Below are 56,581 nucleotides of genomic sequence, written 5' to 3'. Positions count from 1 at the left end.
ACGCACAATCGTCTTGCGCGGTCCGAACATCACGTCCATCATGCTCTGCAGCCGCTGCGTCAGCGCCTCCCCGTAGGCCTTGGAGGTGGAGAACACAGTCTCCGCGAGGTCTGGACCGGCCCCGTCACCGGAGAGCAATTCGCCCTGCGTATCCACCACAGTCACCTCGCGCGGGTTCAGGTCCTCAACCGCGCTGGCGACCAGGTACACGATCCCCTTCACCTGTTCCGGACGCAGCGAGCCGGTCGGCCCCAGGTCCAGCATCACCGAGGCCGTCGGTGGGCTCTGGTCGCGGTAGAGACTCTCGTGGGGGATCGTCAGGTGCACCCGCGCCGACTTCACTTCCGACAGCGAGCAGATCGTCCGGCTCAGTTCGCCCTGGAGAGCACGCTGCAGGTTCACGGTATTCGAGAAGTCGGTGCCGGGAAGCGTTGACTTGTCGAAAAGCTCAAACCCTACGCCGTTGCGCGAGGGCATGCCCTTTCCCGCCAGGGACAGGCGCGTCTCATACAGCGCCGTGGTCGGCACCTCGATGCGCCCTCCGGCCGCACTGAGACGATAGGCGACCTTCCCGGTCTGCAGCTCCTCGACGACGGCCGCCGCGTCCTCCTCCGAGAGCCCTGAGTACAGGGTCGAGTACGAGGGACGCGACGACCACAGGGTCACGGCTACGAGGCCGATGACCGTGCCGGCAGCCGCGAGTACGAGCACGAGGCGCTGACGGGACGACAGGTTGTCCCAGCCTGTTCGGAGTTGTTCGAGCATAGGTGGAATTCGAAGCCGCTGCCGTCGCTTCGTCGGCAACTGCCGAGGCGACCGAAGTGAGAGAACCTAGTGGGTGTGATCTACCTGCCTGGTCTGTCTGGCGTGCCCCTAGACCTGCATCCGACTGACTTCGCGGTACGCGTCGACGGCCTTCTGGGTCACCTGCACCGTCAACTGCAGCGCCAGGTCCGCTTGCTCCAGGGCCACCACCACATCCTGTACATTGCCGGCCTTGCCGGTCGCCAGCTTCTCGGCCTGCACATCGGCCGTCTGCTGCAACTCGTTCACCTGGCGCAGGGCGTCCGTCAGGCGCGACAGCACCGGGGTCGACGTCTCGCCGGTTCGCGTCTGGGGCCGCGGAGCCAGCGGCGACAGTGGCCCCGGCAGGTCGGTCGCGGGCAGCGTCTCGTTGATCTTGATGCGAGGGTCAATTCGCATTGTGGAGCTCCCCCTTTAGGAACCAAGGCACAAGCGCAATCAGCGCAGGATATCCAGCGTGCGACGAACGGTCTCCTTGCCGGCCCTGAAGGCTGCCGCATTCGCCTCGTAGGCACGGGTCGCAGAGACCATGTCAACCATCTCCATCGGCAGGTTCACATTGGACAGGTGCACATAGCCCTGGGCATCAGCCGCCGGGTCCTCCGGACGATACACCAGCAAGGGCGGCGTCGTGTCCTCACGGATAGCAGCCACGCGCACTCCGCCCGCAGTACTAGCCTTGCCCAGGCTTCCGGCAATGTTTGGGCCGAACCCAGACTGCGAGGCCAGCACGACTTCTCGGCGCCGGTAGGGCTGCCCGCCATCCACCACCGTTTCCACGTTGGCGATGTTCTGGGCAATGGTCTCGATCCGGGTTCGCTCCGCCGTCAGACCCGTCGCGCTGATGTCCATGGCGCGTGAAAGACTCATCCTTGTCCGCCTCCGGCGATCGCGGTGCGCAGCATTCGCAGTTTCTTGGTGAGTGCTCGGGCCAGTGCATCGAAGCGGAGAGTGGTCTCCCCGAGTGCCGTCAGATCACCCTCAGGGTCGGCCGTGGTAGCGTCGCTGCTCCGAGCCGGCCTCCGCGTGACCTGGGCTTGCACACGGTCCACTGCTCCCTCAGTCTCCGAGCCGGCCGCGGTGCCAACGCCCTCGGAGTGCTCCTTCCGGATTGCCTCGTGCAGGGCGTCCTCAAAGTCCACCTGCAGGCGGCCGTGTCCCGGTGTCTCTGCGTTTGCCAGGTTGTCGGCAATCGCTTCGAGGCGCTGCTGCGTCCCTTTCATTGCGCTCTGCAGGGCGGCTGAGGAAGTCTCTCGGAGCATCTTCGTCTCCTGCCTGGTGCTGGTACGGAGTCCATCCCCGTCGCACACCTGCAATCGGCGTGCCACCTGCGCTGTCCCCTTCCCGAACACTCAGCTCGCGGCACAGAGGCAGCCGGAAGCGTCCGTCTGACGTCGCTCAGAGGCAGAGGGAATGCCCAGCGCAGCTCGGTACTTGCTCACCGTCCGGCGGGCCACGTCATACCCGCACTCGCGCATCAGCGCGACAAGGTCATGGTCGTGGTACGGCCGGGCAGCATCCTCATGACGGATCAGATTGGCGAGGGTCACCTTGGCGGGGAGCGAATCCTCGAAGAACAGGTCGAAGGGGACAACTTCGCCGTCGGGCAGCATCACGGTCTTGCCCCGCGTCGCCCGGCAGACCGTGGACTCATGCATCCGCAGCTTCGCGGCAAGCTCCTTCTTCGTCAGCGGCTTCAGCGCCCGTGGGCCGCCGGTGAGGTAGCCCTCCTGCGCCGCCACTACAGCCTGCGCGACGCGCGCGATCACCTGGTGCCGATGCGTCAGGTTGGCGATGACGCTTCGTGCTTCGGCCACCAGGTCGCGCAGCGATATCTCCTCATCGCCACCTCGGCGACGGTCGATCTCTCGCGCCAGCCGCTCATACTCCGCGTTGACCCGCAGCGCCAGGCGCTCACTCATCGGCACCGTAACCTCAAGCGCCTCCGGGCCACGCTGAACCACTGCATCGGGACTGGTCCCCGGTAAGGCACCCTCCGGATCGCCGAAGGGTACTCGGTACAGATCCGCGGGATAGGGGTGCAGTCGCCGGCGGATGAAGTCCAGGTACCGGTGGGTCGCCGTGTTGCCCTTGGCCCGGAGTGCGCGTGGGTCGCCGGCTGCGACCAGCCTCGCGAAGTCACCCTCCAAGAACTCCAGCAGGCCCTCCGGCACCTGACTCTCCGGCATCGCCAGCACTTGCAGTCGCAGGCACTCGGGCAGATTCCGGGCGCCTAGCCCGTGCGGGTCTAGCTCTTGCACGGCCGACAGGGCTTCCTCGACTTCTTGCTCAGAGGCCTCCAGGTCGTCGGCCACCTCAAAGAGCGAGCAAGTCAGGTAACCCCGGCGGTCGAGGCTCTCGACCAGGTACTGCGCGATCTCCAGCACTCGCCCCTCACATCGGGAGCGCAACTGCACACGGAGGTCATCGCGCAGTGTGACCGTCGCAGCCAGCCGGGCCAGCACATCCGCCGCACCCTCTCCACTGCATCTTGACCCGGTGGGCTGCCCAAGAGGGCGCAGGGAGTTCGGTGTCGCCAGTTCCAGCGCCGGGTTCTGGTCCAGCTTCTCGGCGATGCACTCCTCCAGCTCTTCCTGGCTCAGCTCGAGAACCGAAGCCCGAGCCACGAGTTGGGGCAGTACGGTCGTCTGCGTTGCGACACGGCCTTCCGGGCGGAGTTCGAGCACGATCCACGCTCCTGCGACAGGATGACACAGACTTGCGAGAGACGTCCTCGTCCCTCGTAGACCCAGGTTCTTATCGGGCCACCTCGGCGCGGGCTTTAGCCAAATCCCCGTAACGAGCCGCAACAGGTCGGTGCGCTTCAGACGCCTGCCTACTTTGCCGATAGGCCTTCTGACTTCGCGTACAGAAGGGGATGGTAGTCGTGTCCATGACACGCGAGCCGTGTCGCGTCCTGGTGGTTGACGACTCGTGGTATATCCAGCAGCTTGTGGCTGCGGCCCTGGAGCCCATGGGGTATGAGGTCCTCCTCGCCGGCACGATCCAGGCGGCCCTCGAGACCTACCACCGAGAGCGCCCCGACGTGGTCCTTATGGACCTGGTCTTGCCCCATAGTGACGGCCTGTCCGGGATCGCCCGCCTTCGTGAGATCGATCCGCAGGTGCGGGTAGTGGTTCTCAGTGGCCTCACTGATGACGCCATCCGCAGGACGGCCCAGGAGGCCGGTGCGAGTGTCTTCCTCTCGAAGCCCCTCAGTACCAGCCGGCTGATCGAGGCCATCGAAGCCTCTCAGTTCGGCGACGCCCCTGTGGCACAGGGATTGCAGGCATCCGGGTAGGCCCGACCGGGCCCAGGACCTGCATCTGTCTATCAGGACGGCGGCAAGATGAGTGGCCACACCGATCAGAACCTTGAGGGGGCGCGAAAGGCAGCGCTGCTGCTGGCGTCCCTTGACCCGGACACCGCAGCAACCGTTGCAGCCCGTCTGCCTACCGAGGTGCGCGCAAAGCTCGCAGCGGCGCAGCGGGAGCTGGCGGACCTTCCCGCCGGCGAGTTGCGTGGAAGGATCGAGGAGTTCCGGCGGCAGAGGGCACGGGCCTCGCGGCCGCCTGCGCAGGTTTCTGCCCAGAGCCCTGAGACCCCGACGCCGACACCACGACCGCGGGAAGATGCACCAGCCGTCATCCCGGCCCCACTCCGCGAGCCTGCCGACGACACGGGCCGCCTTCCGGTTGTCGACCTGCGGCCACCTCTGCAGTTCCTCACCCAGACGGATCCCCAGGTCCTCGCGGAGGCCTTGTCCCGGGAGCGCCCTGCCGTCATCGCCCTGGTCGCACTTCATGGCCCGGCGCCCCTTACCCGGCAGCTACTGACGCTGCTGCCCGCGGCAACTCGCCGCGAAGTGGCCTTGGCCGTCGCCGCGATGCGTCCCGCAGCGCCGGGCGTACTGCGGTGTCTCAGCGACGAGCTCCAGGCCCAGGTGCAGCATCTCCTCGAGTCACGCCAGAGCCGCCGAGAAGGGGCGCGTGTCGTCGCCTGCGCGCTACTGGAGTCCGACGCCTCCTCCGTGCGCGATGCCCTGGACACCCTTCAGGACAAGAACCCGCTTCTGGCTGATGACGTTCTGGAGGAGCTGGCTGGCCTGGTCGCTCAGCGCAGCACGCCGGTCCGACCCCAGGCTCGCACCGGGCATGACCCTTGCGCTACACACTCGCGGGTCTCGCAGCACCACGATCGTGCCGCCTGGGGGGCCTCGACGGCCCAACCTACTCCCGCCTACTGAACCCGATCTCGCCGAGGCGCCCTTCATGCATGGCTCTGCCTCCACACCACCACAGGTGCAGCCCTACGACCTGAGCCGGCCCTGTCCCTTGCGGCCGGAGGAGCTATCACGTCTTCAGGTCGCCGCCGCTGACTTCACCCGCAGCTTCAGCGCCCTCGCCGGGGAGTACCTCGGAGTGTCGGCGCAGTTCCACGTCCGCTCCGTGGGGCGCAGTGACAACCTGCTCTCAGCGACCGGCGACTCCTCCGTGTGGGTTGTCGCCTCCGGACTCGAGAGCGAGCTCTGCCCCGTGTGGCGCTTCGACTGGCCGCTGGCCTCCGACCTGGTCAACGCGATGGTCGGCTGCCAGGGAGCCTCGCGTGCCCCTGAGCGCGGCTTCACGCGGCTGGAGGGTCGGCTCCTGGCCCATCTGTGCCACGAACTCCATGGCGCCTGGCTTACCTCGTGGCCGATCAAAAGCCCCGTCCCGGACTTCTGGCGGGCCCTGCGTGGCAGCTCCGACCTTGCCGGGCCCAATCCCGACGAGTGGGCCGGAGTCTGCCTGGCAGCCACCGGTCCTTCCCTGCACGGCCAGATCGACATCCACATTCCGCTGCGGCTGGCACGACTTCCCGCGCCTCCCTCGGTAAGGGACAGCGCGAGTCCGCCAACCCTGGGGACTCCTTCGCCCCTGGTTCGTTCAGCCCCAGTGACCGTCACCGTCGGGCTGACACGTTGGCGAACCAGCCTGCGCGAGCTCATGAGCCTGCAGACCGGGGCGCTGGTTGACCTCGGCGTGCCGACAGAGGGTCTCCTACCCCTGTGTGTTGGCGGCACCCCGAGGCTGAGGGTCCGTCCCGGTGTCCATGAAGGCTACCTCTCCGTCCAGGTGGTCGGCCCCTTGGAGCCCTGAGAGCCTGCGTCCCTGGCCGGCCTGCGGAGAGTCCCGCCTTGCACCAGGCACGAAAAAAGCCGGAGGGAAGCGATCTCCCTCCGGCTCGGTGGTTCTGTGTTGCGTGAGCTAGCTTGACTAGTCGTCTTCGGCGGAGAACAGGTACTTGACAGCGACGCCACTGACGGTGTGGGTGGCAACCAGGGAGCCCTGGTTCATGGACTTCACGTGACCGTCGCAGAACAGGACATTGCTCTGCTCATTGTGCCGGTACGCGCCACTGACGGGCACCGCGGTGTAGGTCGTGGGAACGTCATACTGTGCTGCGGCCTCGAAGATGCCGGTGAGGTCGGTAACGAGAACAGTCTCGGCCGGAGCAGCAATCCTGGCCATCGCGACACCGTTCGGATAGGTTACGACCGGGCCACTGGCGCTGCCGGCACGACCGCCCCAGCACGCGCTGTTGATGGCGTAGGAAAGCTGGTCGCGCTTGACAACCTGGCCGCCCCAGGTGGTGCTGAGCAGCACGGTCTTGATGCCACTGGACGGGCAGTCCAGCATCTGCAGGTTCTTCATGTACGGCATCAGCATGTCGGCCCAAGTGGTGCCGTTGTTGTCGTTGGTCATACGCCAGGCACGGACCATCGTCTCGTCGTAGTCCTGGGCATACATCTGTGCGGCCAGGCCAACCTGCTTGAGGTTGCTCTGGCAGGCCGACTGGCGGGCCTTCTCACGTGCGCGAGCGAACACCGGGAAGAGGATCGCCGCGAGGATCGCGATGATTGCGATCACGACCAGCAACTCAATCAACGTAAAACCATGACGCCGTGCGTGCAACAGGTCCAGCTCCTTCCATCTCTGGTACTGATTGGTCCCACTGCGGGGACAAGCCCTTATACCCCAAACCTGACGAGGGTGTCAATGATCGTGATGGTAACAACCGGTGTGCCTCTCCCGGCTGCCGAAGGGCTCTTGGCGAGGCATGGAGGGATACCTCGGGGCTGCGGCGAAGTTTATTGGCTAGCCTTGAGTCACTCCGACGCATTCAACACGGGAGGCGATTGACGTGGTACGCATTGGCATTCTGGGCATGGGTTTCATCGGCCAGCAGCACTTCGGTACCTGGGCGACGGTCGAAGGCGCGCAGGTCGTAGCAGTGGCTGACAAGGAAGTCGACCGGGTGGCTGCCACCGCATCTGCCGTCGGCGGCAACATCGGCGAGGCAGCCGGTCTGGACCTCTCTGGCGTCAAACGCTACACCTCTCTGGAGGACATGCTATCGGCCGGCGGCATCGACGCCGTTGACGTGTGTCTGCCCACCTTCCTGCATCCAGTCATGACCGAGACAGCCATGGCCGGTGGCGTTCACGTGATCTGCGAGAAGCCCATGGCTCTCGACGTGGCCGCTTGCGATCGGATGCTCGCCGCGGCTGACAAGTACGGCAAGCTCCTCTTCATCGCCCAGTGCATCCGCTTCTGGCCCGAGTACGAGGTGCTGGCCAAGATGCTCCACGGCGGCGAACTCGGACGCCTCGTGAACCTCAAGCTCACTCGCCTTTCCGCCTCGCCCGGCTGGAGTCAGGGCGGCTGGCTCAACGATGCCTCCAAGAGCGGCGGCGCGCTCCTCGACCTGCACATCCACGACGCCGACTACATCCTGTCCTTGCTCGGGATGCCGCAGGCCGTCTACTCCCGCACCGGTCACGTGGCGCTTGCTGCTCCCGCCGTCGACCACGTCATCACCCAGTACATCTATGGTGACTCGATCGTGACAGCCGAGGGAGGCTGGGGCTTCCCCGCCGCCTATCCCTTCGAAATGGCCTTCGAGTGCCTCGGTGAGAAGGGCTGCCTGAGGTTCTCCAGCGCCAGGACCCCGAGCCTGCAGTTCATCCCGAACGAGGGCGATCCCTGGACGCCGGAGTTCCGCGCCACCACCGGCTACCAGCAGGAACTGGAGTACTTCGCCGCCTGCATCGCCGAGGGCAAGCAGCCTGAGCGCGTCCCGGCCTTCCAGGCTCGCGAAGCCGTGCGTCTGGTCACCGCGGAGAAGCAGTCGGCCACCACGGGGCAAGTCGTGACCCTGTAGTAGCGCAAGCCGGGGGACTGCACCAGGTCTCCCCTCACACCACAGCAGAAGGGCCAGGTGGAATCACACCGCCTCTCACGAGGGTGGCTGTGTCTCCCGCCTGGCCCTTGCCTTTACTGGTCGAGGAAATCGCTCACCGGCGCCGTATCCGACTCGTACTCCCGCGTCATGAGTGCGACGGTACGCTCTGCCCCGGTGGCGCAGGCACGGTGGACAAACTCCGCCTGGAGGTAGTCGATCCCGGGAGTCGGCGGTGCGCTCGGCGGCAAGGACTCGATCGCCACACGCCCAATCCACTCGTTCAGCACGGTTACGTTGAGGGGGGTAAGGTCGTACTGGGGGTTCGCCGAGCGCAGCGTCCAGCGCACCTCGGCAAGGTACTCGCTCTGGCTCTGGGCAATCTCGCGGTCGATGCGGTCGCAGGCGTTCTGGTATTCCAGCCGGAGCCGCCGCCCCGTCTCGGCCTTCTGTCCCAGGACTCCGCTCCACAACTGCGGGAACTGCTCGCGCAGCATCTTCTGCCAGACCAGGTCACTGAGGATATGCGAGAGCCACCCGACCCGGAAGGCCTGCTCGTCATGGCCTCCCTCACGAAGGGCGGGACGCAGGTGGTCTGCCAGGTAGTCACTAAGCCGCTGCCCGACGCCGTGGCGGTAGCGGAAGTGCAGAGCGCGGTAATCCAGCCCGGGGACGATCCGGTATGCGTCCGGGGCCAGCGAACCCATCAGCACGTGAGGGCGCACCCAGTCGGGCCACTGCAGACGGCGTCGAACATCGTCGGCCACGAGGATATGCGGCAGGGCGTTCATCCCTGGTCACCCCTGGAGGCCTGTCTCTCGATGCGCCGATTTGCTCCCGGCTTGCCGCTACTTTCGGCCTGTCCTAGTCCGCCTGCGTTGCGCTCAGCGTGAACAGCCGTGTGACACCGGCCTCGACCTCAAGGGTGAACTCCTCGACGTCGGAGGCGATCTTGGTCTGCGCAGGCAGCTCATAGACGTCCGCCCGCTGCGGCAGCCTGATCACGCGCTGCCCGGTCGACACCGGCGTCAGGCCGATCATCGAGCGCGTCGCATAGAGCCGATCGCCCTGATCGTCGTAGACATGCACTCCTGCCGCCACCGCCAGCGAGCGCAGGAGCTCCTGCGGCATGTTCGGTGCCAGCGAGAACACCGAAATCATGTTGTCCGTCCGTCGTGAGACCAGGCCGGGACCACCAGAAGGAGTGGTGCCCAGCACCTGGGCCACCGTATCCAGGGGCTCCAGCAAGGGACGCACGGCCCTCGCGATCCCATAGGTTACCGGTTCCTTCAGACCCGCGGTCAGCGTCGACTTCCCCGGCATCACCTTCACCTGCAGCGGCCCCACACCTTGCGCCGGTGACACCGAAATCCCGGTGAGTTGCCGTACCTGTCGCCCGTTGATGGTTATCCCCAGAGCACCGGGTGCCCCAAACCAGACCACGAGCGGGTTGCCGGTGAAGCTCTGGGTGATCTTGTCGATCGTCTGCGGTCCAAGCTGGAAGGCGTTCAGGAACAGATACATCTTGTAGCGGGGCAGCCGCTGGTCGAGGACATCCTGCAGCAGCCACACATCCACCGGCGCACCGAGCCGCCGCACCTGCTCCATCTGCAGGCACAGCAGCGGCTTCTTCACCGGGTTGCCCTGGCCGAAGTAGGCGGCGCTCTCGTCATCCACGATCACGGCGATCTGCGCTGCGCTATGAGCGTCGGCCGTGCAGGTCGGGAGCGTCGTCGCGGGCAGCGTATCCGAAAACACCGCCGGGGCTCCCTGCTCCATTGCGGCAGCCAGGGTCTCGAGCGTCCCGGTGCCCGCGCCGGCAAGCGCAGGCACATAGGCCTTGGCCGCTTCTCTCAGCGAGGCCGTCGGCATCAACAAGGCGCCGGACTGACCGTCCGCAGGAGGTCCGACGAAGAAGTCAACCTTCTTCAAGCCCAGGGCGGGCGTGAGTGCCAGGTGTCCGCCATCCTCAAGGCCACGGTCCCGTCCCGCCAGTTCCATGAAGTGCCCGTAGGCGGCGCCACACACCTTGCGGTCTTGCGCCGCGGTCTTCACAGCTCCCGCGAAATGATCCAGACAGCCGGCAATCGCCTGCGAAGCGAAGAGCCGGTAGTCCACCAGCGGTCGCCGCACCGAGGGATCCAGTACCCAGCCTTCGCTGGCAGACCGGTCGGTCGTCGCGGGAACGCGGATCTGGCTCCAGCTCATAACTGCCGGGGCGCTGTTGGGCTCCTTCGAGGGCTGGACCGGCTGACCCCACGCGCCACGCAACGCCTGAAGGTCACCATAGCGGTCGCGCAGCCAGCGTTGGAAGGCCTGCCGCTGAGGCTCGGAGTAGTCACCGTAGGCGTCGCCCTCCAGGTCCCAGGACAGCCAGCGGTTCTCCAGTCCCGCCGAGACCTGATAGGCAGCCACGCGATCGGCGAAGGGGCCCTGCTCCAGGTGGGTCACCACCGCCTGCAAGGCCGCAGCACCATCTGCCAGCCAGCTCGGCGAGCTGAAGGAAGGCTCGACTGCCTCCGGGCCACTCAGACCGGGACGAGGCGCTGCCGCAAGGAACAGCTCCTGCGCATGCTGCTTGTCCCACCATTCGGGCGAGCGCAGGACAAGCTCGGGAAGCAGATAGGCCGCCGGCGCTGCGGAGACCAGGGCGCTGACGGCCGAGTCCAGCGCCTCCCAGCGATACTCGCCGGGAGCGGTCCAGGCCACCGGGGCTGCGCCGGGAAGTGCCTTGCCAATCGCTACCCGGAACCGCAGGATCCGAGGACCGGGCACACTCAGCGGGGCCAGCGCGGGCAGCGGTGTCACGCTGCTGATGTCCTGCACCACAGCCACCGGAGCGTCGCCGATCTTGATCCGCGGGGCACCGCTCACCAGGTCAATCGTGCTGGTTGTCGACTCGACCACGCCGGGACTGGTGATCTTGAGACGAGTCGTCGGCAGCCGGTCGGGTGGCGGAAGGGTGACCTGCGCACGGTTGGCGCTGATCGTCACATCGTAGTCGCCCGCACTCATGCGCGGAGCCGTCGGCAAGCTCACTTCGCACGGCGGGAAGATATGCCCTGTCTGGACTCCGCCGGCAGGGACCTCGAGGCGCAGCGGAACTCTCGTCGCAGCAGTCCCCTGCAACGCGAGACCAACCGTCAGGTCGAGGCTCTCCGCTACCGGTGACTGCGCCCGCAGGCGAACTCGCAGATTGACTGGTGACCCAGCCTCAACCTCGCGAGGACCCATGAGCTCGATGGCGTCCAACTGGGCCGCGGGTCCCGAGTGGGCCCGGAGCTCATCAAGGTACAGATCGTACTCCGCCCGCGTCTGCAGGTGACCAACGCTCAGTGAAAGACTCTTGAGGGGGAAGCTGATGCCCGGTCGCGGGTCCGCCATGCCCGGCACCGGCTGGAACTCGCGCAGGTAGAAGGCCAGCTCGTACCAGTTGCGCTCCTCGCCCAGGGTGGCGGCCGGCGAGTTGTATACGGCCCCGTCGGCATCCTCCACTCGTACCACCAGCGCCCCCGGCAATCCTGCAGGGTTCTTGAGCCAGAGGGAAAGGGCATCGCACTGCTCGATGCCACTCCAGGCCATCCGCAGCTCAGCCCAGGTGTTTTCGCCCAGGGGCTGGAACTCCCAGCGGCAGCTCGCAGCACCGGCAGCCTTGGCCGCTGTGGTTCGTGACACCCGCAGGAGCCCGAAGGAGGATCGCGCCTCCGATGGCGGCACGGCAGACTCCCAGCCCGGCTGCTGCTCACAGTCGTTGAGCACCAGCGAGGTCCAGTCGGCGGGAAAGTGGTGGGAGCGGTCCGGCGCCGTCAGTCCCAGGGCGGCCGTAAGCGCCACTCCCAGGAGGGTGAGCGCTGCTACGAGGGCGATCCTGCAAAGGCAGTGCAAGGCAAAGCGTTCTGTGCGCAAGGTAATCACGGTGATAGGGTTTCTGGCTGCCAGGAGTTGATGTCCGCGTTCGCGCCACTGCCGCCTTCGATGTCGTCGCGCCCCAGACTCCACAGGTCAAAGGGGCGGGCCGGATGCCCGCCTCCGGGCGACACATAGTGCAGCTTGCGGCCCCAGCCGTCGAAGATGCTCGTGGACTGCCCAAGGTACGGACCGCGCCAATTCCGCGGCACCGGTTCCTCTGCAGGGCACTGCACCAGTGCGCGCAGTCCCTGCTGAGTGGTCGGGATCATGCCGCCGTTGTCAATGGCGTAACGGTCGAGGGCTTTCTCGATCTCCGTCATCCGCCCGTGCGTCAGGTCCCGCGACTCACGACGGTTTCGCGCCGCCAGTCGCGAAGTGATTGCGAACACCAGGGCGATGCACAGGACAAGGAGCCAGATCCGGCGGCGTACCCGCGCCCTGCTGGGGTAGGCCACTTCCTCAGCGTACATTCCTGATAGCTCCCGTGGCCAGGGGATCCGATCTCGACGGCAATCTGTGTGCGATTATACGCGGGCCCCTAAGGTCACGCAAGCTCACCAGCCCCGGCTCAGTGCAACCCCGGCCTTGGCGCAGCCCGCGAATCATGCTAACATGCAGCATATTGAGAACGACACCGGGAGTTGCCGAGGGCGGCTCCCGGTTGTTGTGCGCCAGGCCTTCCCATGTACGACCTGTGTGCGCACCGAGAATCCACCGGTAAAGGAACGATAGGTCGTGCAAAACGTCATCACCTCGATCCGCGAACGTGCCGCGAACTTCCACAAGCGTGTCGCCCTGCCTGAGGTCGAGTGCGATCGCACTCTCCAGGCCGCGGCTCGCGCCAGTGCCGCTAAGCTCGCTGAGATAGTCCTCGTCGGCTCGCCCAAGTACGTCCAGACGCGCTCCAAGGCTCTCGACCTGGACCTCTCCGCCGTGGAGATCATCGACCCGGAGGATACCGCCGTCCGGCAGGAGTGTGCCGAGGCCTACTACGAGGCTCGCAAGGCCAAGGGCCTGACCGAGGAAGAGGCCTATGAGGGAGTCGCCGACCCGCTGTTCTGTGCCTCCGCGCTTCTGCGCCTTGGCAAGGCTGATGCCAGCGTCGCCGGTCGCATCCACTCCACCGCCGATGTCCTGCGCCCTCTGCTGCGCATCGTGGGTACCAAGCCCGGCTGCAAGACCGTTTCGAGTTGCTTCATCATGACCACGCCGCAGCGCCACATGGGCGTCGACGGCATGTTCGTCTTCGGCGATCCCGGCGTCGTCCCGCAGCCGACCGCCGAGCAACTGGCCGACATCGCCATCAGCAGCGCCGAGAGCTGCAAGCTCTACTTCGAGGCCGAGCCGCGCGTCGCCATGCTCTCCTTCTCCACCAAGGGCAGCGCCGCGCACCCCGACGTCGACAAGGTCGTCGAGGCCACCCGGATCGCCCAGACCAAGCGCCCGGACCTGCTCATCGAGGGCGAACTCCAGGCCGACGCCGCGCTGGTGCCCGAAGTCGCCGCTCAAAAGGCTCCGAACGACCGCCTCAAGGGCACGGCCAACACCCTGATCTTCCCCGACCTCGACGCGGGCAACATCGCCTACAAGCTCGTCCAGCGTCTGACCGGTGGCGAGGCCTACGGTCCGCTCGTTCAGGGCCTTGCGAAGCCGGGCCTTGACCTGTCTCGCGGCGCCAGCTCCGACGAGATCGTGAATGTCATCGCCATTGCCGCCCTTCGCGCCGGTGAGGGCGTCTAGCCGAGGTTCCCGACCCTAGAACCCACAAGGCCCGGTCCTCCTCCCGCTGTACGGTTGCGAGAGAGAGGCCGGGCCTTCTCTTTGCTTCTTCTGCTTCTGCGCCCGTATCTGTGATGGCCGTGAGGAGTGCTGTGCCTTAGTCCTCTCCCGCGGGCTCGGCAATCGTCACCGCTGGTTCGGCCCCAAGGGCTCGGTGCGTCTCGGCGGCCGGAAGGGTGAAGAAGAACTCGGAGCCTTTGCCCACTTCGCTGTGTACGCCGATCTGGCCGCCATGCCGCCGCACGATCTCGCGACAGATGTGCAGGCCCAGGCCCAGGCCACCGCCGACCTCTCCGCGCTTGCCTTCGTCTTCATGCACGAACTTCTCGAAGATGACCTCCACACGGTCGGCGGGAATGCCGCAGCCTGTGTCCACTACCGAAACCCGCACTCCCTCCTCGGCAGGCGCAACAGCCACGGTCACCTGTCCGCCGGCGGGAGTGAAGCGCAGAGCGTTCTCCGCGAGATTCTGCAGCACCTGATCCAGCCGCGTGGTATCGCCCTGTACGACCGGGACCTCCGGCGCCACTTCGCAGGTCAGCACGATCCCCTGCTCCTGCGCAGTCCGCTCCAGCGAGCGGCACACGTCCCGCGCGATCTGCCCCACCGCCACCAAGTCAAGACTGAACTCCTCCGACCCGTCCTCAATCGAGGAGGCGTCCAGGAGGCGACCGATCAGGCGCGTGAGCCGACGGGTCTCGCTCTCCAGGATCCCGATCATCTCATGGCGCATCTCGGGTGTGAGCACGTCGACCATCCGCGACAGTACCTCGGCACTCGCGCGCAACCCATGGACGCGGCCCCGGAGCTCGTGGGACAGCAGTGCCAGCCCCTCTTCCTGTGCCCGAACCGTGTGCACCATGTCGGTGATATCCTTGCATACCACCACGGAGGCAGCCAGCTTGCCTGTCTCCGTCATGCACGGGACCGTCACACACTGGATCACCAGGGGCTGCGGCTGTTCCAGGCGGACCTCCCGCGCCTTGGTCTCGCGATGGGTCTGGCCCGGACCGGGCAGGTCGACCAGCAGCTCCGCAATCGGGGCCAGCCGTTCGGCGTTGGCCGGGTCATGCACGCTGGCGCCGACCAGATCCTGCGAGCGCACACCAAGCATCTGCTCGATGCGGGGGTTCACCACCGAGATCACGCCCTGGTCGCTCACCAGGACGACGCCCTCGGTAAGGTACTTAACGATCCGGTCGGAGGTAGCCTGCTCACGTCGAGCAACCTCGGACAGCGCGTAGGCCAGCCAGGCCACGACCACGATCGCCCCGACGCCCGCCATCATGGACCATATCAGGTCCGGGCCCGGCCTCGAGGCCACCAGCACAACATAGGCATTGCAGACGATCCCGACCACGGCCACCAGTTCAATGCCGCTGAAGAAGGCCGCCGCGAATACGACATCAGTGAGCAGGAGGACGGACATCGAGGTGAAGGCGCCGTCCATCGCCCAGAGGAAGACACTCATAAACAGAACATCGGCGATGACCAGGAAGCCGGCCATCAGGTGAACTTGCCCCTCGCGGCGGATCGACTGCCAGTTCACCACAAACCTGGCGAAGAGGGCATAGATGGCCGCGAAGGCCATCACACTTGCCGCAAGGCTGGTGCGGATGCCCTGCTCTGGCGGTGCGGTGTACAGCACCACGAGGAAGAAGCCCACGATGATGATGCGGATCTTGTCTGCCTGATCCAGGAGGCGGAACTCGAAGCTGCGGCGTGGATCGTCCATGGAGCTGCGCCCCTCCCCGAGAGTGCGCCTCGCTGTGCGGACAAGGTCCTGGCTCACCGCGCGCGTCTATCATAGTGAATCCATATTCAGAATACAAGATCCAAAACAACGAAGCTTGCCGCACCTTTCATGGGTGTATTGTAGACTGAACCTGTAGTTATGCTCTGGAACCACTCCTCCCACGACGCCAAGAATCACCCAGGGGCCGGTGCCATGCACTCGACCCCTGCGATCATGTTCCTCAGCCCCAGCCGCCCGGTAGATGCGCTGCAGTGGCTCCCGTCATCCCGAGGCGGCCGTGGCCCCGGCCCTGGCTAGGGCGAAGGCTGTGTAGTCTGGCTCACTCTCGCGGCACCAGTGCGCAAAGTGCAGGTAGTTGAGTACTTCACACCACCGCAGGGCGACGGGGTCGTAGTGCGAGGCGCCGCAGTAGCCCTCGATTATTGCCTCGTGCTCCGCTGGTGTATTGAGAAAGGTCGTGCGGGCCCGAAGGGTCCACGCCAGATCATACTCACGCCAGCCGCGTCCCGCGAACTCCCAGTCGATCACGCCGGTCAGCCTGCCACCTCTGAAGAGGACGCTGGCGGTGTTGAAGTCGCCGTGCACGAAGACCTCCTCGCGCCGCCGGGGTGCATTCTGGCCGAGCCACGCCACCAGTTCGTCAGAGGCTGGGTCACTCACGTCCTGCTCATCAGCGAGGCTCTCCAGGCGTCTCCGCTTCTGGTCGGGCCAGGCGAGGGGCAGCTCGTGTATCTGAGCCAGACACTGGCCGTAGGAACGGAGGTAGCCTGCCAGGTGATGCGTATCGCAGTGCGGCCGGCGCGGGTCAATGTAATCCCAGATGATGTGACCAGGTATGGTTTCGACGATCAGCAGAGCCGGCGGGCCCTCGTGATACCAGATGACTGCGGGAACGGGAATCGGGGAGGTCTCTAGCTGCCTCAGGACGGCCGCCTCGTTGCCAAGGCAGTCGCCCTCCTGGCGCGCAACCTTCAGATGGCAACTGATCTCACGGCCTTGCCAGCGGACACGGCAGGAGAAGACCTCGTTTGTCTCTCCTGTGTTGTCTCGCTTGGCCGAACGAAGCTCGAAATGAGCGGGCAATCGCAGATCGTCGAGGGCGGGAATCGCCATCTTCGCTCCGCCTCCTGGCAGGCTTCGCCCTGTCACCCCGTAGGCGCCACAGCACGGCCAGGCACCGCCCAGGGATGGGGTCCGGGTCTGTGCCCCGGGCCCGCGGAAGGGCTATCCTGGTTGCCCTTCGGGCCTTGTGTTCCGCGTCTACAGATACTTCCCGAAGAACTCGTAGGCCTTGTTGGCGGCGGAGCCGTGCTCGCCGGGGTCTATGTCGGCCCAGAGGTCCTCACCTACACCGGCGGCTTCGTAGATCTTGCGCAGGCGCTCGTAGCTGACCAATTGGTCCTCTATGTAGAAGCAGGTGCTGTGCACGCCCATCTCGACCAGCAGTGGACGCAGTGCAGGTCTATCCCTGCCTCCCCTGCACCAGTCGCACGGCGGCGGCCACCAGGCCCCCCAACACCAGCCCCGCGGCCACGGCCCCCAAAGACAGCCGTGCGAGTGCAGAGAATCCCCAGACAGGAGTAGCGTGAGCAGCGTGGTAGATACTGTTGGCATAGGGCACATCGACGACCAACATCGCCGCCACACCCATAGTGCCTGTGGCAAGACCGTACCAGAAGGCTCTCTTGGGAGTAGCGTCCTGGGCCGAGATGGCCACCAGCCAGACGAGTGCAGCAAGGACCAATAGCCCGTAGACCAGCCTGACCGGCGACCGGAGGTAATCCATGGCCTTCGCATTGACCGAGCAGACGACGCTCTCGCCGAGGCTGACGACAACAAAAACCAGGAAGGGCACCAACCACGCGCGAGGCAAGGTGGCTTCCCTGACCATCGCTCTTCCTCCTTCGGCGTAACCACGTCCTGATTACAGTTGACGGCGTATGAACGGCTCTGTACTGTCCCTCCCGCTCAGATGCATCCGGCACACCATCTGCAAGGCTCGACTCAAAGGGGCCTCACAGGTACTTCCCAAAGAACTCGTAGGCCTTGTTGGCGGCGAAGCCATGCTCGCCGGGGTGCATGTCGGCCCAGAGGTCCTCTCCCACACCGGCGGCTTCGTAGATCTTGCGCAGGCGCTCGTAGCTAACCAGTTGGTCTTCTATGTAGAAGCAGGTGTCATGCACGCCCATCTCGACCAACAGCGGACGCGGTGCGATCAGACCGGCGATGTCGTGGGTGTCGAAGTACCGGAAGATCTCCGGCACGATCTGCGAGCCGCAGAAGTTCGCACGGTTGATCCCGAAGCGCTCCCAGGGGTTCAGGTATCCGATGATGTCGGCGCACTGCAGACGCGGTTCGGCCGCCGTCGCGAAGGTGGTCATCGTCCCGCCCTGCGACAGTCCCATCATCCCGATGCGCTCCGGGTTCACCTCGGGCCGCGTCTCCAGGTAGTCGACGCAGCACTTGATGTCCCAGATGTTGAGGGTGAGGGTGTAGAGGCCCAGGACCGCTCCGCGGATGAAATGGACGTTGCACTTGTCGCGACCGGGGTAGGGATTGCCGCCATCGCCGCGCTCACCAAACACCCGCAGGTCTGGACTGAGCGTCACGTAGCCGGCCCTGGCCATCAGCTCACCATAGTTGTACTTGTGCTGGGCGATACTGGCGGCCTTGTCCGGGGTGGTGGCGTTCCCGGCGACCGGGTCCTTGCCATAGGGACCATGCCCGTGGCTGCAGACGATGGCCGCACCGCTCTTGTCCGCCGGCATATCCACTGGGCGGAGGACGGTGCAGGGCACCGACATGAACTCCTCCGAGTCGAACACGACGCGTTCGCGGATCAGCCCGTTGTCCTCGATGCTGAAGATCACCTCCGGCTCGAGCGGCACCGGCTGCGGGAAGTCGCCCAGCAACTCGAAGAACTTCTCACTGGCCTTCGCCTGCCATTCCTCGAAGTCGGCTTCCGTTGTGCCCTTGAAGGTCAGAAGCGGCTCCCAGTCTTTCGCAATTCGGTTGAAGTACTCCACCATCGAGAAGTTACGCTTGGCCATCTTGATCGCCTCCTGAGGCACCCTATTCGGCGGCGGTCGGCTGCACTCCTCGCAGGATTGTCGAGCGCGCCGGGGAACTGAGCTTACATGCGGGGACGAAGGCGTAGGTTCATCTCTCCCCGTCGGGGGGAGACACAGAACCAGAATCCGGGATGCGGCTGCCTGCTCACGCTGTGGCTGGTCCTCGTCGTCCTGAACACCGTAGCGGCTGCGCTGCGGAGTTTCTTCGAGTGGATGGCGCAGGTCAACTGGAGCACCGTTGTGATTGCCTCCCTGGGGGTCGTGTGCCTCAGCGGCCTGCTCTTCCTCGCCTACCTTCCTCTTGGCGACTGGCTTGAGGACCGTCGACGCAGGAAACGATGGCGTCGCGAGCACCCGCAGGTCGAGGCTATCGACCGCAGCGTCATGACCGCGAGCGGCACGCCCGACGAGGGGCACACCGCGAACAACGGTCAGCCAGTCTGCCCATACTGTCAGTCACCGCTGCGCGAGGGAGAGCCGCGTTTCGTCTGCCCTGCCTGCGGGATACCCCATCATACTGATTGCTGGCGCGAGAACGGTGGCTGCACGACCTACGGCTGCCGCCAGGCGCCTCAGCGATAGCAGTCCGACTCAGGAGGCCCCATATGAAAGCGACGATCACCCGGATGGTGCTACTCATGACTCTCCTAACCAGTCCGGCATGGTGCCAGGCTGACTTCGACGACGGTTTCGACGGGCCCACGTTGAACCCGCGCTGGGAGTGGTTTGTCCCGAAGGCCGGTCCGACGTACTCCCTGAAGGACTCACCCGGCAGTCTGCGCATCACGCTGCCACAGTCCAAGGACGGCTTCAATCACTGGAACGCCCGGGAGGCCGACAAAGCGCCGCTGCTTCTCACCGCAGCCCCGCAGGGGGACTTCACCGTCGAGACGCACCTTCGCGTCGTCTCGCACGGGCCGGACAGCAACTTCCACCTCGGGCTGATCGTTGGCTTCTCGCGTCGCTTCGTCCTGGCCTGGGGACCCTTCTACGCGCCGGCCCTGGGCAACCCGAAGGACAAGCCGGAGATCTGGTGCGAGCCCACCGGGCAGCCCAGATTCCTTGTGGACAAGGGCGACGCCCGTGACGTATTCCTGCGCATCACCAAGACGGGCCGCAGCTACGCCATGAGCCTGCGACGCAGCGACCAGGCTCCCTGGGTATCTCTCGGCTCCTGGGAGTCGGCTTGGCCGGCGCGGTACGTCGGCTTCATGGGCAAGACCTTTGGCGACGGCCCGGCCGTGGTTGCCGACCTGGACTACCTCAAGGTCGAGAGCAGGCCCGCGGTTCAGTCGCCCACTCCGACGGCCACTGTGCGGGTTGACTGCTCGAAGCCGACCTGGCCGCTTGACCCCATGCGCCATGGTCACTTCATCGAGCACCTGGGACGCTGCATCGACGGCGGCCTGTGGGCCGAGGTCCTCACCAACCGTAAGTTCACCGGCAAGGTCGGCGCCGAAGGTGTCGTCGAGGGCTGGCAGCCCTTCGCGGCCTCACCGGGCGTCAGCTACTCCCGCGACAACGTCGAGTACTACTGCCCGAGCCAGTCGCAGCGCATCACAGCGACCGCGGCGGACAGCAAGTTCGGCATCCTCCAGCCCAAGCTGAAGCTGCGCGGCGGCGTCGCGTACAAGGTCAGACTCGTTGCCCGCCAGGAGGGTCTGACCAAGCCCGTCAGCCTTGGCTTCTTGAGCGACGGCAAGCCGCTCTCTCCCCTGCAGTCGATCACTATCGAGCCCAAGTGGACGGTCTCGGAGGTAACCCTTGCGCCGCTGCCGGGGGAGACTGAGGCGAGCTTTGCGATCACCGGCGAAGGCGCAGGCAAGCTCTGGCTGGGTGCGGTGTCGCTGATGCCGGCGGACAATGTCGATGGCTTCCGGGCCGATGTCCTCCAGGCGATCCGCGAGATCAAGCCACCTGTCCTGCGCTGGCCAGGCGGCAACTTCGTCTCGCAGTATGACTGGCGCGACGGCCTCGGCGAGCGTGACCGACGACCACCACGCTGGAACCGTGCCTGGAACCAGTGGGAGTGGAACGACATGGGCACAGACGAGTTCCTGCGCCTGTGCCAACTCGTGGACACCGAGCCCTACATCTGCGTCAACTGCGGCGAGGGGCAGGCCACGGAGGCGGCCGCCTGGGTCGAGTACTGCAACGGCTCCGCGCAGTCCGGCTGGGGCAAGGTTCGAGCCGCCAACGGTCACCCGCAGCCCTACGGGATCACCATCTGGGGCGTCGGAAACGAGATGTGGGGCGACTGGCAGCACGGGCACCTGACCGCGACGAACTACGGCATCAAGTCCGTGGAGTTCGCCCGAGCCATGCGTGGCGTCGACCCGTCCATCAAGCTCATCGGCGACGGCGTTCAGACCGAAGCCTACAACGGCTGGAACCGCGAGGCCTGCCGGATCGCCGCGCAGACCTATGACTGGCTCTCCGTCCATCACTATGCCGACATACCGGCAGCCACCGACACGGTCCTGGCCTACTCCCTGGCCCTCGCAACCCCGGTGTCCATTGAGCGGATGCTGGCCGACACCTTCCAGATCGCCCGGGACGCTTCGGGCAAGGACCTGCCCATCGCCTTTGACGAGTGGAACATCACCCACGGCGGGGCTCCCTACTCGCTCCGAGACGGCCTGTACGCCTGCGGCGTGTTCAACGCTCTCAACCGCCTGGGGCCGAAGGTTCCCATGGCAAACCTGGCGCTCCTGATCAATGTGCTCGGCGCGACGCAGGTGACGCCGACGGCCACGGTTCGCACGCCGACTCACCAGGCCTTTGACCTGTACACCAATCACTCCGGCACCCTTGGCGTTCCCGTGGCGGTCGAAGCTCCGACCTACAGCTTCGCGGGCTCTGCCAATCTGACGGCCCTGGACGCTGTGGCAAGCCTCTCCGCCGACCGCAAGACGCTCTATATAGCTGTACTGAACCGGCTGCCGGGAGACGACGTTCGCGCCACGCTGAACCTGTCCGGATTTGCGTCCACGGACTCGGTCAAGGTCATCACGCTCAACGGCCAGACCCCGGAGGCCGCCAACACGCCGGAAGCGCCGGACCGGGTCCGTCTGCAGAGCCGCAGCCTTAGCCTGCGCGACGCCATGGCCTACACCTTCCCGGCCCATTCAGCGACCGTGCTGGAGTTCCAGGCACGGGCGGAGTAGGGCCTGCGTGCCGCGAGTGTTCGCGGCACGCTAACCTGAGCTAAGCACCTGACAGCATGTGTCAGGTACTTAGGGCAGTCTGGAGACTGCCATGAGTCAGCACGACGAGGACAAAGGACCCACCTCGTGGGAGCAACGAGTGAGCTGGGGGCAGGCCTGCGGATGCCTGCCCCTCCAGCTCCTCGGTCTAGTCTGCATCCTGGCGGCTGCCGAGCAGTTCAGGAAGGACCTCGGCTCACACGATCCTTTCATGCTTGCCGTAGGGCTGATTGCGGCCGCGGCGGCTCTTGGCGTGATCTTCGGCGCAGTCTACCAGGCGAGGAAGTGCGAGAAGCCCATCGAAGTGGACCTGGAGGCTTCGGGGACCGCAACACCGGGCGTCACCTTGGAGGAAGGGTCCTCTAAGCACCCCGAAGTCTGCCCCTTCTGTCAGACTGAGATCGCGCCGGACGCGGAACGTGTGGTCTGCAGCTTCTGTGACATCCCTCATCACCGGGAATGCTGGCAGGAGAATGGGGGCTGCACGACGTATGGATGTACCAGTGGTCATGGGGGCAGCGAGTGAGAGACAGGTGAGCGGACGTGCGCGAGGCGTTCTTCCCCTGGCCCTCGGCGGTGGGGCAGTGCGTCGGCTGGCTGCTGCTGATCGCCGGGTCACAGTGGGTGGCAATGGAGCTGGTGAGCCAGGTCGAGGGTGATCCGGACCTGGGGCGCAGGGCCGTGCTGCTGGGCTATGGCGGCCTGCTCCTGGTCCAGGTGTACGCCCTGGTGCGGATCATGCTGGTCCTGCGGGAGTTGGTGGCGTGGACCAATCGCCAGGCTGAGGCTCGTGCACGGTCCTGGATGGCCAACGAGCCGGGAGGCTGGCTGATTCCCGATGCCGTGGTCGGCGGGGAGAAGTGTGCGATCTGCGGGATGCCGATTCCGGATGCCTGGATCGAGGTCCAGTGTCTGGAGTGTCGGCGCTGCTACCACCGCTCCTGTTGGGCCCGACGTGGTCAGCTCTGCGTGGGCGAGAAGTGCCCCAATGGTGACCCTGACACACCGCTCGTTGTCTTCTCCGGGATCGCCGTCATCGACGCGCGCCGATCAATCGCCGGTCTTGACCCCGTACCTCCCCTGCGACGAGTCTCCCATGAACTTCGCTGCCCCTACTGTCAGTCTATAATACCGGCAAACGCAGAACACGTGATCTGCCCATCGTGCGGCATTCCCCAACACCCCGACTGCTGGAGGGAGAACGGGGGCTGCGCAGTATATGGGTGCCTGTGGGGACCGCACGGACTGTGAGGAGGTGTAGGTATGCAGCAGGTGCCACAGGATTGGCCAGGCAAGGTGAAGCATTGCGCATGGTGGGCGGTCTCTATCTTCCTGTCGTGGATTGTGGGGGCACTTGTGCTCCCCGGGCTTTCGCACTCGGAGATCATCACGCCGGAGGTCGTGGACTACGGCCAGTGGGCCATCCTGATCTTCCAGCTCTACGCCCTGATCGAGGTTGGCCTGGGGCTACGGGCGCTGACCTGGCTGAGCTCGCATCGGGCCGACAAGGAAGCTCACGAGCACGCTGCCCTGGGCGCGCACGTGGTGCTGACCCCGAGCTGGCTGTACCAGGACGTGAGCAGCCGCTGCACCGCTTGCAGCAGGCCGCTTATCGTCGCCTGGACGACAGTGGAGTGTCTGGCCTGCAAGCGCAAGTATCATGACCGGTGCTGGCGGGAGGTCGGGGCGCGGTGCGTGGGTGAGGACTGCCCGCATACCCAGCCGTCGATCGACCCCTCCTGGACCGAGCGTCCCGACACCACAATCGGACCCACCGCCGGACCGGCTCCGCAGCCCTAACAGGTCTGGCATAGAAAGGACGGCCCTCCGCTGGGGGAGGGCCGTCGGGTCGGCCGGTCAGTCCTCTTGTGGCTGAGCGCGCCGATCAGATTCCGGAGGGTGGCACAGCCGCAGCGTCTCCTGCGGCTGCTATGGCTTGCGGGTCGACGAACTCGCGATAGCCGGTCATGTCCACAGGGGTGCCCGGGCAGGCCCAGTCTGCACCGAGTTCGCTGAAGAGCTTCTTCTCGGCAGCGGCCTGGTCGATCAGCTCGCGGATCTGCGCCATCTTGTCCCAGCCGATCTTGTGGATCTTGCCGGAGCTGGTGTAGACCCCGTTGATGGCCAGTGTCGCCTTCATTCCCCGATCCAGCGGAGCGTACAACCGAGGCGCGGTCCCGCGGATGCAGTCGATGAAGTTGTTGTGCATCTGCTCGCCCTCGGCCTTCTGGTCGAAGACAATCTCCTCGCCGCTGTTCAGCCTGACGGTCGCGCTCTTCGTGTCCCAGCTCGCGGTCCCCTTGCTGCCGGTGATCTCCAGCGTGGTCCGCTCGGGCTGGTCGAAGTTGCAGGTGGTCGCGTACAGATACAGCGTGGCCTCGTCCAACTGTGCGCGCAGGCAGGCGAGGTCCTCCATTTCGATGCCGTCATGAACCGTGTAGGTCTCGGCCTGCACCTGCTGCACGGTGGCATGGTCGTCGAGTCGAGTCCCCATCTGCAGGGCGCTGTTCATCGTGTGGACAGCCTGGTTCATGAGCACGCCGTCGAAGCAGGCCTTGCCCTCGACGTAGCGCTTCCCCGCCCAGTGTGCCCGCTGGTAGTACTCGTCGGTGCGCTTCCAGGCCATCACGGCCACAACCGTCTGCAGCTCACCCAGGCCGCCCTCCATGATGAACTTCTTCAGTGCCTGAGAGTGTGGGAAGCCGGTGTACTGGAAGTCCACAGCCACAAGACGCTGCTTCTCTTGGGCCAGCTCGAGCTCGCGGTAGGCATCCTGGATCAGCACGGTCACGGGCTTCTCCACGAAGACATGGAGACCGCGCTCCAGGCAGCCGAGGGTGTACTCGGAATGGAAGTGGTGCGGCACAGCGAGGACTACTGCCTCGACCTCGTCCTGCAGGTCGTCGAGCAGGTCCCACAGGTGCCAGTAGACGCGCAGGCCACGGTCCTTGAGCTCCTGGACGGCACCGGCCTGTGCCTCCTGGAATCGCTCGGCAGCGGCGACGAGCTCGTAGCGTTCGTTCTGCAGGATCAGCTTGCGATGGTGGCCACCGATGCCACCAAGGCCACAGAGCGCCAGGCGGACGGGCTTCATGGGAAGACCTCCGAAGAGAAAGGGGAAATCGCGCCAGAGTGGGGGGATGGTTCGGCGAGAAGCGCGCCAGCACCTCTCACCGAACCAAAGAGGGGCGTCTCGCAAAGGGGAGACGCCCCGAAAGCTAGCAGCAGGCCGGGATGTGTCTGCTGCACTGTGAGCTACCAGATCAGGGCCCCGTTGCGATCTACCGACCAGTCGAAAACGCGGGCACCGGCCTCGGCGAGAGCATGCCTTACGGCATAGTCGCGATTCGGCCCACAGTGGAACATCATCGCACCACCGCCACCGGCTCCACAGACACGGCCACCAGTAGCGCCAGCCTTGCGAGCCACCTCGAAGAGCTCCTCGATGCGGTCGTTGGTGACGTCCGGGTGCAGCCTGCGGTGCAGGTGCCAGACCTCGGTGAGCATCTCGCCAAGCCCGTCGAGGTTGCCGCGCAGGAGCTGCAGCTTGATGTCGTCCGCACACACGCTCATCTGCTTGAGCGCGTCAATGACGCCCTCGTTTCGGGCCTCGACACCCACGGCCACGGCATCGAGGATGTTCTTGGCCGGCCGGGAGATGCCGGAGTAGCAGACGATGATGTCCTTCTCAAGCGCCGCGATCGTCGGGGCATGAAGGGGCAGCAGATCGACCTCAATGTGCCAGCCCACTTCGCGCGGCCAGTACTTCATATACTTCACGCCGCCACCAGTGACGGGCGAGTACTGATCCTGCCAGCCGTAGGTGGTGCGCAGCGCAACGGTCTCGCACTCGCGGGCAAGCTCGGCCATCTCGTAGGAGGTGAGCTTGAACCCGGTCAGGGCGTCCAGCGCCGCAATGATGCAGGTGGCGATCGTCGAGGAGGACCCGAGGCCCGCCCCCGCCGGCATCTCGGAGTAGGTCGTGAGCTCTACCCCGGTCTTGAGGTCGAAGCGGCGGACGATCTCCTGGGCCAGGCCCAGTTCGCCGTCCGGATCGAGCGCTTCCTTGCTCTCCACCACCAGGCGTTTGTCGCCCTGATCGGGAGCATGGAAGATGATGAGCCCGTCGCATCGCTCCATGGCGGTCGCGTAGATGTACTTGTTGATCGTCGCGTTGACGATGCTGCCGCCGAACAGATCACAGGCGGGCACGTAGTCGGTCATGCCCACAAAGTCGATGCGCAGCGGCGAACGAGCGTGAACCATGCGGACAGAAGACATTCGGGACCCCTCCCTCGGGAACAGTACCAAGCTTAGCATACACCCCTTGCCTATGTAACCAAGAAGGACGAATTCAGTTCCCGGCCGCCGGGCAGGTTTCGTCCCTTCACCAGGAACTGGGCAAGCACCAACCCGAGCCCCTGGTGGACACTTGGGGCGAAGAGAGGTACGCTTATCCCTCCGAGGTGTGGAGGAGACTGCCGCGAGTATGGCCGGCCGACTCGGCCAACTGAAGGATGCGGGGCTGAACTGAAGGACATGATGGACACGACTTCACGAATCGAGGCACTGCGACACCAGGCCCGGCGCCTGGCCCGTTCCGGCGACCTTGAGGGCGCTGCGGCGAGATTCGCGGAGGCGGAGCGAATCGCCGAGGAAGCGCAGGAGCCGGTACCGGCGAGACTGCTCCAGGCAGAGCGCGAACTCCTGAGCGGGCACCCGCAAGAGGCTCTCCAGGCCGCCGAGTTGGCGCTGGAGGCTGATGCCGAGTGCGAACGTGCCCGGGATCTGCGGGCCGAAGCTCTGCGTCGGATTCGCGATGAGGCGCCGCCACAGACAGGTCTGGAGTTGCACCTGTGCGCACGAGTGGGCACCTACCGCGACTATGCGAGAAAGCTCGCCCGGCCGACCGACACCGTGATTGAACTCGGGGCGGCGGAAGGGCATACCACGATCCACCTGGCGCGACGCGTTGCGCGAGTGATCGCCGTTGAGAAGACCACCCAGAGTCTCGAGCGCGGTCGCGAACGCTGCGCCGACTTCGACAGCATCCTCTGGCTGCAGTGCGACGCCTTCGAGACCGGTGAAGTGGCGCAGGTCGCGCCTCAGGCCGACCTGGTGTTCATCGACGTAGGCGGCTCAGCCTGGCCTTCGATGGCGCTGCGACTGGCGGCGATCTACCGGCATGTCTTCCGGCCCCGGGCGATCGTGATTCGCAATGTCGAGCTGAATGACTTCGTGCTGGCCGCCCGCGACTGTGAGCAAGACGCCGAGGCCGGTCCCTGGCGAAACCCCTACCGCTGAGACGCAGCTACTATGAGTCACCCACGCGAACGCTTCGTTGTACTGGCGGATTTCATCGTCGACCATTTTCCTCTGCCCTCCACCCGGCGGGTGCTGGACATCGGTGGCAGCATGGGGCTTTTGGCCTACCACCTTGCCCGCCGAGGGTATGAGGTGACGGTGGTCGATCCGCGCCGCAAGGCGGTGAAACGCCACTACCGCAAGCTCGCCAAGCGAGCAGGGTTCTTCTCGCGGATGAGCTACCAGCAGCGCCCGCTGGCCGACACGGACAACGCAGACCTGCTCGTCGGTCTGCACCCGGACGAGGTCACCGAGGCCGTCATCAAGCAAGCTGCGAGAGCTCAGCGACCCTTCATCGTCGTGCCCTGCTGTGTGATGCCCGAGGACGGTCAGCACCGAAGCTATCAGGAATGGTGCGACTACCTCGCCGACCTCGCAGCAGGTAGTCACGAGGTGCACACGGAAATCCTGCCCATGGAGGGCGCGAACTTTGCGATCTGGGGAACGCCCCTCTCGTCAGCTTCTCAGACCGCAACTCCGCCGACCCTTTCCAGGAGGCCCTACATGTCCGCGTCTTTGTGGGAGCCGAACTTCGACCGCGTCCTGACCGTGCTGCGCCGAGACGGTGAGCCCGACCGGGTACCCTTCTTCGAGCTGTTCCATGACCAGCCGATCCTCGAAGCGGTGATGGGGCGACCAACTCCCGCAGACCCGCACCAGAACCGTCGGTTCCGCGTGGAGTTCATGCAGAGGCTCGGGTATGACTTCGTGCGCGGCAACCACAGCTTCGCCTTCCCCGGTCGGCAGTCGCTGATCGCCGATGACACGGAGACGACGCAGTCACGCGGCAAGCGAGGGTGGAAGGACGAGCACCACGGGCCGATCGAGAGCTGGGAGGACTTCGAGAAGTACCCCTGGCCGCGAATCGAGGACGCGAGCTTCGAGGACGTCGAGAAGCTGCGGCCGCAGATCCCCGACGGGATGAAGGTGACCGTGACCTTGCCCGGCGGCGTGCTGGAGAACCTGACCGCGCTGATGGGCTATGAGCCGTTGTGCTATGCGCTGGTCGAGCAGCCGGACCTGGTGCGAGCCGTGGTGGACAAGATCGGCGAGGGCGAGCTTGCGGTCTACAAGGTCCTCGCGGACATGGACCACGTCGGCGCACTGTGGCTCAATGACGACCTGGGGTTCAAGACGCAGACGATGATCTCACCGGCGCACCTGCGCGAGTACGTCTTCCCCTGGTACCGCAAGCTGGTGAGTTACGCCCATGGGCACGGCAAGCTGGTGATGATCCACTCCTGCGGCAACCTCTCGCAGGTGATGGAGGACCTGATCGACATCGGCATCGACGGCAGGCACTCCTTCGAGGACGTGATCCAGCCGGTCGCCGACTTCAAGGCCCAGTACGGCAGCCGCATCTCAGCGCTGGGCGGGATTGACGTCGGTGTGCTGGCCCGTGCCACGGAAGAGGAAGTGCGCCAGTACACCCGGCGCGTCCTGGAGCAGTGTGCTCCCGGTGGCGGCTATGCGCTTGGCTCCGGGAACAGCGTGGCTAACTACGTTCCAGTGCGCAACTTCCTCGCCATGCTCGAGGTCGGCAAAGAAGTAGGCGTCTACCAGCGATAGTGTCGGCGGCAAGCCCGCCGACACTATCGAAGACACGAAGCGCCTGTCTACGCCAGCCAGGGACCGTTCTGCTGGCTGTTGGGCGTGTAGCAGTGCAGCTCGATCCGGTTCCCGTCGGGATCGGTGAGCCAGCACTGGTAGCTGTTGTCCTTGCCGAGCTTGATCTCCCCGACCTCGACACCCTTCGCTTTCAGGTCCGCAGCAGTCGCCTCGATGTCGTCTACCTCCAGGCAGAAATGCCGGTAGGAGCCGCCCTTCGACTCCTCGTAGTTGCCCTGGAAGAGCTCGATGAAGCTACGGCCGCCGATATGCAGATAGCAGCCATGGCGGACGCCCTGATCGTTGATGAAGTCGAAGGCGTGGGTGAAGCCCAGCTTGTTCGCGTAGAAGTCGAGCGATGCATCCAGGTCTTTGACGGTGAAGCAGAGGTGGGCGAGTGCGGTCACCATTGATAGGTTCTCCTTTGTGGGTTTGTGAAGGTCGGTCTCAGCGCGCCGCGAAGTTGAGCTTCAGGTCACCGGAGGTCCCGTTGCGGAAGCTCTGGCCCTCGCTGTACGCCCAGCCCTCGACACTGCAGTAGACGCGGCCCTCCGTGCTGCTCTGGACCCAGGTGCCGTTGGCTAGCTGTACGGCCAGCGCCACGGCGCCGAACTTGTAGCAGTCACCGCCGGCGTTGTCCAGCCGCAGCGTGTTCTCCAGTTTCAGCAGACGAAGCTGGTCGGGCTTGAGATCAAGAACCACTTCCTGCCAGGCATCCAGCTCGCCCTTGTTGGGCGGTACCGGCAGGAGCTTCTCGCCATTGAGGTAGATGAACTTGTCGCGGTACTCCGGCTCGGAGTTGGCGCCGAAGACTCGCAGACGTAGCTTGCCCGCTTTGAGTGTGGCCAGGTCGGCGGCAGTGAGAGAGCCCTGAGGCTGCGAACGCGAGAGCCTCGTGTCCGGGACGATCTGGAGCGTCTGGCGACGGAAGCCCTGGGAGACAGCGAAGGGCAGCGGCTTCGAGTTGGCGGGAGCTGCGGTCTTCAGATCGCCGCCAGAGACAGGGCGGTCAGCTACAAACCAGGCGCTGAGGGTAACCTCGGGCTCCGAGAAGGGCTGAGTGCCGCGACCCGGCAGCGTGGCGACGACCTCGATTGCCTTCCCCCGGGAGCCACTCAGGTCGAGGCTGTAGAGCGCCCAGTCTGTGCCTCCAGCTCGACGAGGCTTCACGGGCGTCTGGTCGAGGGTGATGCGGTCGAAGGCGAAGGCGGAGCCGGCTCCACGGGCGATCAGGTACAGGTCGCAGCGCTGCATATCCTCGTCAGGCACCGTGAACTGCACCGTCACGGCGGCCTTGCCGTTGGTGTCGGTGCTGATCTGACCGACAGCACCCTCCAGGGCCGGGACGCAGGCCGGCTGAATCGCCGGGGCAAGGCCGGGCTCCAACTCGACCAGCATCACGCTCGCCCCGCTCACGGACAGCGTGATCGGCTTGCCGGAAGTGAAGGTGGTGGGCAGGTCCTCGATATAGGGATACACCACGCGACCCCGGAAGGACCGACCCGAGGCACCTCGGTAAGCGACACTCTTGTCGAAGGGAATCTCGACGCCCTGATCCTGCAGCCCCGGATTTCGCAGACACAGGATGCCCCGATCGCCGAGCCAATGGACATAGCCATAGACTTCGCCCTTCTTCGGATCGCCGCCGACCATGAGCGCCTTCTCGAGGACCGGGCTGCGGTCGACGGCCCAGCGGGTCGTCTCGCCGAGCGGCTGCCACCAATCCTGCGGCACCATCTCGGGAGTGATGTAGAGCTCCTTGAGTTGGACGCCGCGACCGTAGTACATGACGATGTGATCGGACCACTCGCGCAGGGTCTCCTGCGGTCCACCCAGTCGGTTGTAGCGTCCGTGGGTGATCCCGTGGGTCATCATTGCGGAGACGGGGACGAGCCGGCGCTGCACATGATATAGGTTGTACAAGTGGGCATCGCGGTAGCTCATCTCCCACTCACGCGGCGAGAGCATCGGCCAGCTCTTGTCGTAGCCGGTATCCGAGGAGCCCATCCAGATGCTGTCGGCGTGCACCAGCCACCAGGGCGACATCCAGACACTGGAGGTTACGTTCAGGAAGATGTCCGGCTGAAGCTGTCGCTCGTAGGCCAGCAGGTCCAACTCGGCGTCGAGATTCGCCTCGTGCCCGTGGCGGTCGTCCGGGAGGTGTCCATGACCGGCGGCGGTGCAGCGCAAGGTGTTGAAGTCGTGCTTGTAGTAGGCGCAGTTGCCCTGCTGGATGATCTTGCGCGTGGCCTCGCGGAAGGCGGCGTTGTACTTCTGACCGACCAGGCAGTAGAAGCGTCCGCGATCGGACTTCTCGAAACCGTTCTGCGCGCCCCAGTCGGTGTTGAGGTTCGTGCCATTCAGGGGCATCCAGATTCCGAAGCGAGTGCCCCGTGCCTCCAGGGCTTCCTTCAGCGGGCGGAAGCCCTCGGGGTAGAGGTTCTTGCGCGGTGCCCAGATGGAGGCGTAGTCCTGCCAGCCGTCGTCGGGGACGAAGGCATCCATCTTCAGCCCGTAGGGCTCCAGCAGGTTCGCGCGGTAGGCATCATAGGTGGCCACGAGGTTGGCCACGCTCAGTTGGTCACCGCGCCAGTCGTACCAGCTATTGTAGTGCAGGAAGTTGCGCGGCGGCCTGCGCAGGGAGTTGAGGTAGTCGCTGAAGGCCAACTCCAGTGGATCGCCGGGCTGTCCGACACCGGCGATGGCCGTCTTGCTCACCACCAGCCAGCGCCCGGCGGCATCGCGATGAGCCAGCCCAGGGAAATGCGCCAGGGTGACGAGGCCGTCGGTCACAGCCGTCTGACTTCCCGGGTACTCCAGCCCCACGAACCAGGCGGAGCCCAGGAAGACCGGCTCGCCTCGTCCGCCACGATCGCCCGGAGTCTCGGTCCGGAAGCGTTCGACCTGCAGCTCATCCACGGCGCCGTCAGGCGGCATCACGCAGGCGACGGTCTTGCGCAGGTACGGGGTGTTGTCGACCCAGTAGCGGAGGATCAGCTCCTGCGGTGCACCGGCCGGTAGCACACCCCGAGGCCGGTAGCGCAGGCTGACTTCGGCGTGCGAGGAGTTGACCGCGATCTCGGGCTCGTCGACGAAGGTGTAGTCGGCGAGAGTCAGCTCCGTGCCGTCCATCAGCCGGATCAGCACCTCGTCGCTGGTGGTCTGCACGACATCGCTGCCGTCTGCTCGGGACAGCGACTGCGTTCGCCAGACTCCGTCACGCTGCACCAGCACGCGCTCGACAAGGTCATTGCGCAAAGTCAGCCTGCCGGAAGAGACAGTGGCCTGCGGGGAGGCTAGGGCAAGGGAGACGGCCATCAGAAGGCTGAGCAGCGTCGACAGCATCTCAGATCACCTCGGCCCTGGATTGGTGCACACAGGTTCGCAAGGCACCCGGCAGGGACCTTCACGTGTCGGCCAGGGATGACCGCGACAGGGGCGGAGGAAGTCGCTGTGGCGGTCGCGAACAGGCTCACAGGAACACCGTCAACAGGAGGCGTTGTCGAGGATGCGCACTCACGCTGGGTTTTCGTGGAGCAGGATGGTCCCTGCGCTGCTGCTGATCGCCGTGGCCTTGCCCGTCTGGAGTGAAGAGGCGAAGGGCGACTACGTGGCACAGCTCAAGCAGCAGGTTTCCTACTACAAGACGATGACAGGCCGGTTCGCGCCGATGTATGAGCCCCTGGCGCGGCAGATGGTGCAGGACTACGGGCTCAAGTACGGTGTGGCAGTGGACGTGGGCGGAAGCTGTGGGGCCTTCAGCCTGGCTCTGGCCCGGCAGACGCAGATGAAGGTCTACTGCCTGGACATCGACGTACCGGCCATGCGACTGTGCGGGGTCCTGGCCGACGAGGCAGGTCTCACGGGTCGCGTCATCCCCATCGAGGGTGATGCGCTGCACATGCCCCTGCGGAGCAACTTCGCCGACTTGGTATTCAGCCGGGGCTCCCTCCCCTTCTGGTCCGACCAGGTGCAGGGGTTGCGGGAGTGTTACCGGATCCTCAAACCAGGTGGCGTCGGCTATGTGGGCCACGGCGGCTTCGGTCGACTGCTGCCCCCGGCTGAGAGGGAGAAGCTGGTGAAGTGGCGGCTGGAGAGCTTCGCCAAGTCCAAGCCGGAGGGCTGGAAGGGACCGGGGGAGGCACTGCCCGAGCTCGCCAAGAAGGCGGGGATCAAGAGCTACCGGCTGGTCAAGGAGCCGGAAGTGGGCTGGTGGCTGGAATTCCGCAAGTGACGGGCAGGGGCTCTCCTGCCTTCGAGGGGTGCGGGTTGCGGGCGGCTAAGAAGTGAACTATAATGGCCAGCCAAGTCGGGGAGCACGTGGCAAGATACCGGGCGGCATTGGGCCGGCAGCCTCGCAGAGCCCTCTGCCGCTCGTTTCGTGTGTGCGGTGGGAACAGCACGGGCCGCCCTCATGCCAGGCCCAGGGAGGACGCGTTTCGATGGACAAACCAGCCATGGATATCATTCAGATCCTCAAGACCCTGCCCCACAGGTACCCGTTCCTGTTGGTCGACAAGGTCTTGGAGCTTGACCCCGGCAAGAGCATCAAAGCGATCAAGAACGTCACGATGAATGAACCTCAGTTCACGGGTCACTGGCCGGACAACCCGGTCATGCCCGGCGTACTGATTCTCGAGGCCATGGCCCAGGTCGGCGGGATCATGCTGCTGTGCGTGGCCGACGACAAGGGCAAGACGCCGTTCTTCGGCGGCGTCGACAACGTTCGGTGGCGCAAGCAGGTGCGGCCCGGCGATCAGTTGGTCATGGAGGCCTGGCTTGTCCGCCGTCGCGGCAACATCGGACGCGCGAAGACCGTTGCGCGAGTAGACGGTGAGATCGCGGCCGAAGGTGAATTCACTTTCGCACTGATTGATAATGACCGGGACGAAGAGTAGAAGACCTCAGCGGGCCAGAGGCAGGAACGCCAGTCCAGATTCCCGTCTGCGCTGTGACCTGTCTCCCTCGGCCGGAAGGTCTTCTTGAAGGAGTGCGCCACCAAAGCCCTCCTGTCTGTCTAAGAACCATCCGAACAGGCGCAAGGGCAGCAGCGCACTCTTGATCCAAGGGCTTTGGCCTTCACGGGAGTACTCACATGAGAATCCACGAATCGGCGATCGTTGATCCCTCAGCCGAGCTTGGCGAGGGCGTCATCATCCACCCCTTCACAGTGATCGAGAGCGGGGTCAAGATTGGTGACGGGTGCGAGATCGGGCCCCACGCAGTGATCCGCACAGGGACCCGGATGGGGAAAGGGAACCGCGTGACGGTCGGCGCCGTTCTGGGCGACCATCCGCAGGACGCGAAGTTCCACGGTGAGGAGAGCTACCTCGAACTCGGTGACGACAACGAGATCCGTGAGTACTGCACGATCCACCGGGCTTCCGGCGAAGGTGCCAGCACGGTCATCGGCAACAGGAATATGCTGATGGCTTACTGCCATGTCGGGCACAACTGCCATATCGGCAACAACGTGTCGATGGCCAACTCCGCCCAGCTTGCGGGGCACACGCACGTCGACGATTTCGCGGTTCTCGGCGGCCTATGCGGGACGCACCAGTTTGTGCGTGTGGGCAAGATGGTCATGGCTGGTGCGTACTCAGCCATCCGCATCGACGCGCCACCCTTCATGATGGTGGAGGGGAATCCGGCGCGTCCGGTCCAGCTTAACAAGGTGGGACTACAGCGCCGGGGTGTGAGCGACGCGTCGATCGCCGCTCTGCGCCATGCCTTCCGCCTGCTGTATCGCTCGGACCTCAACGTGGGCGACGCACTGCAGCAGCTTCGCGCGGAGGGTGGCCTGCTCCCCGAGGTCCAGCATCTGGTCGAGTTCCTTGAGGCGATTCCACAAGGCCATCGAGGCCGGGCCGACAACTAGGCTCTTGCAGTGCCCACTCATCTCCCCCCCGCGACAGGCCCAGAGATGACACAGCAACCCGAGATCTTCTTCATCACCGGTGAGGCGTCAGGGGATCGGCATGCTGCGCCGGTTGTCGCCGAGTTGCGTGCCCGAGGGCTCAGGGTGACCGGTGTGGGAGGTCCGCGGATGCGGGCCGCCGGTGCCGAACTGCTGACCGACAGCATCAACTGGGGAGCCATGGGCGTGCCGGAGGCGGTGCGCAAGTACTTCCCCCTGTGGCTACGCAGCAAAGGGCTGTTGCGGGAGGTCCGGCGGAGGAAGCCCGCGGTCTGCGTCCTGGTCGATTTCGGGTTCTTCAACACGACCATGGCCCGGCACCTGACCCGCGGACGGTTGGCACCCGTCTTCTTCTATTTCCCCCCGGGCAGTTGGCGACAGGAACCCCGGGACTGGCCGGGGCTGGCGGCGATCACGGACCGCATCGCGACCCCCTTTGCGCGTAACGCTGAGTTTCTCAAGGCCTCTGGTGCAGATGCACACTGGGTCGGGCATCCCGTAGTGGACACCCTCGAACCGGTGGAGAACCGTGGGCAACTGCGCCGAGAGCTGGGACTGCCGCAAGACAGCCCGCTGATCGGCGTTCTCCCGGGCAGCCGGATTGCAGAGAGGCGGATTCTGGGGCCGGTGTTGCTCGAGGCGGCGCAGAGGATCAAGGCGGTCCTGCCCACCGCGAGTTTTCTGTGGTCCTCCTTCCCGGCGGCCGGTGCCGTGGAGGAGAAGCTAGCGCAGCAGGCGCAGGCACTCGGGTTCTTCCAGCCCGTGAGCGAGAGCCACGACATCCTGCGGGCTTCGGACTTCGTGCTCGTGGCGATGGGCACTGCGACGCTGGAGACGGCGGCAGCGCTCACGCCGATGGTGACCTGCTACGACGGATCGCGGCCGGCCAAGTGGATTGCTGCACGGATCCTGCGCCAGCAGCAGTCCTTCTATGCGATGCCGAATCTGCTCCTGGGTCGCGGCGCCGTTCCAGAGGTTGTGCCGCAGAGCCCCGACGAGAGCATTACCGGAGAGGTCGTTGCTGCGGAGGCGTTGCGGCTGTTGCAGGACCCGGCGGCACTGGAAGCAGTGCGCGAGGACCTGCGGCAGGTGCGCTGTCTTCTCGGCGAACCCGGAGTTGCCGGACGTGTTGCCGACCTGATCGTCGAGATGGTCTGATTTGCCCCGGCCCTGGGAGTTTGCTTCCAGGCCCTCCGGGTTTGATTCGCTATCACGCTTGCGAGCCGTGCAAACATGCGATACCGTGCGTTGTGGGATATCCTACGCCGCTTTGCCCGTCCCCTCCTCAAGCCGATCATCATCGGCGTAGTGATCATGGGGGCGACCGGATTTCTGGACATGAAGGCCATGTCACAGACGATTCCGGTGTTTGAGAGCCTGTTCGGCAACCTCGAGAAGCAGTCGGGTGCTGAGGCTGCCCGGACGCTGGCCACGCTGTACCGCCAGACCGCGATACTCTTCATCGCCTTCCTCGGAGCCGCCATCGCGCAGGCCGGGTCGTCGTACATCGGTGAGTGGGTCAGCCAGCGAATGCTGGTGGCCTTGCGGGCGGCCGTGTTTGACCACCTGCAGAGCCTGTCTTTGAGCTTCTTCGAGCGACGGCGCTCGGGGGAACTCATCTCGCGGGTTAACAACGACACCACCGTCCTGCAAAGGACCCTGGGCCCCAATGTCGGGCGGATGGTCATTGCCCCCTTTGCGGTCCTGTTCTGCGTGGGCAAGATGCTCACCATCTCACCGGTGCTCACCCTCGTGATGGCGGCCATGATCCCGCTGATCGTGGTGTGCACCAATACTCTTGGGTCGCGAGTGCGCCGGTACAGTCGCACGGTGCAGGAGAAGCTGGCCGACCTCACAGCGGTCATCAGCGAGACGCTGATGGCCATGCGGGTCGTCAAGATCTTCGGGATGGAGCGCATGTCGGCCGGGCGTTTCGCGCAGGAGAACCTGGCGGTGCTTCGCAACGAGATGCGGTCAGTCCGAGCCGGCGCTGCCAACGTCATCCTGGTGGGTGTACTGATGGGTGGCGGCATCTGTGTGACCTTCCTGGTCGGTGCGCATGAGATCCGCGCGCACCACGCCACAGCCGCCGAACTGATGGGGTTCATCCTCATCATGCAGACCGCGGCCAGCCAGATCAACTTCCTATCCCGCACCAGCTTGACCCTGCAGACCGCCGAGGCCGCCGCAGGTCGGACCCTGGAGATTCTCGCCGAGACGCCTCGGGTGCTGGATGCGCCGGATGCCATAGCGCCGGAGACCGTCCGGGGCGAGATCTGCTTTGATAAGGTGACTTTCGGCTATGACGTTGAACCGGTGCTGCATGGTATCAGCTTCGGTATTGCGCCAGGTGAAGTCGTGGCCCTGGCCGGCCCCAGTGGCTCGGGCAAGACGACGATCGCCAACCTCGTGGCGCGGCTCTACGATGTGAACGAGGGCGCCGTCCGAGTGGATGGCGCGGACGTCCGCTCGCTCAAGATGGAGTGGCTCAAGTCGAACATGGGGATCGTGCCGCAGGAGTCGATCCTGTTCGGCACCTCCTTGCGCGAGAACATCGGCTACGGACGCCCCGGCGCCTCCGAGGAAGATATCGTCGAGGCGGCCAAGGCTGCCAATGCGCATGACTTCATCGTGGGCTTGCCCGAGGGGTATGAGACGCAGGCCGGTGAGCGTGGCGCCAAGCTCTCGGGCGGCCAGAAGCAGCGCATCGCGATCGCCCGGGCACTGCTGCGTGACCCGCGGATCCTGATCCTGGACGAGGCCACCTCCTCGCTGGACACCGAAAGTGAAGCAGCCGTCCACCGAGCCCTGCAGACGCTGGTGAAGGGCCGCACGACGATCATCATCGCCCACCGTCTGTCCACGATCCAGAATGCCGACCGTATCCTGGTGCTGGAGAAGGGCCGGATCGTGGAGCAGGGAACCCATGACGAACTGATGGCCCAGGAGGGCCTGTACCGACGCCTCTACGAGACTCGCGATCTTCTGGGCGAGGAATCGGCGGAGGAGCCCTTGGTCGACGGGGAAGGAGCGGCAGCGACCGCTGATGCCTGAATCCAAGACCGTCCAGCCGGTTGACTGGCGTACCATCGTCTACAATATCCTACTGATCCTGCTGCTGCCCCTTGAGGTGCTGTACCTGCTGTGGCGACTTGTGTTGAAGGGCAAGTCGCGCGCGGGCCTCGGGCAGCGGCTCGGTTTCGTTGCCCCGGAGGCCGCCGAACTGGGCCATCACGACGACCCCGTGCTGTGGTTCCAGGCCTGTTCCGTCGGCGAGGTTGCAGCGGTCGACCCGATACTGCGGAAGGTGCGGGAGTTTGAGCCGCTCGCACATATCGTGCTGTCGACGACCACACGGACGGGCTACGAGACCGCCAAGAAACGCGGATTTGAACTGGATGCACTGATCTACTTCCCCTTCGATTTCCCCTTTGTGGTGGGGCGAGTGCTACGGGCGATCCGGCCTGACCTGCTGGTGATGGTGGAGACTGAGCTGTGGCCGAACATCCTGGCGACCGCCCGGCGCATGGGGATCAAGACGGCGGTCATCAACGGACGCATCTCGGACCGGGCTTACCCGCGGGACCTGGCCGTCAAGCCGCTCATCAGTTGGGCCCTGAGCAACTTCGACACGATTCTGGTGCAGTCCGAGAAGGACGCTGAGCGCTTCCGGACGCTGGGAGCTGCCGAGGACCATGTCGTGGTCGTCGGCAACTCGAAGTTCGATGAGAAGCTGCCCGAGGTGTCTGAGGCGGAGGCAGCGAAGCTGCGCCTGGAGCTTGGACTGCCTGAGGGTTGCCCGGTTCTTGTGGCCGGGAGCACTCGTGAGGGCGAGGAGGAGAAGGTGCTGGATGCCTTCGACCTCCTGCGGCAGGAGCATCGCGATCTGCAACTGGTGATTGCGCCGCGACACATCGAGCGCGGCGATACCATCGAGCGCATGGTGACGGAACGTGGTTTCGCCACCTACCGCCGCAGCCGTGCCCTGGCAACCGAAGGGGAGGTCACTGAGCCTGAGATCGGGGCGCAGGTGCGTGTGGTGATTCTCGACACCCTCGGCGAGCTGACCAAGGTGTACGCCCTGGCGACGGTGGTGTTTGTGGGCGGTAGCTTGGTGCCGATCGGCGGGCACAACATCCTGCAGCCGATCGCGCAGGGCAAGCCGACGCTGATGGGGCCGTACATGCACAACCAGCAGGACCTTGCCGACATTGCCCTTGGTGAGCAGGCCGCGGAGACGGTGCGCAATCCCGAGGAACTGGCGCAGGTGACGGGACGCATCGTGAGTTCAGAGGCCGAGCAGGAGCTCTTTGCGACCCGTGGACGGGCCATGATGGAACGCCACGGTGGAGCCTCACGGCGCTACCTCGACCGGCTTGTGACGCTGCTGCATCAGGCGCCGCAGGAATAGGGTCCGCAGGCCAGGGCGTTTCGGCGACGCAGGGAGAAGACTTTGCAGGACCAGTGGGAAGCCGTTGTCACAGGTCGGAGTGGAGGTCTGGGAGCCTCGGCCGGCCGCCTCGGGTTGCGCCTGGGAGCGGGCCTGTACGCCGCCGGGCTCAAGGCCAACCTGTGGCTGTACACCAGTGGTCTGAAGCGTCGCACTCAGCCGTCGCTGCCGGTCATCAGCGTGGGCAACCTGAGTCTCGGCGGCACCGGCAAGACCACTACCACAGCTTTCCTGGCCCAGGCGCTGCTGCCGCGAGTGAAGCCGGGAATCGTGCTTCGCGGGCATGGGCGGTCCAGTAGCGAGGCCGTGCTGATCGTCTCCGACGGCAGTGAAGTGAAGGCGACGCCTGCAGAGGCCGGTGACGAGGCCGTGATGCTGGCCCGGCAACTGCCCGGTGTGGCGGTTGCCGTGGGGAAGCGTCGCGAGACCGTCATTGAGGCCCTGCGCAGTCGGACGGGAGCACAGGTTGCCGTGCTGGACGACGGCTTCCAGTACTTCCGGATGGCCCGTGAACTGGACCTTGTCTTGCTCGATGCGCTGGCCGGTCCTGAGGCCTGGCGTCTGTTCCCGGCCGGGCGTCTGCGGGAGCCGGTCACGCATCTGCAGCGGGCCAGCCAGGTGTGGATCACCCACGCGGACCTGGCCTCGACGGAGCATCTGGAGCAGTTGCGAACGCTCGCACGGCGCTACTGCCCGAACTGCCCGGTGGTTGTCACGCGTCATCGTGAGGGAGTGCTGCGACCGCTCAGTGGAGGCGGGGCACCCGTGGAGGATCTGCGCGGGCAGAAGGTTGTGGCCGTGTCCGCCCTGGGCAACCCGCAGTCCTATGAGATGGGTCTCGAGAAGCTCGGGGCGCAGGTGACGCCGGCGCGGTTCCCGGATCACCACCGGTATGTGCCGGAGGATTACGAGCGGATCAAGCAGACCTGCCGAGCCAGTGGTGCCGGGCTTGTCGTGACGACTGAGAAGGATGCCGTGAAGCTGCCGCCACCGCCGGAGGACTGCCCGCCGGTGGTCGTGATGAGCTGCGGGCTGGAAGTCCTGGAGGGTCTCGACGAGGTCGAGAGCGCCCTGCAGGCCGTATGTGACCAAGTTCAACAGGCTGACTGAACATGTCTTCCAAGCGCAAGAAAAACCCGGTACGACGGGCCCTTGAACAGGCCGTGGTACGTTGCATTCTCGGTGCTCTGGTGATCTCGATCCGGCACCGATCGCTTACCTCTGTGCGCAAGTTGGCGACCCGCTTTGCCGGGGTGCTCAGCGCGCTCGTGCCCAAACGTCAGCGGATGATGGAGCGCAACCTGCAGGCGGTCTTCGGTCCGAGCCTTACGCCGGAGCGGAACCGCGAGATTCGCCGGCAGAGCATCGTCAACATCTGCAAGACGATGGGCGAGATGTTCAAGATGCAGTGGATGACCCCAGAGGAGTTGAGGGAGCAGGTAACCGTCGTCGGAACGGAGCACATCGACGCGGGACTTGCGCGGGGCAAGGGCGTCGTCATCATCACCGCGCACTTCGGCAACTGGGAGTTCGGCGGAGCCGCCCTGGCCCTGCATGGCTACCCGATGAACGTCATCGCCAGGGACGCGACGAGCAATCTCGCGGCCGAGCTTACCAACGAGTCCCGGCGGAGCAAGGGCGAGAAGGTCTTTGGACGCTGGGACACTCGGCAGCTCCTGCGTGCTTTGCGGGAGAATGAGTGCGTCGCCATCCTTCCTGATCAACATGCGGTGGACGCCGCGGTTCGCGTGACCTTCCTCGGGCTCCCGGCAGACTCTGCCAGCGGCCCGGCCCTGTTTGCGCTGCGCACCGGCGCGACCTTCGTCATGGCCTTTGCCCAGCGGCAGCCGGATGACCACTTCCTCGTGACCGTGACGCCCGGCCCGGAGTATGAGGACACCGGCGACCGCGGCTCAGACGTGCGGCGGTTCACTCAGAAGCTCAACGACCTGATCGGCGAGAAGATCCTGCACACACCGGAGCAATGGCTCTGGCTGCACAATCGCTGGAAGGCCCCCCGTGACACCGAACCCGCGAACTCCTGAGAGCATCCTGATCGTGCGCATGAGCGCCTTTGGCGATATCGTTTGCGCGCTCCCGACCTTGCGTGCCCTGCGGGCGTCCTTCCCGAAGGCGCGCCTGGGCTGGGTCGTTGACGAGCGCTTCCAGGAGCTTATTGCGCAGGACCCGCAGATCGACCAGGTCTTCGTTGCCCCGCTCGCGCGCTGGGGGAAGATGGTCAAGAAGGCGCGGAACCTTCCGGCCGTCAGAGGAGAGTACGCCCAGCTTGGTCAGCAACTGCGCGAGGCCAAGTACGAGGTCTGCCTGGACCTGCAGGGGATCGTGAAGAGCGGGCTGATCACACGCATGGCACGGTGTGGTCGGACGCTGCAGATGGCAGGTGACCACCTGCGCAAGCTTCAGTGGATGTTCCCCGGTGAGCGGGTCAAGGAGTACGGGCTCCATGCCGTGGACCGCATGCTGCCCCTGGCGGCCGAGCTTGGTGCCGACACTTCGAGCCCGCGCTTTGACTTCTACCTCCCGGAGGAGGCACGGCGCACGGCCGAGGAGCTGTTCGCGGCCCATAGCTTTGCGACTGACGGCCCGATCGTTGCGCTGAACCCCGGAGCCTTTGCCGTACACCGCATGTGGCCCGCGGAGCGTTTCGCCGAAGCGGCCAGGAGGCTGACAGAGGAGCACGGTGCTCGGGTGGTGGTTCTCGGCGGTCCCAGAGAGGTCGAGCTGGCGGAGGAGATCTGCGAGAAGTCCGGCGTCAGCCCGCTCTGCACCGCCGGAAAGACCAGCTACCTGCAACTGGCGGCGGTGATCGATCGCTGCGATGTTGCGGTGTCGGGTGATACCGGGCCGATGCATCTTGCGGCGGCAGTGGGCAAGCCGGTGGTGGCCCTCTTTGGCCCGGCGAATCCCGAGCGCACCGGTCCCTACGGTCCGCAGCACGTCGTCTTGCAGAAGCCCTTCCCGTGCCAGCCCTGCTACGCCCATCCCACCTGCACCGACTATGCTTGCATGAAGGCTCTTGAGGTGGAGGAGGTCGTGGCGGCGGTGCTCAAGGCGCTGTCACCCGCAGGCGGCAGGGCCTAGCCTGTCCCGCGGTATCACGCAGTGGTCAGGGCTCGCAGCAGGCGCTCGAGGGTATGGGCCTCTGCGACGGTATCACATAGTCCTGCGTAGTCCCCGATGCGACTGTCCCCCGTGTTCCATCTCTCCTTGCCCTCCGGCACCAGCCATATCACAAGGCGCGCCGGTCGGGCGATCTCCTCGAAGGCCCAGACCATTGAGTCCCCATAGTTGTTGCGTGCGTCGCCCATGATCAGGAGCGTGCTGCGCCGACCTGTAACGCCCGGGAAGCGGGTGATCAGATCGTAGCAGGCGCTGCCGAAGTCGCTGAAGGCGTTCGGATCGAGACCGGCGGAGGCCACCAGCTCCGACAGCTCACGCGTGCTCCCCATCAGTCCGGTGATCTCGGCGACGCGATTGGTGAAGGCGAAGACTCGCAGGTGGGCGATGTCCTGATACAAGGCCTGCAGGAACTCGACCATCAGCTCCCCGGCGCGGATCACTGACCCGGAGACATCGCACAGGACCACGACCTCGGGGCGCTTGCGCTTCCGAGCCCGATGCGCAAGGAGGAAGGGGACGCCGCCGAACTGCAGGCTGCGGCGCAAGGTGCGCTTCACGTCCACCTGTCCCCGGCGTGAGGAGGTGCGGCGACGCGACAGTCGGCTTGCGAGGCGTCGAGCCATGGTCCGCACATGACGCCGGAGTTCGCGAATGTCGGAATCGCTGAGCCGCTTCAGCTCGGTCCGGGCGAGGGCCTGCACCGACCGCTTTGCTTCCGGTGGCTGCACGCCCCGAAAGGTGACGAGGGTCTTGCCGGGTCCGGGTTCAGGCTCGGCAGAGGGAGCCCGGCCGGTCTGAGCGGTCCGGTAGTCCGTCGAGCGAGGCATCCCCTGCGATCCACCCGGGCGCTCTTGAGACTGGGGGCGCTCGCCGCCGACTCCACGGGCCAAGGACCTCTCCCCCACGGCAGGACCGTGCCCGGTCTGCTGCGGCTTGCTGATGCCGCCTCCGGCCCTCTTGCCTCTCCCCTCTTTTCGGGGCAGCGGCGGTGCGGCGAAGAAGGCAGCGAACTCCTCATCGAAGACCTTGCGGTACTCCTCCTGCTTGACCAGGGTTGCACGCAGCGCCTCGCGTATCGCCACCCGATCTTCCAGCCGAAGGGTCTCCACGGCCGAGAGGGCGTCGAGGTGTTCGCCGGGAGAGATGTCCAGTCCCCGGGCGCGAAGCCGATTCACAAAGCGCAAGAGCAGTTGCTGCATGGGTAGGATTGAGTTTCGTCAGGCCTTCAGGAGGTTGCGGACCTCGCGGCGCCCTTTGTCCAGGTCCAGCCTCGTCTTGAGGATGACGCCGAGGGTCTGCTCCACCAACTCGGCATCGAGCATATCGGCACTGAGTGCCACGAGGGCCCGTGCCCAGTCGAGAGTCTCGCTGAGAGTGGGCACCTTCTCCAGGTCCCAACTTCGCAGCCGGTGGACCATCGCCACCAGCTTGCGGGCCAGTCGCTCCTCGATGTCGGGCACCTTGAGCTTGACGATCTCGGTCTCCTCCTGCGCGGAGGGGAAGTCGATGAATAGGTGCAGGCAGCGGCGGCGGAGGGCATCGGAGACTTCGCGCGTGGCGTTGCTGGTGAGAATCACCAGGGGGACATGCCGGGCACGCAAGGTCCCCAACTCGGGCACACTGACCTGGTAGTCGCTGAGCAGCTCCAGCAGGAAGGCCTCGAACTCTTCGTCGGCCCGGTCGATCTCATCGATCAGCAGGACAACCGGGGCGTCCGAAGTGATGGCACGCAGCAGGGGCCGTGGCAGCAGGAAGGCCTCGGAGAAGAAGCCGCTCTCCTGACCTTCCAGGCGCGTGATGGCCTCGTCGAAGGAGGCAGCGCCCTGCAGCAGCTCGTCCAGCTTCTCCTTCAGGACCTGGGCGTAGAGGAGCTGCTTGGCGTACTCCCACTCATAGAGGGCCTTGGACTCGTCGAGACCTTCGTAGCACTGCAAGCGCAGAAGGTCTCGGTGCAGGGCTGTTGCGCAGGCTTTGGCAAGCTCCGTCTTCCCCACTCCCGGCGGGCCCTCGACCAGTAGCGGTTTGTCCAGTCGGTCGGCGAGGTAGACCGCCGTGCAGATGACGCGAGTGGCGACATAGCCGGCCTGACGCAGGCCTGCGCGGGTGTGTTCGGGATCGGCGAAATGGGTGAAGAGCTCCTCTTCCATAGATCACTCACTGTCGGGCCGCATCGGCGGCGCTACTTGATCACGATCTTGCTCAGGTCGACTTGCGGCGGCGGCCACTTGGGGTTCATGTCCTTGAGCGTCTTGGCGATGATCTCGGCCACCATCATGTTCCGGTACCACTTGTGGTTCGCGGGGATGACGTACCAGGGGGCATAGGAGGTGCTGCAGCGAGACATCGCTTCCTCGTAGGCCTTCATGTAGTCGTCCCATAGCTCACGCTCGGGCACATCTGCGTCGGAGATCTTCCAGTGCTTCTGCGGGTCATCAAGGCGCTCCTGAAGGCGCTGACGCTGCTCCTCCTTGGAGATATGGAGGAAGAACTTGATGACCCGCGTGCCCTTCTCCGCCAGGAGGTACTCGAACTCGTTGATGCGGTCGTAGCGCGCCTTCCAGACCTCTGGGGGGACCAGGTTGTGGACGCGGACGACAAGCACGTCCTCATAGTGGGAGCGGTTGAAGACGGAGATCAGCCCACGTCCCGGAGTGTACTTGTGGATGCGCCACAAGAAGTCGTGGGCGAGATCCTCAGCCGTGGGGACCTTGAAGCTGATGACATCACAGGTCTGGGGGTTGAGGCCGGTGAGCACGTGCTTGATGGTGCCGTCCTTACCGCCGGCGTCCATCGCCTGCAGGACGATGAGCAGGGACTGCTTGTTCTCGGCGAAGAGCATCTCCTGCAGCGCGGCCATGGTCTGGAGGTCGCTGCTGAGCTTGCTCTGGCACCTGGGGTCGTCCTTTTCCCAGCCGTTGTTCGCATCCGGGTTATAGTCCTTGAGCCGCACTTTGCTGCCAGGCTTGACCATCAGGTTGTTGGCCATGGGGGCCTCCCGTTCCCGGCGTTGGTCTGTCAGGCCGACCTCGGATTCCTGTCGGTATTCACTTCGCCCCCGGAGGTCGGGAGGCCTTCTGAACCTTGCCGGGGAATAGGAGCGGATCATCCACATTGAAGGAGCGCTATCCATGAAGCCCATCAAGCAGTCGGGGTGCTGGGGATGCTTTTGCCGAGGCGGCGTGACACCTGAGCAAGTGATCGCCGAGGCCAAGAAGATCGGCTACAAGTCGCTGGAAATGGGACCGCAGGACCAGTTCCAAGCCATCAAGGACGCCGGGCTGGACATCGCCATCTTCGTCGGTCACCAGTCTCTCGGCGACGGCCTCAACAAGCGCGAGAATCATGCGCGCATCGAGGACGAGCTGAACGCGAGTCTGGAGATCGCTGTGAAGTACGAGATCCCCAGTGTGCTGTGCCTGAGCGGCAACCGCTACCCGCAGGTCACCGACCTCGTCGGCGCCGAGATCTGCGCGGAGATTCTTGGCAAGGTCGCACCGGCCTACGAGGCCAAGGGCATCACGATGTGTGTGGAGCTGCTCAACAGCAAGGTGAACCACCCGGGGTACATGTGCGACAGCACCGAGTGGGGTGTACACCTGTGCAAGCTGGTCGGCTCGCCGCGTGTGAAGCTGCTGTACGATATCTACCACATGCAGATCATGGAAGGCGACCTGATCCGCACCATCCAGAACAACCTCCAATGGATCGGTCACTTCCACACCGCCGGCAACCCCGGCCGCAAGGACATGGACGACACGCAGGAGATCTACTACCCGGCGATCGCTCGGACCATCGCGGAGCTGGACTACGACGGCTATGTGGGCCATGAGTTCGGCCCGAAGGGTGAGCCGCTTGCGGCGATGAAGGCCGCTTATGACGTCTGGAACGTTGCCTGAGACCAGCGATATACCCGCCGGGGACGGCCTTGAGCAGGACGTCTCCGGCGGCAAGAAGGACCCCCTGGAGGCCGGGTTGCCCACACCTGACCAGGAAAAGCTGAGGTGTGTCGCCCTCTGCTGGGGAGGCGGACTTGGCCCCGCGGGCTTTGCGCGCCTGGTGGCGGCCTTCGGGTCGACACGAGCGGTTCTTGCGGCCGACCCTGAGGCGCTGCACAATCCGGCTCTACGGCTGACTGCGGAGCAGATCGCGGGCCTTACCGGCCTCGGGAAGAGGCTTGAGGACTTCCGGGAGCAGATTCAGGAGCTGCGCGGCGTCGGCGTCACGGTTGCCTGCCCCTGGGAGAGTGCCTACCCCGTCCTGATCCGGGGGTTGGAGCATCCGCCACCCGTTCTGTGCCTGGCCGGCCGCGTTTTGGGCGAGGATGAGCCGGCGGTCGCGATTGTGGGGACGCGTTCACCGACTCCCGAGGGCGCACAGATGGCTCGGAGCCTCGGTCGGGCCTTCGCGCAGGAGCGGACCACGGTGGTGAGTGGCCTGGCCAGGGGCTGCGACACCGCCGCTCACCTGGGAGCGCTCGAGGGTGGCGGAAGAACGCTGGCGGTCCTCGGCTCAGGCATCCGGGTGATAACGCCCCGCGAGAACCTCGAACTGGCCCGTGACATCTCGCAGAACGGAGCGGTGATCTCCGAACAGCCGCCCCAGGCGCCACCCACTGTGGGACGGTTGATGGCCCGCAACCGGCTCCAGAGCGTGCTGTCGCGGGGAGTGCTCGTGGTGCAGTCGCGGGAGACCGGTGGGGCGATGGAGACCGCTCGCCAGGCTCAGGAACAGGGACGGACCGTCTACGCTGTGCAGTGGCCCGACCCAGAGGAGGAGATGGCGCAGGGCCCGCGCAAGCTCCTGTCGGAGGGTGCACGAGGCCTGCAAGGTCCGGAGGAGGTTCCTGCCCTCAGGCTGGAACTTGTCGACCATCTGCAACGCTTTGAGAAGGCAAGAGAGCATCGCAAGGCGCAGGGCTCCTTCGACCTGTGAGGGATGGCCGCGACGTGGGGTATCTCGACGAGGCTCTCGGGGTCTGGGCGGATGCTCAAGGCGGGCCAAAAACGGGTTGCGGTTTCCTTGACACCCCTTGAAAGCCGCGTCTATAATTGAACCTCAAGTTGTCTTCAGCGATTCACTGTGCTCTGCCGAATGGGAGGGGCCTTTGCCCATGCTCAGCTCCAAAGTGGAGGAATATGCAAAGATACGCGTCATCGGGGTGGGGGGCGGCGGTTCGAACGCTGTCGACCGGATGATCGAAGCCGGGCTCATGGGCGTCGAGTATATCGCCATGAACACCGACATGCAGGTACTCGACCTATCAGCCGCCGACAAGAAGCTGCAGATTGGCGATAGCTTGACCCGTGGCCTTGGCACCGGTGGCAACCCTGACCTCGGCCGCCAGGCCGCCGAGGAGAGCCGCCAGGAGATCATGATCTCCCTCGACGGCGCCGACATGGTGTTCATCACCAGCGGCATGGGCGGCGGAACAGGCACCGGCGCCAGCCCCGTTGTTGCGGAGATATCCAAGGAAATGGGCGCTCTGACCGTCGGCGTAGTCACCAAGCCCTTCGCCGTGGAGGGCAAGCGACGTGCCATGCTTGCCGACGACGGCATCCGCCGACTTAAGGAAAACGTCGACACCCTGATCGTTATCCCCAACGACCGTCTGCTGCAGTTGACCAACCGCGAACTGAGCCTCCAGGAGGCCTTCCGGCTGGCAGATACGGTCTTGCAGCAGGGCGTGCGCGGCATCTCCGAAGTCATCGTCGTCCCCGGCCTCATCAACCTGGACTTCAATGACGTGCGTGCCGTCATGGTCAACGCCGGCTCCGCGATGATGGGTATCGGCGAGTCTCAGGGCGACAAGCGCGCCACCGACGCCGCCCAGGCTGCCATCTCCAGTCCGCTGCTGGAGACCGACATTCGCGGCGCTCGCTCCGTGCTCCTGAACGTCACCGGCGGACCGGACCTGACACTGGCCGAGGTTCAGGAAGCGGCCAGCATCGTCCAGGAGGCTGCGGGCGGAGACGCGGGCGAAGTCGACCTCACCCTGGGCGCCGTCATCGACGACAAGATGGAGGGTCAGGTGCGCATCACGGTTCTGGCCACCGGCTTCGATGCCGTCCAGGCTCAGGATGCACCTTCCGAGACCCGTGCCGAAGCCGCTCGCCCGGCCGAACGCAAAGCACCGGAAACCGCTGCTGCACGTGCTCCTGAGGAGGAAGAGGGCAAGAAGCGCGACGAGAGCCGCGACCGCCGACGCGCCGCCTTCTCCGACGACATGCCTACCTATGACGAGGACGACCTCGACATCCCGGCCTTCCTGCGCCGCAAGAGCTAGGCAGAGCGCAGCAGGCGAAGGCGCACATACCCACGCAAACCAAAGGCCCGCGAGGAGATTCCCCGCGGGCCTTTTCTGTGACTGTAGGTCCGGCGTCCGTCAGCGCTCGGCGAGCCAGCGTTCCCAGACCCCGGCGGTGCTCAGGGCTCTCTTCAGCCGCCGGCAGGACTCGCAGCGCCAGCAGGGCTGCTCGTCACCACGGTAGCAGCTCCACACGTGTTCCAGGGGCGCACCGAGTTCGAGCCCGAGCTGCACTATCTGCGACTTGGTGAGGGTGACCGTGGGGCTGAGGAGCCGGGGCCGGCGCATCGTGGACAGCGCGAAGAACCGGGCGGCAGCGTCCATGAACTCCGGGGTATTGTCGGGGAAGGTCGCGCCCTCCTCCACATTGAACCCGCACACGATTGCCCCCACGTCCAGCACCTCGGCATAGGCGGCGGCGATGTTCACGAAGACCCCGTTGCGATTCGGCACCCACACGGCCTGAGCGGTCTCCGCGGCTGCCTCAGCGTCGTCCAGTTGCTCCGCGGGCAGTGAGGGGATCTCCGCCGAGGCCTCCGTCAGCGCACTTCCGCCAAGGGCCGCCAGCCAGGGCAACTCGATGACCTCGTGACGGCAGTCGAGCAGACCGGCAACTCGTCGGGCGGCGTCGATTTCCCGCACCCGAGCCTGCTGACCATAGTCGAAGGTGAGGGCGGCGACGATCTCGTGATCGCGTCGGGCAGCCCAGGTCGCGACGACGGAATCCAGCCCGCCGGAGAGCAGCGTGAGGGCCCTCATGTCTACCCCTTTCGGTACACGGCAGACTGCCCCGCCGTCTCCCACACCCGCACATACCCCATGTGCACCGGCCTGTCGGCCAGGGCCGACTCCATCTGCTCAAAGAGGTACCGTGCAAGGTTCTCGGAGGTCGGGTTCTGCTCGGTGAAGGGTGCCAACTCGTTCAGGCACTGGTGATCCAGGGCGTCGAGGATCTCGTCGCAGAAGGTCTTGATCTCGCCGAAGTCCATCAGCATTCCATTGCCCGCGAGCTCCTCGCCGACGAGACTGCACTCAACGCGGTAGTTGTGGCCGTGCAATCGGGCACACGGGCCGTCGTAGTCGCACAGTCGGTGTGCGGCCGAGAAGCTGCGTTCGACAATCAACTCGTACATCGCATCCCCACCTCGAAGGGGCGTGATCTCACGAAGGGTCCGGTCGTCGAGCAAGGCTAACAGGGCGCGAAGCCGGCTGTCAAGCCGACCGCAAAGGGCACCTCACCCCCTGCCCCCTCTCCACGCGGTGGCGAGGGGGAAACGGCAAAGGCAGAGGATTACGGCAAAGGCACGGCACCCCGTAGACCAGGAGCGATAGCGACTCGCCGCCTTGGGTGAGCGAAAGCCAGGCGTCCGCTCGCAACTTTGGAAAGGCGGGAGCTAAGCGACCGCGGCAGGTGAGCATCGCCGGGGTCAGCGTAGGCCCTTCACGACCTCGGCAAGGACCTCGAAGGCAGTCTCGGCGGCGCTGCGCACCTCGGCGGCCGCAACAGCACGGTCGGCCGCCTTCGTCTGGGCCTGGGTCAGGGCCGAATCGACGACAGCACAAAGCGCGTCGCCGGTGCAGGACCCGCAGGCAAGCACCGGCTGCCCCGCCCGGGCAGCGAAAGCGTCGAGTTTGGGGTCATAGGAGAGACCGATCGCGGGCACCTGCTGCCCGGCGGCAAAGATGATCCCGTGCAGCCTCATGCACACCGCGAGTCTGGCCAGGGACACCAGTCCGACGAAGTGCTGCGGACGGCCCAGACCCGTGAGCAGATGTGCGCCGGGGCTTGCGGAGACAACCTGCTGCAAGGGCGCGAGATCCTCCGGCTCCTGGAAGGGCACCAGCACCGTCTCCAGCCCGTGGGCGTTGTGCAGGTGGCGCACCAGTTGGCCACAGGCCTCCACGACCTGCTCCGTCTGCGGCCACTGGCGCAAGGTCAGGAGGGCATACCCGGCTGATAGATCGACTTCCGCCTCACGCAGGGAGGTGCGAGCCGCATCGAGATCAGGCTCCAGCAGGACAGCCGGATCACCCACCAGAGTCGGCTCGGGCGAAGTGACTGGAAGGCTGCGGACCTGCTCGACGGAGGCTGCATCACGTAGGGTGACGGCAGCAGCCCGGCGGAACTCGCTCGCGGCCCAGCGGCGGAGGACCGAAGTGTTCAGTGGACCGAAGCCCTGGGCGAAGATGACACTGGGGACCCGGCGCAGCCGAGCCATTCGCAGGATTCCCAGATAGTAGACCGGCGAGACCTTGCTCGTGGCGTCTTGGAGGAGGCTTCCGCCGCCCTGAATCAGCAGGTCGGATCGCCCCAGAGCACGCCAGACCTCGGCCACAGACCAGCGCTGCGCCGCCTCGACCCCGTAGAGGTTGCTGGTGGTCCCGGGAGCGGAGGACAGAACGCACAGCTCGGCCTCGGGGAAACGCTGTCGCAGGCCCTGAAGGAGCGAAGCCAGGACAGCCTCATCCCCCGCGTTGCCGAAGCCGTAGTAACCACTGAGCAGAAAGCGCATGGAAGGTGACCAATCAAAGGAGCGCGGGACCTGACAGGACAGGCCCGGCGAACATTGCAGGACAGGGAGTTAGGGCCGCTACTGCCCCAGGGACGGGAAGATTGTCGCGACCGCCAGGTACGCCGACATGAGCGACACCGCCACGACGCAGGCCCAACTGAGCACATTATACACGCGCGAGTTCGTGTGGTCACCCATCAGCCCGGGGTCGTTGATGAGCCGCAGCATGAAGACCAGCACCAAGGGCAGCAAGACGCCGTTGAGCACCTGGGACAGGTACATGATCTTGAGCAGAGGAGCGTTCGGCAGCAGCACCAGACCGGCACCGAGGACGATGAGAGCGGTGTAAGTGGTGTAGAACGCGGGCGCCTCGCGGAAGCTGTGGTCCAGGCCGCGCTCCCAGCCGATGCCCTCGCAGAGCTGGTAGGCGGTCGCCAAGGGCAAGATCGACGCCGCGAACAGCGACGCGTTCAGGAGTCCGAAGGCGAAGAGGCCGGCGCAGTAAGGACCGGCCAGCGGGAACAGAGCCTGAGCAGCGTCCTCGACCGACTCGACGCTCTTGCCCGCTGCGTGGATGGTCGCAGAGCACGTCACCATGATGAAGAGGACGATGATGACCGCGAACACACACCCGACGAGGACATCCAGCCGAGTGTACTTGTAGTCCTTGGCCGTGATGCCTTTGTCGACAACGGCAGCCTGCTGGTAGAACTGCATCCAGGGTGCGATGGTGGTGCCGACGATGCCGATGAGCATCATGACATAGCCGGCGGACAGCTCCCAGCCGGGGACGACCAGGCTGTGCAGGACGGGTTTCCAGTCGGGCTTGGCCAGGATGCCGGAGATCGGGTAGGCCAGGTAGATCAGGCAAGCGGCGAAAAAGACCTTCTCGACCGACTTGTAGTTGCCCCGGACCACGACAACCCACACGAAGACCGCAGAGAGCGGCACAGCGATGTAGCGAGACAGCCCGAAGATCTCCGCCGCGGAGGCGACGCCGGCGAACTCGCCCATGGTGTTGGTGAGGTTCGTCAGGGTCACGCCCAGCAGCAACCAGAACGTCATGCGCAGGCCGAAGTTCTCGCGGATCAGGTCCGCGAGGCCCTTCCCCGTCATGGCCCCGAGGCGTGCCGACATCTCCTGGATGATGAACAGCAGGACGCCGATCGGGATCAGCGCCCAGAGGTGGCCGTAGCCGTAGTTGCCGCCCGCGAGGGAGTAGGTTGCGACTCCGCCGGCATCATTGTCGACGGTGGCGGTGATGATTCCCGGGCCGGCGATGGCTAGAAGGGCCGTCAGCCGACGCCAGCGGCGATTGCTGCTTGGGAATGGGGAACGCATGGGCGATACCTGGATTTCCTGTGATGCGGTGAGACCGTAGACGGCAGGCGTCAGCGGCGCACTGAGGTACCCCGAAGGCCGATCAGGAAGCGAAAGCCTTCGGGATGCGCTTCTTCCAGGAGGTGGGAATGACGGCGTCGATGGCGTCGTCGGAAGTGACGATGCCCTTGAGCCGTCCCTGGTCATCCACCACCGGAACGGCCAGGAGGTTGTAGTGAGCGGAGACGTGCGCCACATCCTGCTGCTTGGTGTCCAGGGTGACGCTGACCACACGCCGAGACATGAGGTCCTCGACCCGTGCGCTGCGGTCGGCAATGATGAGCTCCCGAAGTGAAAGGGCGCCGACAAGGCGTCCCTCGTCGTCCAGGGCGTAGACGTAGTAGAGGGTCTCGACCTCACGAGCCTGCTCGCGAACCATCTCGAGCGCTTCGGCGGCCGTGGTCGAGGCGGGAATCGATACCTGACCGATGGTCATGAGGCCACCAGCCGAGTCCTCAGGGAAGGACAGCAGCATCCGCAGGTCGGCCGCTTCCTCGGGCTCCATGAGGTCGAGGAGGGCATTGGCGCGTTCCTCGGGGAGGTCTGCGAGGAGGTCTGCGCCGGCATCGGGGTCCATCTCGTCGATCAGGTCGGAGGCGTCCTGGTCGCTCATCTCGTTGACGACGGCGACCTGCGCCTCAGGCTCCATCTCCTGCATCGCATCGGCAGCGACCTCGTCATCCATGGCGACGAGGAAGGCGGCCCGTTCGGGTGCGCTGAGCTCCTCGGCGATGTCGGCGAGGTCAGCGGGATGCATGTGACGCAGGCCGTCCTGCGAGCGATCGGCATGGAGTTCACCGGCCCCGGAGGGCGTCTGGAGGTGCTCCCAGGCGATGAGACGCTCGGGGAAGTGGATATGGAGGAAGCGGCAGAGGCCGAGGGCGAAGTGCTCCCAGCCCATCCGCCGCAGGATTCCGCGGCCACCGACGTCGGCATGGGTGAGCAGGACTCGCGAGCCGACGGCGCCCAGCTTGAGGTCGTGGACTCGCACCAGGCGCTTGCCGGAGACGTCGACGATCTGTTTGTCCAGCAGGTCGTGGCGCAGGCTTATCTCGTCGGGATCGGGTCTGGACTGGGTAGCGGGATTGTAGGAGGGCACGAGGCGGATGCCTTCCTGGGAAGCTGTGCGGACGGCAGACCAGGGGACGTAGAGGAGCTCTTTGTCGCCCTTGACTCGGACTGCTACGTGTGCCACCTCGGGGAAGCGCTCGTGGGGCCGCACCAGCAGGTCGTCAAGCGTCCCGATGGGCTTTCCCTCCGCGGAGAAGACTCCGTAGCGAAGCATGGCAGACAGATAGGCGTCGGCGAAGAACACCATGGCTGCTCGCCCCCCTTCCTTCCACGTGCCCAAGCATACGAAGCTGTAGTCCGTGGTAAGGGCAGGTGAGGCGGAGGGGCTCCACCAGACACCAAAAAAACCGCCTGATCAGTTAGCAGGCGGGGGCACAGGCGTCTCTCACTAGCCACTAGATAGCTAGCTCAAGGCACCAGCCTCCCGCGTGCACCTGAGCAGGTCCACGGGACGCTTCGGCGTGGGCGAGATAAGTGAGCGTTGTCTGGCAACGCTTCCGTACTATGAGCTGGGTCTGTGCTGGATTCCATCGTCACACTCTGAGGGCTGCTTCGCCCCCGACATTGCGACGCCCGCCACCATCGTACCTGGGACCTTCGGGCTATCGCAGCGGTATTCTACGTCACCGGGAAGGAAGCGTCAAGGGCTGCCGATTCGGCGCCCGAAGCCCCGGACTTGCGGCCCTCAGGAGGAGAACGGGGCACTCATGCGGAAGCAGAACGCCATTCTATGGGCTCCTGGAGGGCAAGGAAATGGAACGTATCAGCGTTGCCTATGACCGCTATTTTGCACAACTGTGCGACTCCTTCAACAAGGGAGGAGTGCTACTAGTTTCGGTGGACGACAAGGGACGGCCGAACACGATGACCATTGGATGGGGGCAACTGGGCGTCATCTGGGGTCGCAAGGTCTTTACTGTGCTGGTGCGCCCCTCGCGGTACACCTATGGCTGCATCAACACCACGGGCGATTTCACGGTGAACGTGCCCTTCCCTGAGCAGGCGGAGGCGCTGGCCTTCTGCGGCTCCAAGTCGGGACGGGACTACGACAAGTTCGCGGAGTGTAGCCTCACCGCGGTGGCGGCGCAGTGTGAGAGCCTGCGGTCGCCGTACATCGCCGAGTGCGGGCTGGCCTACGAGTGCAAGACCCTCAGCTTCAATGACCTGATCCCGGCCCAGACGGACGCCTCAGTCTGCGACGGCTGCTATCCCAAGGGCGACTTTCACCGGCTGTACTTCGGCGAGGTCGTGGCGGCGCACTGCAGCCCCGACTTCGCAAAGCGCTTCGGCAAGTAGCCGCAGGTCAGGACCACACCAAGCGACCGAACCCCGCCGGAGGTGGGTAGAAACATGGACTTCGCAAGGAACCTGGAGCTGGCCATCCAGGGAGCCATTGAGGAAGGTCAGATCCCGGGTGCTGTAGTGCTCGTGGGCAAGGGCAGCCGCGTGCTGTATCACGGCGCCTTCGGGCAGCGCCAGATCGTCCCGGAGCCCCGCCCGATGGAACTGGACACCGTCTTTGATCTTGCCTCCGTAAGCAAGCCCATTGCGACCGCTGCCGCAGTCATGCAACTGGTCGAGAGTGGGAAGATCGTGCTCAACGACCCGGTGCGACGGTTCCTGCCGGGCTTTGACGCCGAGGGTCGAGAGAACATCGCGATCCGGCACCTGCTCACCCACACCTCGGGGGTGCCGCCCTATCGCAACTACCTGCACGACTTCGGCGAGGACATGCCCCGAGAGCAGCGTCGGGCGGCTGTGATCGCGGACCTGTCGCAGATCGCTCTGCAGACCGCGCCGGGCGAGGCCTTCTGCTACTCTTGCCTGGGCTACATCGTGGTGACCTCGGTGATCGAGACGGTCAGTGGGCAGCCCATGAAGGAGTATGTGCAGGAGCATCTCTTCGGCCCGCTGGGCCTGGAGGATACGTGCTTCTGTCCCTCGCCGGAGTTGGTGGCTCGCTGCGCCTCGACCGAGCAGTATCCTGAGGGCGTGCTCTGCGGCGTCGTGCATGACGAGAACGCGCGGTTCCTGAACGGCGCCGGCGGGAATGCCGGGCTGTTCTCGACGGCGCAGGATCTGAGCCGGTACGTGTCGGCGCTGCTGGATCGCCTCGGATCACAGGTTGGTCGCAGCGGTCGCTTCCCTCTCTCGCCCGCAACGATTCGGGCGATGATGACCCCGCAGACGAAGATCGAGGACGGGATTCGCGGCCTCGGCTGGGACATCGACACCGGGTACACGCCGCAGATGCGGGGCGAGATCTTCCCCGCAGGTGGTGTGGGACACACCGGCTACACGGGAACCTCGGTGTGGATCGACCCGCCCAGGAACGGCTACGTGATCCTGCTGACGAACCGCGTGCACCTGGGACGTGATCGCGACGTAAGTCGGCTGCGGCGGCAGGTCGCGAACATCGCTGCGGCATGGATCAGTGAGTACCGGTGATGACGGTCCGCAACTCGGCGAAGGCCCTTATCGTCCGCGACGGCAAGCTGCTGGTGACGCGGAATCTGGACCCCTGGGGTGATTGGTACGTGCTTCCCGGGGGCGGTCAGCGGCCGGGAGAGACTCTGCACGAGGCCCTGCGGCGCGAGTGTCGGGAGGAGATCGGGGCCGAGGTGGAGATCGGTCCCCTGGTGGCGGTGCGGGAGTACCTCGGCAGTCGCCATGAGTTCGCCGAGTATGACGGCGAGGTGCACCGGGTCGAGTTCATGTTCGTGTGCAGCCTGGCGGAGGGTCAAGGCATCGCGGAGGGTCAGACCCCGGAGACAGGGCCAAGGCCGGACAGCTACCAGACCGGAGTGGACTGGTTGCCGCTGGATAGGCTGGGCGACTTTCGGCTCTACCCGAAGGCTTTGAAGGAGTGGCTGTGGGCCTGGCACACGGGGGCTGAGGTCGCCTGCTATCTGGGCGACTGCAACTGAGGCGGCGGAGAGGCAACGGCACCTCACCCCCTGTGTCCCCCTTGTATGATGCGCAAGGGCGTGGGAGGATGGGTCATTCCCCACGGTGTGTGGGGGAGCCCGTCTGCCCCCCTGGCCAGGGGGGCAGACGGCGCGCCGGCCAGACCGGATACCCCTGGGG

At 65.3% G+C, this 56,581-nt stretch carries 53 protein-coding genes (1 of these 53 cut by a window edge); 27 read left to right on the top strand and 26 right to left on the bottom strand.

Annotated features, from left to right (window positions below; translation table 11 throughout):
- From fliF to ABFE16_18400, 5 genes are all read right to left on the bottom strand, one after another.
- On the bottom strand, window positions 1-765 hold the beginning of the coding sequence (gene fliF, locus ABFE16_18420; GenBank protein MEN6347280.1) for a flagellar basal-body MS-ring/collar protein FliF. It extends 825 nt beyond the left edge of the window; only the first 765 of its 1,590 coding nucleotides appear in the window; it begins with the start codon at window positions 763-765; its stop codon lies beyond the left edge, outside the window.
- A gap of 108 nt (window positions 766-873) precedes the next feature.
- Window positions 874-1,203, bottom strand: coding sequence for a flagellar hook-basal body complex protein FliE (gene fliE, locus ABFE16_18415; GenBank protein ID MEN6347279.1), 330 nt, complete (start codon window positions 1,201-1,203; stop codon window positions 874-876).
- 39 nt (window positions 1,204-1,242) lie between these two features.
- On the bottom strand, window positions 1,243-1,674 hold the full coding sequence (flgC, locus tag ABFE16_18410) for a flagellar basal body rod protein FlgC (GenBank protein ID MEN6347278.1): 432 nt from the start codon (window positions 1,672-1,674) through the stop codon (window positions 1,243-1,245).
- Entirely contained in the window at window positions 1,671-2,066 is a 396-nt protein-coding gene (locus ABFE16_18405; protein ID MEN6347277.1) for a flagellar basal body protein, read from the bottom strand. The genes flgC and ABFE16_18405 overlap by 4 nt, the downstream gene beginning before the upstream one ends.
- Before the next feature lie 90 nt (window positions 2,067-2,156).
- A complete protein-coding gene (locus ABFE16_18400) occupies window positions 2,157-3,491 on the bottom strand; it encodes a hypothetical protein (protein MEN6347276.1) in 1,335 nt (444 codons plus the stop codon).
- A 206-nt stretch (window positions 3,492-3,697) separates the two neighbouring features.
- Here ABFE16_18400 and ABFE16_18395 point away from each other — a divergent pair, with 206 nt between their 5' ends.
- From ABFE16_18395 to ABFE16_18385, 3 genes are read left to right on the top strand one after another with little or no spacing between them, the layout of a single operon-like run.
- Window positions 3,698-4,105, top strand: a complete 408-nt coding sequence (locus ABFE16_18395) for a response regulator (protein MEN6347275.1) — start codon at window positions 3,698-3,700, stop codon at window positions 4,103-4,105.
- A gap of 48 nt (window positions 4,106-4,153) precedes the next feature.
- Window positions 4,154-5,050, top strand: a complete 897-nt coding sequence (locus ABFE16_18390) for a hypothetical protein (GenBank protein ID MEN6347274.1) — start codon at window positions 4,154-4,156, stop codon at window positions 5,048-5,050.
- Window positions 5,051-5,075: 25 nt separating this feature from the next.
- The gene (locus tag ABFE16_18385) at window positions 5,076-5,942 is read left to right on the top strand and encodes a FliM/FliN family flagellar motor switch protein (GenBank protein MEN6347273.1); all 867 of its coding nucleotides are present in this window, start codon (window positions 5,076-5,078) and stop codon (window positions 5,940-5,942) included.
- Between the two features lie 117 nt (window positions 5,943-6,059).
- Here ABFE16_18385 and ABFE16_18380 read toward each other — a convergent pair whose 3' ends face one another.
- Window positions 6,060-6,758, bottom strand: a complete 699-nt coding sequence (locus ABFE16_18380; protein MEN6347272.1) for a DUF1559 domain-containing protein — start codon at window positions 6,756-6,758, stop codon at window positions 6,060-6,062.
- 229 nt (window positions 6,759-6,987) lie between these two features.
- Between ABFE16_18380 and ABFE16_18375 the strand changes: the two genes are divergently transcribed.
- On the top strand, window positions 6,988-8,007 hold the full coding sequence (locus ABFE16_18375) for a Gfo/Idh/MocA family oxidoreductase (GenBank protein MEN6347271.1): 1,020 nt from the start codon (window positions 6,988-6,990) through the stop codon (window positions 8,005-8,007).
- A gap of 113 nt (window positions 8,008-8,120) precedes the next feature.
- On the opposite strand, the gene ABFE16_18370 is transcribed toward ABFE16_18375, so the two are convergent.
- The 3 genes from ABFE16_18370 to gspG all read right to left on the bottom strand — a co-directional run bounded on the left by ABFE16_18370 (window position 8,121) and on the right by gspG (window position 12,404).
- Window positions 8,121-8,816 (bottom strand): zinc dependent phospholipase C family protein, encoded by a 696-nt coding sequence (locus tag ABFE16_18370; GenBank protein ID MEN6347270.1) that lies wholly within the window; start codon window positions 8,814-8,816, stop codon window positions 8,121-8,123.
- A gap of 73 nt (window positions 8,817-8,889) precedes the next feature.
- Complete coding sequence (locus ABFE16_18365; GenBank protein ID MEN6347269.1) at window positions 8,890-11,910, bottom strand: beta-galactosidase; 3,021 nt, start codon at window positions 11,908-11,910, stop codon at window positions 8,890-8,892.
- Window positions 11,911-11,936: 26 nt separating this feature from the next.
- Window positions 11,937-12,404: a type II secretion system major pseudopilin GspG gene (gspG, locus tag ABFE16_18360; protein MEN6347268.1), complete on the bottom strand. Its 468-nt coding sequence runs from the start codon at window positions 12,402-12,404 to the stop codon at window positions 11,937-11,939.
- A gap of 265 nt (window positions 12,405-12,669) precedes the next feature.
- Here gspG and pta point away from each other — a divergent pair, with 265 nt between their 5' ends.
- Entirely contained in the window at window positions 12,670-13,674 is a 1,005-nt protein-coding gene (gene pta, locus ABFE16_18355; GenBank protein ID MEN6347267.1) for a phosphate acetyltransferase, read from the top strand.
- A gap of 136 nt (window positions 13,675-13,810) precedes the next feature.
- Here the strand turns inward: pta and ABFE16_18350 are convergent, their stop codons facing one another.
- The 5 genes from ABFE16_18350 to ABFE16_18330 form a co-directional block, all read right to left on the bottom strand.
- Window positions 13,811-15,448 (bottom strand): PAS domain-containing sensor histidine kinase, encoded by a 1,638-nt coding sequence (locus tag ABFE16_18350; protein ID MEN6347266.1) that lies wholly within the window; start codon window positions 15,446-15,448, stop codon window positions 13,811-13,813.
- 282 nt (window positions 15,449-15,730) lie between these two features.
- Complete coding sequence (locus ABFE16_18345; protein MEN6347265.1) at window positions 15,731-16,582, bottom strand: phosphotransferase; 852 nt, start codon at window positions 16,580-16,582, stop codon at window positions 15,731-15,733.
- 147 nt (window positions 16,583-16,729) lie between these two features.
- On the bottom strand, window positions 16,730-16,897 hold the full coding sequence (locus tag ABFE16_18340; GenBank protein MEN6347264.1) for a hypothetical protein: 168 nt from the start codon (window positions 16,895-16,897) through the stop codon (window positions 16,730-16,732).
- Window positions 16,898-16,931: 34 nt separating this feature from the next.
- Window positions 16,932-17,360 carry a hypothetical protein gene (locus ABFE16_18335; protein MEN6347263.1) on the bottom strand — a complete coding sequence of 143 codons (429 nt, stop codon included), beginning with the start codon at window positions 17,358-17,360 and terminating at the stop codon, window positions 16,932-16,934.
- 124 nt (window positions 17,361-17,484) lie between these two features.
- Window positions 17,485-18,519, bottom strand: coding sequence for an alpha/beta hydrolase family protein (locus tag ABFE16_18330; protein MEN6347262.1), 1,035 nt, complete (start codon window positions 18,517-18,519; stop codon window positions 17,485-17,487).
- Between the two features lie 87 nt (window positions 18,520-18,606).
- Between ABFE16_18330 and ABFE16_18325 the strand changes: the two genes are divergently transcribed.
- From ABFE16_18325 to ABFE16_18305, 5 genes are all read left to right on the top strand, one after another.
- Window positions 18,607-19,122, top strand: coding sequence for an RING finger protein (locus tag ABFE16_18325; protein ID MEN6347261.1), 516 nt, complete (start codon window positions 18,607-18,609; stop codon window positions 19,120-19,122).
- 23 nt (window positions 19,123-19,145) lie between these two features.
- Window positions 19,146-21,707, top strand: coding sequence for an alpha-L-arabinofuranosidase C-terminal domain-containing protein (locus tag ABFE16_18320; protein MEN6347260.1), 2,562 nt, complete (start codon window positions 19,146-19,148; stop codon window positions 21,705-21,707).
- Between the two features lie 91 nt (window positions 21,708-21,798).
- The gene (locus ABFE16_18315) at window positions 21,799-22,272 is read left to right on the top strand and encodes an RING finger protein (protein MEN6347259.1); all 474 of its coding nucleotides are present in this window, start codon (window positions 21,799-21,801) and stop codon (window positions 22,270-22,272) included.
- A gap of 17 nt (window positions 22,273-22,289) precedes the next feature.
- On the top strand, window positions 22,290-22,997 hold the full coding sequence (locus tag ABFE16_18310; GenBank protein MEN6347258.1) for an RING finger protein: 708 nt from the start codon (window positions 22,290-22,292) through the stop codon (window positions 22,995-22,997).
- A 12-nt stretch (window positions 22,998-23,009) separates the two neighbouring features.
- Window positions 23,010-23,546: a hypothetical protein gene (locus tag ABFE16_18305; protein ID MEN6347257.1), complete on the top strand. Its 537-nt coding sequence runs from the start codon at window positions 23,010-23,012 to the stop codon at window positions 23,544-23,546.
- Between the two features lie 85 nt (window positions 23,547-23,631).
- Here ABFE16_18305 and ABFE16_18300 read toward each other — a convergent pair whose 3' ends face one another.
- Window positions 23,632-24,840 carry a Gfo/Idh/MocA family oxidoreductase gene (locus ABFE16_18300; GenBank protein MEN6347256.1) on the bottom strand — a complete coding sequence of 403 codons (1,209 nt, stop codon included), beginning with the start codon at window positions 24,838-24,840 and terminating at the stop codon, window positions 23,632-23,634.
- Between the two features lie 161 nt (window positions 24,841-25,001).
- Window positions 25,002-26,027, bottom strand: a complete 1,026-nt coding sequence (locus ABFE16_18295; GenBank protein MEN6347255.1) for a hypothetical protein — start codon at window positions 26,025-26,027, stop codon at window positions 25,002-25,004.
- A gap of 258 nt (window positions 26,028-26,285) precedes the next feature.
- Between ABFE16_18295 and ABFE16_18290 the strand changes: the two genes are divergently transcribed.
- Window positions 26,286-27,050 (top strand): SAM-dependent methyltransferase, encoded by a 765-nt coding sequence (locus tag ABFE16_18290; protein MEN6347254.1) that lies wholly within the window; start codon window positions 26,286-26,288, stop codon window positions 27,048-27,050.
- A gap of 12 nt (window positions 27,051-27,062) precedes the next feature.
- Window positions 27,063-28,679 carry a uroporphyrinogen decarboxylase family protein gene (locus ABFE16_18285; GenBank protein MEN6347253.1) on the top strand — a complete coding sequence of 539 codons (1,617 nt, stop codon included), beginning with the start codon at window positions 27,063-27,065 and terminating at the stop codon, window positions 28,677-28,679.
- A gap of 47 nt (window positions 28,680-28,726) precedes the next feature.
- On the opposite strand, the gene ABFE16_18280 is transcribed toward ABFE16_18285, so the two are convergent.
- Window positions 28,727-29,128, bottom strand: coding sequence for a VOC family protein (locus tag ABFE16_18280; GenBank protein ID MEN6347252.1), 402 nt, complete (start codon window positions 29,126-29,128; stop codon window positions 28,727-28,729).
- Between the two features lie 37 nt (window positions 29,129-29,165).
- The gene (locus tag ABFE16_18275; GenBank protein ID MEN6347251.1) at window positions 29,166-32,063 is read right to left on the bottom strand and encodes a hypothetical protein; all 2,898 of its coding nucleotides are present in this window, start codon (window positions 32,061-32,063) and stop codon (window positions 29,166-29,168) included.
- A 163-nt stretch (window positions 32,064-32,226) separates the two neighbouring features.
- Here ABFE16_18275 and ABFE16_18270 point away from each other — a divergent pair, with 163 nt between their 5' ends.
- The 9 genes from ABFE16_18270 to ABFE16_18230 all read left to right on the top strand — a co-directional run bounded on the left by ABFE16_18270 (window position 32,227) and on the right by ABFE16_18230 (window position 42,187).
- Entirely contained in the window at window positions 32,227-32,952 is a 726-nt protein-coding gene (locus ABFE16_18270) for a class I SAM-dependent methyltransferase (protein MEN6347250.1), read from the top strand.
- Window positions 32,953-33,160: 208 nt separating this feature from the next.
- Entirely contained in the window at window positions 33,161-33,616 is a 456-nt protein-coding gene (fabZ, locus tag ABFE16_18265) for a 3-hydroxyacyl-ACP dehydratase FabZ (protein MEN6347249.1), read from the top strand.
- A gap of 197 nt (window positions 33,617-33,813) precedes the next feature.
- On the top strand, window positions 33,814-34,596 hold the full coding sequence (gene lpxA, locus ABFE16_18260; protein ID MEN6347248.1) for an acyl-ACP--UDP-N-acetylglucosamine O-acyltransferase: 783 nt from the start codon (window positions 33,814-33,816) through the stop codon (window positions 34,594-34,596).
- Between the two features lie 45 nt (window positions 34,597-34,641).
- On the top strand, window positions 34,642-35,793 hold the full coding sequence (locus tag ABFE16_18255) for a hypothetical protein (protein ID MEN6347247.1): 1,152 nt from the start codon (window positions 34,642-34,644) through the stop codon (window positions 35,791-35,793).
- 75 nt (window positions 35,794-35,868) lie between these two features.
- Window positions 35,869-37,689, top strand: a complete 1,821-nt coding sequence (locus ABFE16_18250) for an ABC transporter ATP-binding protein (GenBank protein MEN6347246.1) — start codon at window positions 35,869-35,871, stop codon at window positions 37,687-37,689.
- Entirely contained in the window at window positions 37,682-39,046 is a 1,365-nt protein-coding gene (locus tag ABFE16_18245) for a 3-deoxy-D-manno-octulosonic acid transferase (GenBank protein MEN6347245.1), read from the top strand. The genes ABFE16_18250 and ABFE16_18245 overlap by 8 nt, the downstream gene beginning before the upstream one ends.
- A gap of 42 nt (window positions 39,047-39,088) precedes the next feature.
- Entirely contained in the window at window positions 39,089-40,195 is a 1,107-nt protein-coding gene (gene lpxK / locus ABFE16_18240) for a tetraacyldisaccharide 4'-kinase (protein ID MEN6347244.1), read from the top strand.
- A gap of 2 nt (window positions 40,196-40,197) precedes the next feature.
- Window positions 40,198-41,130 carry a lysophospholipid acyltransferase family protein gene (locus tag ABFE16_18235; protein MEN6347243.1) on the top strand — a complete coding sequence of 311 codons (933 nt, stop codon included), beginning with the start codon at window positions 40,198-40,200 and terminating at the stop codon, window positions 41,128-41,130.
- The gene (locus ABFE16_18230; protein ID MEN6347242.1) at window positions 41,105-42,187 is read left to right on the top strand and encodes a glycosyltransferase family 9 protein; all 1,083 of its coding nucleotides are present in this window, start codon (window positions 41,105-41,107) and stop codon (window positions 42,185-42,187) included. Before ABFE16_18235 ends, ABFE16_18230 begins: the two co-directional genes overlap by 26 nt.
- A gap of 14 nt (window positions 42,188-42,201) precedes the next feature.
- On the opposite strand, the gene ABFE16_18225 is transcribed toward ABFE16_18230, so the two are convergent.
- The 3 genes from ABFE16_18225 to ABFE16_18215 are packed head-to-tail and all read right to left on the bottom strand — an operon-like array spanning window position 42,202 to window position 45,212.
- Window positions 42,202-43,425: a VWA domain-containing protein gene (locus tag ABFE16_18225; protein ID MEN6347241.1), complete on the bottom strand. Its 1,224-nt coding sequence runs from the start codon at window positions 43,423-43,425 to the stop codon at window positions 42,202-42,204.
- An 18-nt stretch (window positions 43,426-43,443) separates the two neighbouring features.
- Window positions 43,444-44,373: a MoxR family ATPase gene (locus ABFE16_18220; protein MEN6347240.1), complete on the bottom strand. Its 930-nt coding sequence runs from the start codon at window positions 44,371-44,373 to the stop codon at window positions 43,444-43,446.
- A gap of 32 nt (window positions 44,374-44,405) precedes the next feature.
- On the bottom strand, window positions 44,406-45,212 hold the full coding sequence (locus ABFE16_18215; GenBank protein ID MEN6347239.1) for a polyphosphate kinase 2 family protein: 807 nt from the start codon (window positions 45,210-45,212) through the stop codon (window positions 44,406-44,408).
- Between the two features lie 142 nt (window positions 45,213-45,354).
- Between ABFE16_18215 and ABFE16_18210 the strand changes: the two genes are divergently transcribed.
- The 3 genes from ABFE16_18210 (at window position 45,355) to ftsZ (ending at window position 48,509) form a co-directional block, all read left to right on the top strand.
- Window positions 45,355-46,122, top strand: a complete 768-nt coding sequence (locus ABFE16_18210; protein MEN6347238.1) for a TIM barrel protein — start codon at window positions 45,355-45,357, stop codon at window positions 46,120-46,122.
- Window positions 46,100-47,158, top strand: coding sequence for a DNA-processing protein DprA (locus tag ABFE16_18205; GenBank protein ID MEN6347237.1), 1,059 nt, complete (start codon window positions 46,100-46,102; stop codon window positions 47,156-47,158). The genes ABFE16_18210 and ABFE16_18205 overlap by 23 nt, the downstream gene beginning before the upstream one ends.
- A gap of 178 nt (window positions 47,159-47,336) precedes the next feature.
- Window positions 47,337-48,509 (top strand): cell division protein FtsZ, encoded by a 1,173-nt coding sequence (gene ftsZ, locus ABFE16_18200; GenBank protein MEN6347236.1) that lies wholly within the window; start codon window positions 47,337-47,339, stop codon window positions 48,507-48,509.
- Window positions 48,510-48,608: 99 nt separating this feature from the next.
- On the opposite strand, the gene queC is transcribed toward ftsZ, so the two are convergent.
- The 5 genes from queC to ABFE16_18175 form a co-directional block, all read right to left on the bottom strand.
- Entirely contained in the window at window positions 48,609-49,289 is a 681-nt protein-coding gene (gene queC / locus ABFE16_18195; GenBank protein ID MEN6347235.1) for a 7-cyano-7-deazaguanine synthase QueC, read from the bottom strand.
- A 2-nt stretch (window positions 49,290-49,291) separates the two neighbouring features.
- Window positions 49,292-49,663, bottom strand: coding sequence for a 6-carboxytetrahydropterin synthase QueD (gene queD / locus ABFE16_18190; GenBank protein ID MEN6347234.1), 372 nt, complete (start codon window positions 49,661-49,663; stop codon window positions 49,292-49,294).
- A gap of 294 nt (window positions 49,664-49,957) precedes the next feature.
- Window positions 49,958-51,043: a polysaccharide pyruvyl transferase CsaB gene (gene csaB / locus ABFE16_18185; protein ID MEN6347233.1), complete on the bottom strand. Its 1,086-nt coding sequence runs from the start codon at window positions 51,041-51,043 to the stop codon at window positions 49,958-49,960.
- A gap of 78 nt (window positions 51,044-51,121) precedes the next feature.
- Entirely contained in the window at window positions 51,122-52,384 is a 1,263-nt protein-coding gene (locus tag ABFE16_18180) for a divalent metal cation transporter (GenBank protein ID MEN6347232.1), read from the bottom strand.
- Window positions 52,385-52,466: 82 nt separating this feature from the next.
- Window positions 52,467-53,741, bottom strand: a complete 1,275-nt coding sequence (locus tag ABFE16_18175; protein MEN6347231.1) for a CBS domain-containing protein — start codon at window positions 53,739-53,741, stop codon at window positions 52,467-52,469.
- A gap of 506 nt (window positions 53,742-54,247) precedes the next feature.
- On the opposite strand from ABFE16_18175, the gene ABFE16_18170 reads away from it, so the two are divergent.
- Genes ABFE16_18170 through ABFE16_18160 form a run of 3 tightly spaced genes read left to right on the top strand, consistent with a single transcriptional unit; the run spans window position 54,248 to window position 56,421 of the window.
- Window positions 54,248-54,790 (top strand): flavin reductase family protein, encoded by a 543-nt coding sequence (locus ABFE16_18170; GenBank protein MEN6347230.1) that lies wholly within the window; start codon window positions 54,248-54,250, stop codon window positions 54,788-54,790.
- A 54-nt stretch (window positions 54,791-54,844) separates the two neighbouring features.
- Window positions 54,845-55,942, top strand: a complete 1,098-nt coding sequence (locus ABFE16_18165) for a serine hydrolase domain-containing protein (protein ID MEN6347229.1) — start codon at window positions 54,845-54,847, stop codon at window positions 55,940-55,942.
- Entirely contained in the window at window positions 55,942-56,421 is a 480-nt protein-coding gene (locus ABFE16_18160; GenBank protein ID MEN6347228.1) for an NUDIX domain-containing protein, read from the top strand. The genes ABFE16_18165 and ABFE16_18160 overlap by 1 nt, the downstream gene beginning before the upstream one ends.
- The last annotated feature ends 160 nt before the right edge of the window (window positions 56,422-56,581 follow it).

It is taken from the genome of Armatimonadia bacterium, assembly GCA_039679385.1.
In the GTDB taxonomy this organism is placed as follows: domain Bacteria; phylum Armatimonadota; class Zipacnadia; order Zipacnadales; family JABUFB01; genus JAJFTQ01.
The sequence above is the reverse complement of the archived record's forward strand: the minus strand, read 5'-3'. Positions and strand labels throughout refer to the sequence as shown.

Bases quoted from the DNA above. Each gene is read 5' to 3' on its own strand.
- ABFE16_18175 (MEN6347231.1), bottom strand. From the start codon at position 53,741: ATGGTGTTCTTCGCCGACGCCTATCTGTCTGCCATGCTTCGCTACGGA.
- ABFE16_18235 (MEN6347243.1), top strand. From the start codon at position 40,198: ATGTCTTCCAAGCGCAAGAAAAACCCGGTACGACGGGCCCTTGAACAG.
- fliE (MEN6347279.1), bottom strand. From the start codon at position 1,203: ATGCGAATTGACCCTCGCATCAAGATCAACGAGACGCTGCCCGCGACC.
- ABFE16_18315 (MEN6347259.1), top strand. From the start codon at position 21,799: ATGAGTCAGCACGACGAGGACAAAGGACCCACCTCGTGGGAGCAACGA.
- ABFE16_18245 (MEN6347245.1), top strand. From the start codon at position 37,682: ATGCCTGAATCCAAGACCGTCCAGCCGGTTGACTGGCGTACCATCGTC.
- ABFE16_18180 (MEN6347232.1), bottom strand. From the start codon at position 52,384: ATGCGTTCCCCATTCCCAAGCAGCAATCGCCGCTGGCGTCGGCTGACG.
- ABFE16_18395 (MEN6347275.1), top strand. From the start codon at position 3,698: ATGACACGCGAGCCGTGTCGCGTCCTGGTGGTTGACGACTCGTGGTAT.
- ABFE16_18275 (MEN6347251.1), bottom strand. From the start codon at position 32,063: ATGCTGTCGACGCTGCTCAGCCTTCTGATGGCCGTCTCCCTTGCCCTA.
- flgC (MEN6347278.1), bottom strand. From the start codon at position 1,674: ATGAGTCTTTCACGCGCCATGGACATCAGCGCGACGGGTCTGACGGCG.
- ABFE16_18225 (MEN6347241.1), bottom strand. From the start codon at position 43,425: ATGCAGCAACTGCTCTTGCGCTTTGTGAATCGGCTTCGCGCCCGGGGA.
- ABFE16_18215 (MEN6347239.1), bottom strand. From the start codon at position 45,212: ATGGCCAACAACCTGATGGTCAAGCCTGGCAGCAAAGTGCGGCTCAAG.
- ABFE16_18165 (MEN6347229.1), top strand. From the start codon at position 54,845: ATGGACTTCGCAAGGAACCTGGAGCTGGCCATCCAGGGAGCCATTGAG.
- csaB (MEN6347233.1), bottom strand. From the start codon at position 51,043: ATGCGCTTTCTGCTCAGTGGTTACTACGGCTTCGGCAACGCGGGGGAT.
- ABFE16_18250 (MEN6347246.1), top strand. From the start codon at position 35,869: ATGCGATACCGTGCGTTGTGGGATATCCTACGCCGCTTTGCCCGTCCC.
- ABFE16_18345 (MEN6347265.1), bottom strand. From the start codon at position 16,582: ATGGCGATTCCCGCCCTCGACGATCTGCGATTGCCCGCTCATTTCGAG.
- ABFE16_18405 (MEN6347277.1), bottom strand. From the start codon at position 2,066: ATGCTCCGAGAGACTTCCTCAGCCGCCCTGCAGAGCGCAATGAAAGGG.
- ABFE16_18285 (MEN6347253.1), top strand. From the start codon at position 27,063: ATGAGTCACCCACGCGAACGCTTCGTTGTACTGGCGGATTTCATCGTC.
- ABFE16_18305 (MEN6347257.1), top strand. From the start codon at position 23,010: ATGCAGCAGGTGCCACAGGATTGGCCAGGCAAGGTGAAGCATTGCGCA.
- ABFE16_18300 (MEN6347256.1), bottom strand. From the start codon at position 24,840: ATGAAGCCCGTCCGCCTGGCGCTCTGTGGCCTTGGTGGCATCGGTGGC.
- ABFE16_18320 (MEN6347260.1), top strand. From the start codon at position 19,146: ATGAAAGCGACGATCACCCGGATGGTGCTACTCATGACTCTCCTAACC.
- ABFE16_18335 (MEN6347263.1), bottom strand. From the start codon at position 17,360: ATGGTCAGGGAAGCCACCTTGCCTCGCGCGTGGTTGGTGCCCTTCCTG.
- queC (MEN6347235.1), bottom strand. From the start codon at position 49,289: ATGAGGGCCCTCACGCTGCTCTCCGGCGGGCTGGATTCCGTCGTCGCG.
- ABFE16_18325 (MEN6347261.1), top strand. From the start codon at position 18,607: ATGCGGGGACGAAGGCGTAGGTTCATCTCTCCCCGTCGGGGGGAGACA.
- fabZ (MEN6347249.1), top strand. From the start codon at position 33,161: ATGGACAAACCAGCCATGGATATCATTCAGATCCTCAAGACCCTGCCC.
- ABFE16_18270 (MEN6347250.1), top strand. From the start codon at position 32,227: ATGCGCACTCACGCTGGGTTTTCGTGGAGCAGGATGGTCCCTGCGCTG.
- ABFE16_18350 (MEN6347266.1), bottom strand. From the start codon at position 15,448: ATGGACGATCCACGCCGCAGCTTCGAGTTCCGCCTCCTGGATCAGGCA.
- ftsZ (MEN6347236.1), top strand. From the start codon at position 47,337: ATGCTCAGCTCCAAAGTGGAGGAATATGCAAAGATACGCGTCATCGGG.
- ABFE16_18255 (MEN6347247.1), top strand. From the start codon at position 34,642: ATGACACAGCAACCCGAGATCTTCTTCATCACCGGTGAGGCGTCAGGG.
- ABFE16_18170 (MEN6347230.1), top strand. From the start codon at position 54,248: ATGGAACGTATCAGCGTTGCCTATGACCGCTATTTTGCACAACTGTGC.
- ABFE16_18390 (MEN6347274.1), top strand. From the start codon at position 4,154: ATGAGTGGCCACACCGATCAGAACCTTGAGGGGGCGCGAAAGGCAGCG.
- ABFE16_18330 (MEN6347262.1), bottom strand. From the start codon at position 18,519: ATGGCCAAGCGTAACTTCTCGATGGTGGAGTACTTCAACCGAATTGCG.
- ABFE16_18160 (MEN6347228.1), top strand. From the start codon at position 55,942: ATGACGGTCCGCAACTCGGCGAAGGCCCTTATCGTCCGCGACGGCAAG.
- ABFE16_18370 (MEN6347270.1), bottom strand. From the start codon at position 8,816: ATGAACGCCCTGCCGCATATCCTCGTGGCCGACGATGTTCGACGCCGT.
- ABFE16_18290 (MEN6347254.1), top strand. From the start codon at position 26,286: ATGATGGACACGACTTCACGAATCGAGGCACTGCGACACCAGGCCCGG.
- ABFE16_18280 (MEN6347252.1), bottom strand. From the start codon at position 29,128: ATGGTGACCGCACTCGCCCACCTCTGCTTCACCGTCAAAGACCTGGAT.
- ABFE16_18205 (MEN6347237.1), top strand. From the start codon at position 46,100: ATGACGTCTGGAACGTTGCCTGAGACCAGCGATATACCCGCCGGGGAC.
- ABFE16_18295 (MEN6347255.1), bottom strand. From the start codon at position 26,027: ATGTCTTCTGTCCGCATGGTTCACGCTCGTTCGCCGCTGCGCATCGAC.
- lpxA (MEN6347248.1), top strand. From the start codon at position 33,814: ATGAGAATCCACGAATCGGCGATCGTTGATCCCTCAGCCGAGCTTGGC.
- ABFE16_18210 (MEN6347238.1), top strand. From the start codon at position 45,355: ATGAAGCCCATCAAGCAGTCGGGGTGCTGGGGATGCTTTTGCCGAGGC.
- gspG (MEN6347268.1), bottom strand. From the start codon at position 12,404: ATGTACGCTGAGGAAGTGGCCTACCCCAGCAGGGCGCGGGTACGCCGC.
- queD (MEN6347234.1), bottom strand. From the start codon at position 49,663: ATGTACGAGTTGATTGTCGAACGCAGCTTCTCGGCCGCACACCGACTG.
- ABFE16_18220 (MEN6347240.1), bottom strand. From the start codon at position 44,373: ATGGAAGAGGAGCTCTTCACCCATTTCGCCGATCCCGAACACACCCGC.
- ABFE16_18385 (MEN6347273.1), top strand. From the start codon at position 5,076: ATGCATGGCTCTGCCTCCACACCACCACAGGTGCAGCCCTACGACCTG.